Here is a 57,671-nt window from a genome sequence, read left to right as displayed (position 1 = left end):
ATGGCGTTGTCGTAGCGGGCCAGTTCTTTGTCACTTTCCACGCAGCTGTGTTCGAACATGCGTATTACCTGTTGGCTTACCCAGTCGCTTAGTTTGTGATCTGGGTGGAAGTCCAGTTTATGCCAAACGGTATCATCTTCTGCATACTGGTGCATGCCTAGTTCGCCGACGTTGTAGTATACTAGTCTGGCTTGCAGGTTGGTGGTATTTACGTATCGGGTTACTTTTTTATAATGTTTATCTGGAACGAGCAGGCGGAGAGCGAAGCCATGGAGTAGTTTTTCCAGTACGGGTTGCCATTCCAGGTCTTCGGGTCTTACCTGCATGAGTTCTCCTGCAAACGGGAGTTCGGAGGTTTCCAGTTTGAGGGCCTGGCAGATATCTTTACGGAGGTGGATCAGGTGGCCAGGTATATTATTACGGCTTTGGAGGAGCATGTTGAGGTCGTTTTCCACGGTGACGATGCCATCTTGTGCTTTTTTGAGCTGTTGGCGGGCGTCGTACCAGTCTTCCTCGTTATTGCGGGTTTCCAAGGCGAGTCTTTTATTGGCTTTGTCTGCTTCTTTTTTGATGCGGCTGTAGGCAGCATCATCGGAGGCGTTGGTTTCTTCGAGGTGGATGTTGGTGCACCATTCGGTGAACTGGTCGAGGGCGATTTGTGTATCGGACAGTTTCTGGCGGGCATCTTCCAGGTCTTTGGTAAGGGCCTGGAGGCGTTGTCCTGCTTTATTTTGATCTATTTGGTTTTTGATCTGGCGTTCTTCGTCCTGGAGTCGCGCTACTTGTTCGCGGGCTTGTTGGAGGCGTAGTTTGAGTTCTTCGAGGGCTTTCTGGCCATTGGTGAGGGCTTCTCCGAGTAGTTGGTATTTGGTGTAGCTGTTCCAGATGGTGCCTATTTCTACTTCCTGTTTGGCCAGTGCGAGTTGTGCTGCTTGTTGCTGATAGGAGGCGTAGTGATCCTGGAGGGGTAGCAGCAGGGCGATCTGGGCTTCTGCTTTTTCGATATTGCGTTGGGCATCGAGGAGGGTAGCGAGGTGTTTTTTGAGGTCCTGGAACTGTTCTTCCATGTTACGCGGTTCGAGCATATGCATGCGGATGAACTCGTCGAGGTTGCCGAGGACTTTGATACCTACGGTCTGGTTGAAGAGGCTGAGTGCTTGCAGGCTTTGCATGCCCAGCACTTCTACCATGCGTTGTGCATATCGGCCGGCGGAGTCGAACCATTCTACCTGGCGGCGGCTGCTTTTGTTGTATAGCTGGTCTATACGGCGGCGCCAGGCGCCATTGAGGTCGAAGGGGGTGAAGTCGGCTTCGATGTGCAGGGCTTTGTGTGCGATGGCGTATATGCGGCGCATATCGCTGCCACCGAAGTAGCGTACCTGGAACAAGGTGACTTCTTGGCCGACTTCGTTGGCGAAACAGGCGAGGAGGATGCTATATGCTTCTTCGCGGTTTTCGCGGAGGTAGAGTGTTTTGCCGGAGGTACTGTTTTCGGTATGTAAGCTACCAAAACCACCCAGTACATAACTTTCTTCTGTACGGTCTCCTTTTTTCTCGCTACCGGAGGACTGGTTATAAAATCTGTGTTTTCTTTCCGGCACCATCAGGGTGAGGAGTGCATCGACGTAGGTGGTTTTGCCACTACCGTTGGCTCCTGTGAGCAGGGATGTTTCCCCTTCTGGTTTTATCTGCCATACATGTCCATCAAAGGTGCCCCAATTGTATATTTCCATGTATTGCAGGCGGAAACCGGATTTATCGCTATCCGTGCTGAATACGTTGAGCTGCATGTGCTGTAAGTTGTTGTTTAAAGTCTTCCAGAATTTCGTTGTCTACTTTGGCTTTGAGTATCTTTTTGATACGGAATTTCTGTTCGTCGGGCACTTCGTGGTGCTCGATCTTATCGATGAAACCAAGTTCTTCTACTTTATCGATGAGGCGGTCGAGTTCTTTGATGAATTTGACGCGGCTGGCATCTTCGCGGAAGAAGAGTTCTGCAAATTCTTTGATTTCGCGGCGTTTTTTGACCAGTTCGCGGCTGGTGACTTCGCCTACTTCGAATTCGGCCATCATATCGCGGAGGAGAACGAGCAATACGCTTTCGTCGTATCCGAGGGAGGTACGGCGGGTCCAACCGGCGACGCTTTCTTCTTCTTCTGTTTTAGCCGTTTCGAGATAGGCGTATCCATCTTCCTTATCGAGGATGAGGGTCAATCCCAGTTGTTGTAAGAATCGGGTCAGTTCGCCCTGGTATTGCAGCAGTTGCTCCCAGGAGGTCTTTTCAAGATATTCGACAGGCCCTTTCAGCAGTTTGATGAATACAGATGTGTAAGGTAATATCTCCACTATTAGAACGAAAATTTTAAAACGAGTGATTAGCGATAATTATGCCTGTTTGCTGAACAGGAGGTATGGCACTTCTGCGAAGGTGGTTTGTTCTTCGTTGAGAGGTATCAGTTCGGTAATTTTTTCGACGGACTGTACGCGGCCATTTTTCTCTTTCAGGAAGCTGAAGTAGGCGACTATTTCAGCCAGGCCATGTGTAAGTCCTACGGTTTCTATTACTTCTCTTAAGGTGGCGGTTTGTTTTTCCTGTAAGATATTTTCTACCTGTTGCCAGAGGTGTTTTTTGTCGATATGAGAGATGTTCATCATTCTACCGAAACGTTCTGCGTCGGCGATGTGTTCTTCCGCGTTGGTGGGTTGTTTTAAGGAGGTCACTACTCTTTTGGGAGTGAGGTTAAGCCGGCGTTCCATGTTCAGGCGTATGGAGGCGGGTTCTGTGACGCTGATACCACAAGTCGGTTCTTCATCATCGATCATTTGGAGAACGAGTTCTTTGATATTGCCGATCTGTTTGCGCAGGCGGCGGTGGCGGGCGATTTCTTTTTCGGTGATGATGCGGCTGAGTTTTTCCGCCATTTTATCGTTGGCATCGTAAACGTTGCGGCCGTATTGTAGCAGGAGTGATTTTGTGTTCTGGAGGAAGCTGCGATCCATTTCGATACCACGGTCTTCGAGCAGTTGCACGAGATTTTCTGTCAGGGAGCGCCAGTCTTCCTGGCCGGCCCTGGATACGAGGAAGTCCCAGAAGGCGTAGAAACTTTTTCCCTGGTCGCTGTTGCGGAGGGCGTTGTATGCTTCGAAGGCGTAGCCGACGATAGCGCCTTTATTGACTTCTGCTTTGGTATGTTGCTCTACGATGTTGCGATGGATCTGTTTGAAGTTGTCTTCTACTTCGCGGAAGTCGCTTAGTAGTTCATAACAGAGGCGGGTGAACCATTCCAGCCGTTCCTGTACTTGCGCATTGGTGTATACGGTGACGGCGCCGCCGAGTTCAAGTTTTTTGATCTCTTTGTCTATTTCGGCGCGTTTGTTCTTGAGTTCTGTGAGGCGGGTACTGCGGTCGTCCTGGGCGTATTCGCTCATTTCGCGGAGGGTTTGGAAGAGGAAGCGGAAACGGCTTTCAGTGCCGACGAATTGTCGTTTTTCCAGGGTTTGTAGCCATTGGAATGACTTCTCCGCATGTGCGCTCAGCTGATATTGGGTTTCGGCATTGGCATCGGGAAAGTCCTGCAGCAAGCGGCGTTGTACCCAGTTCTGCAGATATTTACGGGCCCTGGACTCTTCATCTTCTCCATATTCTATGCGGGCTTCTTCGAGGTCTTCCATACCATCGACGTGCATACGCAGCTCTTCTGCCAGCAGGGAGATGAGTGCGGGTTCCGGGATAGAAAATACATTTTCTGTCTTGAACACTCTATGCAGGAATGGCAGTACCCAATGCGCATTACGCATACGGATGATCTGCACGGACGGGGAATTCTCGAATAAGCCAGAAAGCGTAGATACCGACATTTTTCACAATTGCTAAGGGATAAAAGTAGAATTTATTATCGACCCTGGGCACGCTGTGGAAAAGATTTGAGTAATAAGACCGGTGGTTTCGGCGCTTGAAATGGCGATGGTTATACGAATGCTATACGAAAGCTATACAAATGATACAGGAGAGGTGGACGTGAGCATAACCTGTTAGCAATCAATTTGTTGGAGGCGGATAAAAAAGGGCGCCGTTATAATTGTCTGATATACAGTCCATTACAAACTATTTCAAAAAAGGCAATATGGGGGTGAGGCCTTCAAATTGTCCATAACGCCGGGCGGCGGTGGTGATGCTTTTAAGCTGTGCGGGGCTGAAGGCGGTGAAGGGGTTGATCTCGATGGTGACGGTGTCTTTTTTGTAGGTTCGTTTCCAGGTGCCTGCTACTTTTCCGTTGAGGACGATGGTGGGTTGGAAGATACCGTTGCGGCCGGGTACGATCCTTTTAAACTGTTCCGGTGTAACGAAGTGGCTGCGGTCTTTATAGCCGAGTACATATTCGTCGAAACCGGGCAGGAGGTATACGTTGTTGCCGGCGGTTTTCAGTTCGGGAGTAGGGGGTGCCATCCAGTAGGTTTGTCCATGGATCACTTCCCGGTGGAGTTTCGCCTGTACGATTTGCAGGCCTGTTTTGGACTCGGTGATGGTGAGCCCTGACCATCCTGCGAAATCCTGTATGGTGGCTGGGCCGCGGCTGATGAAGTAGCGGAGCGCCAGGCGGCTTAGTGCTTCTTCGCGGGGGATGGGGGAGGCAGCAGGTATCCACTTATCCAGGAGTGTATAGGTATATTCTTTTCCACGGCGGCAACCGAGGCATATTACTTTATCGGTAGCAGCGCGGACCAATAGTAATCCCAGGCGTTGTTCATCTGTGCGGATCTTATTCTTTTCGAGCAATGTTTTGATCTCTTCGCGGGAGAGTTCCTGTGTGTCTTGCAGGGCACGGATAATGAGCTGCTGGCTTTTGCTGACGATCTTCTCCGTGAGCTCCCTGCCATTGAGGAGGGGCGCCTGTTGTTGTGTGAGTCTGGGTTGGAGTAGCTGTAGCAGCCAGTGTACATCTTCTGTGGCGACGAGGTGTAAGGTCCCTCTCATGGCCCAGGTGCGTACGATCTGCCGGTCGGCGACCGCGGTTTCTACCTGTTCCTGGGTGCTATGGCGGGTGCGGAGGCCCAGCGACCATTTACCGCTCCAATAGTCCTGAGCCTGGGTGGCGCCCAGCCAGGCGGCTGCCTGTGCCGGGGTATCGAAGTCAGGAAGGGAGATATGCTGTTGTAAAAGCCGGTATTTCAGGAAGCTGGAATTGTTCATCATTGGTTGATATTAAACGCGGTCGCTGGTACAAATTAGCCGATTATGTGCAAAGTCTTATGCCATCAGCAAGAAGAAATTATAATCTGTCATGGGGGCATCGGTGAGACCGATATGGCGGCCCATGGTCACGATCTGTCCGCGGTGATAGGTGCTGTGGTTCATTACGTGCTGGATATATTCGAATTTATCGCGGTTGGACTGGAAGTATTCGGTGACGATCAGCACGGATTCCTGGAGGTCTTCGTCGTTGAGGGTGGCAACGAAATCGGAGAAGGCGGCGGATTGTTCTACAACGAGGTCAAACAGTGCGGCGGTGGGGATGGGAGCGGTACGCTGATAGGTGCTGAGTTCGGGCGCTTCATCTTTGATGATAGCCAGCCAGTATTGTTGTGCTTCCAGGTAGTGTTGGAGTGTTTTGTTGATGGAGTGGAAGCTGGAGGCGACGGAGGCATCCATCAGTTCTTCGGGTTTAGTGCGCAGCCAGTTGATCAGGGTTTTGTTTGCCCAAGCGTTGTAGGCAGCATAATCTTTTACCAGGGTAGCGAGTGTTCTTGTTTGTTTGGATGTCTGTATCATAGTAGGTTGTGTTTTGTAATACAAAGAAACTACGGGGTTGTGACAGTGGTATGTCAGCAGCGTTTTAGAAAAAATAAAAAAAATGCCGGGGAGGTAGAGCCCCCGGCGAGAATATAGGTAAACGGTTGGTTATCAGCGTATACGTTTTAGGTATTGATGGATATTCCCCAGGGGCGGGGATTTTTAGCTATAAAGCAGGTTGGTACGGAAGTGAGGTAGATGATGGCGGTCAGTCCGTTACCTATATCGATGAAGGCATCCGAGGAGCATCGGGGGATTAAAAAAAGCAGCAAAGGTCATTGGAGGCCATGTACTTAATAGAGACGGAATACAGTAACAAAAGGGGGGAAATGCGAAAAGGTGCTAAATCCTGCCAGTTACACAAGAAATCCTGCCGCCTATGCGGTGGTGTTACATGACAATTGGATTAATATTTACTTTAGGTCCGAATTCCAACGGAGCGGGTTGTATGCAGCCTATATAGTTACCAACTGATTCATCCCTATTTAAATGATTGTGAATGTTTTGGCCCCTGTATCTTCTTTGCACCGTCAACCAGAAATTTAGTCACATAACTCTCACCCTAACCTAAACACTTGAAGGAATGGAACCTTTTATTGCGCTAATTTGTATGTTCGGCGGCAACTTTGCGCCGAGAGGCTGGGCAACCTGCTGGGGCCAGATTATATCAATTGCACAGAACACTGCTTTGTTTTCCTTATTGGGGACGACTTATGGCGGTAACGGTCAAACGACATTTGCTTTACCTGATTTTCGGGGCCGTGCGCCTATTGGTTATGGTCAGGGACCAGGCCTGCCAGGTTATGAACTAGGTCAGATCGGCGGTACTCCCAACATTACGCTGACCATTGCTCAGATGCCGATGCACACACACGTTGGTGTGGTAACTATTTCTGTTTCCAATGAATCGGGTACTACAGGTACTGCGGCTGCGGGTACTAACACCCTGGCTACGTTCCTGGATTCAGTAGGAGGTAACGAGGTATATGGTTATAATAACAAGACGCCTAATACCGCGTTGGTACCCACTACTGCCGGTACTGTTATTCAGCCTGCTGGTGGCAGTCAGCCGTTTTCCATTATGCAGCCTTATATTGCTATGAACTATATTATAGCACTGGAGGGGATCTATCCATCCAGGAACTAATATTACGAGGGAGGTAGTGGAGACGCTACTTCCCTTTTTTATTGTTATGAAAAAGACAAAGATCGGTTGCCTGATACCCTATTCAGGTATATTTCCCACCCTCAGGGAAGATTTTCTTCAGGGAATTACCCTGGCACTTGATGAAGCGCAGGTGTCGGGAGATGTTGTTTTGGTGCCAGCGTTCATTAATATGGGGGATCTGGTGAAGGTGCGGGAGGTGCTTCAGAAGTTGATCATGTTTGAGCGGGTGGATATTGTGACTGGTGTTGTTAATTTATCGGTGATCAGTCGATGTGCGGAGGAGTTGAGTCAGTACCAGGTTCCTATTATTGTGAACAATCTGGGTGAGCGTATTCCGGCGGAGCATATGAGTCATCCGTGGCTTTTTTGCAACAGTCTGCACCTCTGGAAGAGCCAGTGGAGCATGGGCCGTTGGGCGCAGCAGCAATTTGGCGGGCTGCCATCCATCAGTATGGCCTTTTATGAAGGCGGCTATAGCCTGCATGAGAGTTTTCGCCTCGGTGCTACTGAGGGGGGCGCTTCGCGGGTCCATATACATATGCTGCAGATGCAGCCTCCAGGAGTATACGATACTACGCCCCTGGTACGTATCCTGGAGGAAGAATTGCCCGGACATGCGCATGTGTTGTTATCCGGCAAGGAAGCCGGGATGTTTCTGGAACAGTTCCGGGCTTCGGGGCTAAGGGACCGTATACCGGTTTCTATTAGTCCGTTGATGACAGCAGGTATTTCATTGGAGGATCTGTCGCTGGTGGATCAGTTATATAGTGCTACCACCTGGAGTGCAGACATTCTTACAGCAGCGAATCAATTATTTGTACAACGATACGAAGATGCTTATCAGCAGCAACCCCCTGTATATGCCATGTTGGGTTATGAGACCGGCGTGGCGATAGCAGCAGCCTGGATGAAAGCGGATAGAATTAAATTAAAAACTTCTTTGCAAGCACTCCTGTCTAACCCTATTACGGGAGGCCCCAGAGGAATGATCAGTATTGCAGGAAGTGCGGCACAGCACCCCCAGCCGGTATATATCCGACAAGTGCGGATCGATAACGGAATCATTAAGCAGGCCATTGTAGCAGAGGACAGCGGGATCGAGTGGAACGATCCATCCGTTGCTGCCAGTGCGGCTCAGCATTTGAGCGGCTGGCAGAATCCCTATTTATGCGTATAAGCAACAGACTTAGGACAATCACATTTTAGCGATACACAATTCTCCTATATGGTGAAACTCTACATTGGAAAATGTTGCCGAGCGACTATGGTCCTGGCAACGCTCCTTATTACCCTTCCTGTCAGCCTGCGCGCCCAGACCTATACGGCTTTTTCGGCAGGCAATGGTCAAGCCAAGAACTTTCCGCAACCACAGTTTCCGGGGAGGGTCGTGGTAGCTGATTTTGACGGTGACGGTGATGCCGACATCCTATCACAGACCGGTGGAAACGGCTCTGCACTTACCTATTCCAGGTGTGATGCTAATGCCAATTTTACTACTGTGGCGATCGGTGATCCTATTTCGCCTTTCCGGAATGTTGCAGCTGGTTTTCCTAACCTGACTGCGTTTAACGACTATGTGGCGGACTTTGATCATGACGGCGATATCGATCTTTGGTTAACGACCAATCTGGGGACCGGTTCTTATTTCCGTAATGATGGTGGTGTGTTTACCGGTGTTGCTACGGCCGGCGTCTTTCCATCGATAGGATCGCAGCTGCGGGTGACCATTGCTGACTTTTCGGGAGACGGTTTCCCCGATATCCTGTTCCAGGACGGATTCCCTACCGTGGGAGCCTATCATTATCTTAAAAACAATGGGGTACAAGGTGCTCCGCTCGCGTTTACGGAGATACCGCTGGCTTCTTCACCATTTGCGGGACTTACTTTCCCTACGCACCAGGGGGGCAATGTTTTTGCTGCGGACTTTGATAAAGATGGTAATATCGATATCTGGTTTGGTGGCGATATAGACGATCCTACGGTAGCTAACAGGAAAGGATGGTTCTTTAAGAATAATGGAAGCAGCTTTGCTGCGGCATCCAATAGTGCGTTTCCGGAACTCAGCGATATAGGGGATGCTGTACTGGGAGATTTTGACAGCGACGGCGATGTTGACATCCTATATCAGACAGGTGCTCCAGGCACTCCCTATAATGTAGCTCTCAATACGAGTACCGGAGGTAACGTTAACTATAACATTGTTAATACGAGTGCCTCCATATTTGCAGGATTTACTTTTTATGATGATAATACTTTTGTCGTAGCTGATTTTGATGGGGACACAGATATGGACATCTGGCAACCCAGGAATAATATAGACGGGCGATTCTATCAGCAGATAGCGGAGCCTCCCTATATTACTTCCAGTACACCGGCGGATGATGCGGTGAACGTAGATCCTACCGGGAATATAACTATCACGTTCAATAAAGCGGTTAACAAGGGAGCGGGCAATATCCATATTATACGTACCTCCGATAACGCGACTATTCAGACTATCGATGTAAGCAGCGGCAGCGTAACGACAGCTGGCGCGGCACCAGCTACTACCTGGACGATTGATCCGCCAAGTAACCTGGCATATGGCGTTGGATATTCTATATTATTTGATCCGGCAACCTTCAGGTTGCCTGCGCCGTCAAATATTGCATTCCTAGGTATCGATGATATCGTAACATTTAACTTCACGACCAGAACTAATACTGCGCCTACTGTTGTTAATCTGAATGGCGATATGGTAAGTTACCAGGAAAACGCTACCGCCACGGTACTTGATGCTGCTAATAATGCGACGGTGACGGATGGTGACTCTCCTGATTTCATCGGAGGGAATGTAACGGTTACTATTACTACCAATAAAGAAACCGGTGATAAACTCGCAGTAGGTAATATAGGACTGATTACGATCAGTGGCAGCAACATCAATTATAATGGCAACCTGATCGGTACTTTCACGGGAGACGGTTCCGCTGCTCCACTGGTAGTTTCCTTTACCACTGTCAATGCTACTCCGGCTGCTGCCACGGCATTGCTTCGTGCGATCACGTTCGTACATACTACAGAAAATCCAACGGCAAATACACGCACTATTACTTTTACGGTGAATGACGGTGATGGAGGTACAAGCACTGTAGCGAGTGTTAGCTGTGCGGTGACGGCGGTAAATGATGCGCCAGTAAATACAGTGCCTACGGGATATATATTTAATGAAGATACTCAGCTGACACTGACAGGCATACAGTTCACCGATGTGGACCAGGATGGCGCTGTCGTTTCTTCTGATTTCTTTGTACCTAATGGTAGCGGTACATTCCAAACGACCGGAGCGGGTGTAACCGTCGCTCCGTATACGGATGGTACCAATACCGGCATCACTATCGCAGGTACTTATGCTGCGCTGAATGCCTTTATGCTGGCAGGGAATGTGAAATTTACTCCAGCGGTTAACTTTAACGGTAATACGTTATCGATCAGTGTAAGGAATCAGGACGGTGGGCATACAGGTACCGGGGGCGTGCAGACAGATCTGGATCTGATACCATTGACGATCAATGCGATAAATGATGCGCCGGTAAATAACGTGCCTATCAGTATCCCGGTAACGGAAGATGCAGCGACGGCGTTGGCAGGGATCAGTTTTTCAGATATAGATGCTGGTAATGCGCCGGTGAAGGTGACGTTGAGTGTACCTTCCGGTACGCTGGCGGCGACCACCGGTAGTGGTGTGACCGTAGGCGGTACTGCAACAGCGCTGACACTGACTGGTAGCATTACAGATATCAATGCTTTTATAGCAGCCTCCAATGTAACCTTCCTTACTACGGTTGGCAGCGACGTTATCCTGACTGTGCTGATCAGTGATGAAGGTAATACTGGTACGGGAGGTGCATTAACCGACTCTGATCCCGTGACGCTGAGTGTTACTGCAGTAAATGATGCGCCTGCGTTGGCTATTGTTACCACTGCCAGAGCCGCACAGGAAGACGTAGCGACAGCCGTGAGTGATATTGTGATCTCTGATGAAGATGCGGGCAGCGGAAATGTAAAACTGACGTTGGCTGCATCCAGCGGTACCCTGTCTGCCACTGTCATCGCCGGTGTAGCAGTAACAGGTAATAATACCGGAACTTTAGTACTGACAGGAACGTTAACCGCTATCAATGCTGGTATCACCGGGGGTAATATTTCTTATAAAACAGCTCAGGATGATATACTGCCGGTTGCGATCACCGTAACGATAGATGACCAGGGTAATACAGGTACCGGCGGGGCGAAGACAGCAACGGCTACGCTCAACTATACCATTACTGCGGTGAACGATGCGCCGGTAAATCATCTGCCGGTTAATATATCCGTGACGGAAGACCAGGTGTCTGCGTTGACGGGCATTAGCTTCTCCGATGTAGATGCAGGTAGTGCGGCGGTAAAAGTGACGCTAAGCGTACCATCAGGTGCGTTGGCAGCCACCGCCGGTGCAGGTGTGACTGTTGGAGGTACAGCGACCGCGCTGACACTGACAGGATCGATCGCAGCTATCAATGCGTTTATAGCAGCTTCTAATGTAACCTTCCTTACTACTGTTGGCAGTGATGTTGTCCTGACGGTGCTGATCAGTGATGAAGGTAATACCGGTACGGGAGGTGCATTAACCGACTCTGACCCTGTGACGCTGCGTGTTGCGGCTGTAAACGATGCGCCTTCGCTGGCTATTGTTACCACTGCGAGGACCGCCCAGGAAGATATTGCCAAGGTAGTAAATGATATTGTTATCTCTGATGAAGATGCGGGAGCCGGCGCTGTGAAACTGACCTTGTCTGCATCCAGCGGTACACTGTCAGCATCTGCTATCGCCGGTGTGACAGCAACCGGTAATGGTAGTGGTACGCTGGTACTGACCGGTACGCTGACGGCCATTAACGCAGGCATTAGCGGAGGTATTGTATCTTATACAACAGCACAAGATGATGTACAGGCCGTTACTGTTACCGTGACAGTAGATGACCAGGGTAATACTGGTACGGGCGGTTCGAAGACAGCTACGGCTACCCTCAACTATACTATTGCGGCGGTGAATGATGCACCTGTAAATAATGTTCCTGCTACTATTAATGTAGCGGAAGATGCGGTCACTGCATTGACAGGTATCGGCTTCTCCGATGTAGATGCTGGCACAGCCGCTGTTACAGTAACACTGCGTGTACCAACGGGTACGCTGGCCGCGACTAGCAGTGGCGGTGTGACTGTAGGCGGTACCAGCACTGCGCTGATACTGACTGGTTCTATTGCGAATATCAACACGTTTATCGGTGGCGGTAACGTGACCTTTACCACTGCAGATCCAGGTAACGTAACCCTGACGGTGTCCATCAATGATAATGGTAATACGGGTACGGGAGGTAGCTTGACAGATACCGACCTAGTGACCCTGGTTGTAGCAGCAGCGAACGATGCGCCTACGCTGGCTATTGTCACTACTGCGAGGACCGCCCAGGAAGATATTGCGAAGGTGGTAGATGATATCGTGATCTCTGATGAAGATGCGGGCACCGGCGCTGTGAAACTGACCTTGTCTGCATCCAGCGGCAGGCTGTCAGCATCTGCTATTGCCGGTGTGACAGTAACCGGTAACGGTAGTGGTACACTGGTACTGACCGGTACGCTAACGGCCATTAATGCAGGCATTAGCGGAGGTATTGTATCTTATACAACAGCACAAGATGATGTGCAGGCCGTTACTGTTACCGTGACAGTAGATGACCAGGGTAATACTGGTACGGGCGGTTCGAAGACAGCTACGGCTACCCTCAACTATACTATTGCGGCGGTGAATGATGCACCTGTAAATAATGTTCCTGCTACGATTCAAGTGACGGAAGAGCAGGCGTCCGTATTAACAGGTATCAGCTTCTCTGATGTAGACGCCGGCACAGGAGTGGTTACGGTAACGCTGCGTGTACCAACGGGTACGCTGGCCGCGACCAGTGGTAGTGGTGTGACGGTAGGCGGTACCAGCACTGCGCTGACGCTGAGCGGTACTATTGGTACTATCAACACCTTTATCTCCGGCGGTAAAGTGACCTTTACCACAGCGAATGCAGGTAATGTGGTGTTGACGGTGTCTATCAATGACAATGGTAATACAGGTACAGGTGGTAGTCTGACAGATACTGACCCTGTGACACTAGTGGTAGACGAGGTGAATGATGCACCTGTATTAACGATCGCACCAGCGAGCTTGTCCGGTAATGAAGATAATGCCGTACAGATCAACAATATTTCTATCGCAGATGAGGATATCAATGCGGGTACTGGCCTATTGCATCTGCAGTCTTCCGGCGGAGCGTTCTTCGCAACGCCCCAGGCAGGTATTACTATTGTATCCGGCAACAATACCAATGACATACAGATCAGCGGAACACTGGCCGGTCTGAATAGTTATCTGCTTGCCGGTAAAGTGGCCTTTACACCTGCTGCCAACTTTAACGGGACGATCACAATTACGGTTACGTTTGATGACCAGGGTAATACTGGTACGGGAGGTGCTAAACAAGACCAGAAAACATTTACCATTAATATAAATGCGATAAATGATACACCCTCTATTACGGCGGGAGCCACGATTAATGTGGATGAAGATACTGAGACAGCGATCAGCGGAATCAGCTTTGCAGATGTTGATGCCGGAACAGGTGTTGTTAAGGCGACTTTTGCAGCAGCAGGTACGCTGACGGCCGCAGATGGTGGCGGAGTAACTGTGAACGGTAGCGGCACCAATACGGTGGTACTGAATGGTACTATTACGGCTATCAATAGCTTTATCTCAGCAGGATCTCTGAAATATACGCCAGTAGTTAATGCGACAGGTAATGTAAACTTGTCTGTCAATATTAACGATAACGGGTATACCGGTGCCGATCCGGGCGGGCCGTCCCCCACCAGCGAGGAGGCAACTACTACGGTTGTATTGACATTGGTAGCAATGAATGATGCACCGGTGATCGCCGGTACAGGACCGATCGCTGTAACGGAAGATGTTAGCAAAGCGATCAGCGGCATGACCTTATCTGATGAGGATGCCGGAAGTGGCAGCGTTACTATGACATTTACACTGCCTGCTGCCAGCGGTAATCTGACTGCCACCAGTGGTGGTGGAGTAACTGTGACCGGTAACGGTACCGCGACAATCTCCCTGCTGGGAACCGTTGCCAATATCAATACGTTTATTGCCGGTAATAATATCACCTATATGCCGGCCAACCACTTGAACGGCGATGTTATATTAACCCTGACCGCGACGGATAATGGTCATACCGGAGCGGGAGGAGCGCTGCAGGCGGTGCCTGTGCCGGTAACGTTGCAGATAGCAGCGGTAAATGATGTACCAAGCATTTCCAGCAATCCGATACCATTTAATGTACAGGAAGATGTGCCGACCGCAATAAGACCGTTGGCATTCAGTGATGTAGATGCGGGTACCGGTATTGTGAAGGTTAGCTTTATTGTTGCTGCCGGTGGAGGAACATTCGCTGCCAACAGTGGTAGTGGTGTCACCGTCAATAATTCAGGCAGCGCTACCCTGACGCTGGAAGGGACATTGACCGACATCAATACGTTCATTGCTGCTGGAGGGGTAACGTACACCACTCCGTTGAATAGTACTGTTACTCCGAGATCATTGACCGTAAGGATTGATGACAATGGTAATACCGGCAGCGGCGGCAACCTGTTTGCTCAGCTGGTCTTCAACGCCAACATCACCGCGGTGAATGATGCGCCGGTAATAACCATACCTGCTGCGCAGACAGTCGATATGAATAATGCCCTGGTATTGAATGGTGCTGACAAGATCAGCATCAGCGATGTTGATCTGAATGGAGGCGTTCTGAAGATAACATTGACAGCGACCAACGGTTCACTGACATTAGGTAATACTTCGGGATTGAGCTTCAGTACGGGGGATGGACTTGGTGATGTGACCATGACGTTTACCGGTAGCTTATCAAGTGTGAACACCGCGCTAAATGGACTCACCTTTATACCTCCGGCAAACTATTACGGTGCGGCTACTATTAAAGTGACTGCTGATGATCAGGGTAACACTGGTGCAGGAGGAGCACAAACAGATGAAAAGATACTCAGCATCAATGTACAACCGACGTTCCCGATCATTACAGCGGTATCTTCTACAGCAGGTAACGGTACTTATAAACTCGGAGATGTAATACCCGTCACTGTAACATTTAATATGCCAGTGCTGGTAACAGGTACACCACAGGTACAACTGGAAACGGGCGCAACAGATCGTAACGCCGATTATGTGAGTGGTGCTGGTAGTAGTACGCTTACATTTAGTTATACCGTACAAAGCGGAGATCAGTCTACAGATCTCGATTACACTGCTACTACGGCCCTTCAACTCAATGGTGGTAGCATCAAGAGTGCGGCAGGACTAAATGCGGCGCTGACGCTGGCAGCTCCAGGAGCCGCCGGATCACTCGGTGCGAACAAGGCACTGGTGATCGACGGTATTGTTCCGACCATCGCCTCGGTGGCAGTGCCGGCGAACGGTACTTATATTACCGGACAAGTATTGCAATTCACGGTAAATACTTCCGAAGTGGTTACCGTAAATACTGCCGGCGGTTCACCCACGCTGACATTACAGATCGGCAGCAGTAACGTACAGGCAGTTTATGTACCCGGAGCTCCGGCAACGGCGATGCAGTTCCGCTATACTGTTGTTAGTGGTGACCTGGATACAGACGGCATTAATGTAAGCGGATTGCAATTGAATGGCGCCACTATACAAGATGCGGCAGGAAATAACCTTCACCTCGCCTTACAAAACGTGGCACCAACGACCGCAGTTCTCGTAGATGCAGTAGCACCAGCAGTGACCAGTGTTGATATTCCTGCTAATAAACTTTGGAAAGCTGGTGAAGTACTCAACTTTGTAGTACATTATTCTGAGGCCGTAACGATCGCGGGAGGTACACCATTCATTTCGGTAACGATGGGCAGCAGTATCAAAAACTTTGCACTCTCTGCCGGTGCGGGCACTAACACACTTACATTCAGTTATACAATAGCCGCCGGTGATCTGGACAGAGATGGTATCGCTGCGGCCACTAATATTTCTCTTAACACTGCTACCATTAAAGATGCAGCCGGTAATAATGCCACGCTTGTATTAACAGGAATGGGAGCCACTACCGGTGTACTGGTAGATGCAGTACCGCCAGTGATCACCACCAACCAAGTATTTAGTGTCAATGAGAACAGTGCTGCAGGAACGACTGTAGGAGCTGTTGATGCTAATGATCCAGGTTCTTCCGGTACACTGCAACAATGGACTATTACAACTAACGTTGATGCGGATGGAGATGGAGTACCTGCGTTCATCATGGATCCGGCGAGCAATGTGATCAAGGTAAATGATGCGGGCGACCTGAATTATGAAGTGAATAGCAGTCTGACAATTTCAGTGAGGGTAAGCGATGGGGTGAATCAAAGTGCTGTACAGACAGTGAAGATCAACCTCAACGACATGCCGGAACCTCCGTTGGATATCCAGCTCAGCAACCTGCTCGTGGCAGAGAATAACCTGCTCAATATCACAGTAGGTACATTGACTGCTACGGCTGACGAACCAGGAACAACATTCACTTACACCCTGGTAGCTGGTACCGGTAGTAATGATAACAGCAGCTTCAGCATTGCAGGAGATAAGCTGACAGGTCTGAAGGTCTTCAACTTTGAAGAACAATCCAGCTACCGTATCCGGGTAAGAGCCACTACGCAGCATGGAGAGTACCTGGAGAAAACGTTCGTGATCAGCATCAGAGATGTAAATGAAGCGCCGACCATTGACGTCGTGACAGACAAGAGCTATTGTGCTTCCGGCAACGATGAGCGGATCGCATTCACAACTGTAACAGCAGGACCTGAAGCAGGACAGACGGTGACCCTCACTGCCAGCAATGACAACAACGGCCTCTTCTCCTCTTTCACGATCGCAGGTAATGAACTCCGGTTCAGATTTGTGGCCGGTGCATCAGGTGTTGCCAACGTTACTGTGACAGCTAAGGACAATGGTGGCACGGCTAATGGCGGTGTGGACCAGATACAGCGGACTTTCCGTATTGCAGTGAGCAGCATAAATACGCCTGTGATCACCAGCGATAAGGGATTGAAAGTATCCAAAGGCGATGTGGTACGGCTGACAGCAACAGGTGGTGTAAGTTATGTATGGGATCCCAATGAAGACATACAGCATAATCCTAACCAGGCTGTGTTGGTAGTCCGTCCGAAAGCGAATGCGACCTATCGCGTTACGGCAACCAACAATGCTGGCTGTACGGCATCTCAGACGATCTCAATAGAAGTAATAGATGATTATAAGGTAGACGCCACGAATATACTGACGCCTAATGGAGACGGTATCAATGATCGCTTTGTGATAAAGAACATTGACAGCTATCCGAATAATGAGCTGAAGATATTTGATCGCGTCGGAAGATTGATCTATAACAAACGGAGTTATCTGAATGAATGGGATGGAACATTAAGCGGCAGACCCCTGCAGGAAGGCACTTATTATTATATCCTCGACTTCGGTCCCGGATTACCAAAAGTAAAAGGTTTCATTACCATCATCAGAGATAAATACTAATCACGATGAAGAAGGTATTATATATAGCGCTGCTGATTGCTGGCGCACAAAGTCTGAAAGCCCAGGAAGTAGGGAATACCAATACATTAGTGGATCCCTTGCCTACGCAGTATTTCCAGAACCAGTATCTGGCCAACCCCGCGATGGCAGGTATTGATACGGGATTACATCTGAATGCAGCCTACAGACGGCAATGGAAAAATCAACCCGGGGTGCCGGAGACCATCAGTTTTACGGCAGACTATGCGGCGGGGAAAAGGGTAGGAGCTGGTTTGATGGTTTTCAATGACAAGGCTGGTCTGATGACAAGCACGCGTGTGGCATTGACTTATGCTTATCATCTTCCCTTATCATTGGAACGGAATCAATTCCTGCATTTTGGTCTGTCGTTGGGTATCCGTACAGAACGTATCAATCTGAAAGGGATTAACGGAGAGGTGATGGACCCATCTATCGGCCGTTTTAATCGCCGGGATAATTACTTTGATGGAGATTTCGGTGTTGCCTATACCAGCAATGGATTAAGCCTGCAGGCGGCATTACCGAATGTAGTGGGATACTTTAAGTCAGACAAGAACCTGGTTAACGGCTCTACTTTTTTCACTGCGGCGAGTTACCGGATTGCATTAGGCGGACAGTTTACATCGCTGGAGCCTAAGGTTTGTTTCCGTGGCGTGCGTGGATTTGATAACATTGTAGATGTGGGTGCTAACTTGGTCCTGTTGAATGATGTAGCCAATGTATATGGCTTGTATCACAGCTCGAAAACCTTTACGGTAGGGGCTGGATTTAATATACACCACACCGTTGGTTTGCAGCTTAGCTACTCTTCGCAGACAGCTGGGTTGAGTAATTACTTGTCCGGCAATTTTACAGTCGGACTAACGGTGAACCTGTTTAATAAGCGATAGACTTAGCAGCCATACTATTTTTACTGCCCGTTGGTATTTACCAGCGGGCAGTTTTTTTATCCCCAGGTCAGCGGATCCAGCTGGAGGTAAAAATCCAACCTGGAAGTATCGGGATGATCGATCTGTAATAGCTGGAACAGCCGGATATAGGCCGCCTGCTGTTGATCGGCCTGTGGCCAGGTCTCTTCACTGTTCGCCAGCAACAAGGTATAATCTACATACGGATCTGCTTTGCCCAGTCGCCCCAGGTCTATCATACCGGTACATTGTAACGTAACCGGGTCGACCATGAAGTTAGGCAGGCAGGCATCGCCATGGCAAACGACCTGTTCTGCGGACTCCTGTGCCAGCCTTTCCTGCAATGACATTTCGAGGTTGGCCAGCAATGTAGCGGCTGGTATATGGTGTTGTTCGGGGCGAAGAAAATCAGGATTGACGGCTCCTCTTGCTACTACATCACGGGCTTGCGCAAACATCAGCGAGAGGCGGCGATCGAATGGGCAGTTATTTACCGGCAACTGGTGTAATGCCTGCAGTTGCCGGGTTATAGAAGTCCAGGCAATGGACAATTGTTCGGCTGTCAATTTGCTCGCCGGAATGCCCGGTATCGGGCTTATGAGCAAGCAGCTGCCGGTTGCGGTCTCGATCCAGTCGAGCACTTTTGGGGTAGGTAAGTCTTTGTCTGCCAGCCATAGCAACCGGTCTTTTTCTGCTGCCAGCGATAGTGCGCGAGGGCCTGTGGAGATCTTTGCATAAGCCTCTTCATCGCTGCGTTGATATACGAGATCGCCGGATTCTCCATGCTGCACCGGCACCCAATGAATGCCCGCAGGTAAGAGAGGAAGTAAGTGATTGTTCATAATGGCGGTGGCTTAATCATTTGATAATGGAGAACTGCCTGTCTAAATTATTATATTGAATAGATATCAGCCAATATCATTTTATAGTTTGCCAGTAGTCCCCTACCTAGTTGATGTGCGGCCTGTACGGTGTCGTATACTCACTGTAAACAGGAAGGTTAGGAAGCACACCTACGGCGGCGGGCAGCATCATTTTGATAATATGAATACAACGAAGAACATTCCTGCAGGGGGGACGAATTTTTATATTGGGAGCTATCACCAGGAGCGTCTGACAGCGTTTGACAATATTCAGTATATCAATGATTGTGCATCTATCCTGCCCGGTGGCAGCGGGTATGTGGTAAAATAAAAAAATGGGCAGGTTAGCTGCCGGCCCATATATCCATTATGGTAGGTTATTTATTTTTCTTTACCCAGAGGAATTCGGCGAATCCCAGGGCGTCCCAGAAGATATTGCCTTCTACATGTCCCTTTTTGAGCAGCGAATACATGATACGGAAGGGCATGCCCAGAATATAATACCAATTGCGACGTGTTCCGCTACGCAGGACCGTACAACCGTTGGCGGTAAAGATCTGCGTTAATTCGGGTACTGAGTATACGCGTACGTGGGTAGGGTCATCTTTAAAGTTAAGACTTCCTTTCATGGAGGGCAAGGTGGTACTTTTCTGACCTGGATATTCTATATAGAAGTAGCCTCCCGGTGCAAGTTTCTGGAGGAGATGAGGGACTACCTGGTCACCATTATACAGGTGTTCTATAACATGAGCCATCCATATGCCATCGAACTTCGCGTCGGGGATAACACCGTAGTCCAGTTTGGTGAGGTCCAGTTCATAAAAGCCTTTCATTACTGCGAAATCTTCAGGAGCATTATTGTATTCCTTATCAAGGTCCAGCCCGTAATAATTACAGTTCGGGAACAAGGAGGTGATGCGGGAGGCGGAGTGATTGCCTGCGCCAACATCCAGTAGAGAAAAGGGTTTGTTCCTAAAAGACTTACTAAGAAATCGGAACTTAAAATTAATATTGATCTTAAGGCGTTTCATATGGAGCAAAGAAAGTAATATTTTATAAGAAAAAAGAAGCGGGTAAAAAGGGGTATTGTGATATGGGTATGGTGGGAATATATGGTAAAAAAAAAGCGACTACGTGTATCGTAATCGCTTTTATGTGGTGTGAGCCGGGATCGAACCGGCGACACAAGGATTTTCAGTCCTTTGCTCTACCAACTGAGCTACCGCACCGCCTAACTCCTTTGTGAGGAGGGATTGCAAAGGTAAGACAAAGTTTGAAATTTCAAAATTTATTGGGCAATAATTTCAATTTTTTCTTTTGCAGTGATTATTCCATTCCACAGCGTATTTCTCCATTCCAGTGCCTGTAGTGCGAAAGCGGCGGCTTCTTCCCATTTGGCAGGGTCTGCTCCGCAAAGTTGTTGTACCATTTCCATGGCCAGGTGGCTGTGGTGATCGCCATCGACTTCGATGTGGCGTTCGAGGTAATAGGTGAAGATATCCAGTTGCCCCTGGAATTGTTGGTTCAGGTCTTTTACTACTGAATAGAACATATCTGGGATCAGGTCTTCCCGGCCGAAGGTGAATACGGCTGCCATTACGTGAGGTTTGCCGGTGGCGATCACATCAAATGTAAAGCCCAGGAATCCTTTAACCGCGGGAGGTAAGGAGGTATTATCCAGTATGGTATTGATGTCCTGACCGGCATGTGCGGCTGCGACCATCGCGGTGATGAATTGTGTGTCTGCACCCGCCTGTTGCATCGCTTCCAGGTAGAGTTCAAAATGACTGCAGCGGTTACCGGCGGCATCTATATCGCTTTCTTCGCCGGTTACTATTTCGTTGATCAGGAAGCGGGTATTGGCGTTACCTACGGGGACCCAGGGCAGTGTTACGCACGTAAGTTGTTGTTGCAGCGCTTTGAGTAAGGACATAAAATCCCATACAGCAAAGACATGGTATTGCATGAAAAGCTGTACATCTTTCATAGACTGCAGGTGACTATATAAGGGGTGTGCCACGATTTGCTGACGCAAAGGGGCGATAGTGGCTTGTATCTGTGCAATACTCATGATGCTATTATTATGATGCTGAATGAGAAAAGAAAAAGGTTCCCTTAAATAAATAGGGGAACCTTTATGTTAAAAAAATCTGTTAGTTGCCGTATTCTACCAGGAACTTGATACGCATTAATTTCAGCTGTTCGATGGTATAGTCGCTGTCGATGAGCTCTTCGCGGGCAAGAGCCAGGCTGGAGGTTTCGCAGCCTTTGAAATACTCCAGGATCTCGTCCTGTGCATAATCATCCAGCTCTTCATCGATGCAATAATCGAGATTTAATTTAGTACCGCTGGCTACGATGGTTTCCATTTCATCCAGCAGTTGAGGGAGTGTCAGTTCTTTATTTTTTGCGATGGTCTCTAGGGACATCTTTTTATCGATGTTTTGGATGATGAACACCTTCAGGCCGCTTTTATTGACGACGCTCTTCATTACGAAGTCGTCTGGCTTAACGATATTGTTCTCCTCTACGTATTTGGAGATGACATCTATGAATTGTTTGCCATAGCGGATGGCTTTCCCTTTGCTGACTCCCTGTATTTTTTCCAGTTCCTGAGTGGTAGTAGGATATTGGGTAGCCATATCTTCCAGGGAGGTTTCCAGGAAGATAACGAAGGGAGGGAGGTTCTTTTCTTTAGATACCTTTTTGCGCAGGTCTTTGAGCATTTCTACCAGTACGGGATCTGCGGAGGCATGTGCTTCTGCTGCTACTTCTTCTTCATCGTCGCCTCCATCTTCTTCAAACTGGTGGTTCAGGGAGACCATGATGGAATAGGGTTTCTTCAGGAATTTATGTCCTTTATCCATGATCTTGAGCAGGCCATATTCTTCTATGTCCTTTTCGATCAGGCCTTCCAGCATCATCTGGCGGATGAGAGAGTTCCAGAAGTGGGCATCAAATTCTTTGCCTTCGCCGAATACTTCCAGCTGATTGTGTCGGTAGGTGGTGATCTGCGGGTTGATTTTGCCGGTGATGATATTTACGACATAATCGGCTCCGAATCTTTCTTCCAGCGATTTGATCGCTTTGAGAACGATTACCACGCGGTTCTTCACCTCTATTTTTTCTTTAGGATTGCGGCAGTTATCACAATTGCCGCAATTATCTGTTTCAAATTGTTCTCCGAAGTAATGCAGGATGACTTTACGGCGGCATACTGCGCTTTCGGCATAGGCTACTGTTTCGTTGATCAGTTGTGCGCCCATTTCCCGTTCGCTGAGTGGTTTGTCGCGCATGAGGTGTTCGAGCTTCTGCACATCTTTATGGGAGTAATAGCAGACGCAGATACCTTCGAGGCCATCCCTGCCGGCGCGGCCGGTCTCCTGGTAGTAGTTTTCCAGGCTTTTGGGGATGTTGTAATGTATGACAAAGCGCACATCGGGTTTATCGATCCCCATACCAAATGCGATGGTGGCCACGATCACTTCCACGTCTTCGAGCAGGAACATGTCCTGGCGTTGGGCGCGGGTGTTGGGGTCCAGGCCGGCATGGTAGGCTACGGCTTTGATATTATTGGCCATCAGCATATCGGCCAGTTCTTCGGTTGTCTTGCGGTTAAGGGTATAGATGATACCACTTTTGCCTTTATGCTGGTGGATAAACTTTACTATGTCTTTGATAACCAGCTCCTTTTTCCTTTTAGGACGGATCTCATAGTAGAGATTGGGTCGGTTAAAGGAGGAGATGAACACCTGCGGTGTGCGTAGGGTCAGGTTCTTTACGATATCGCTTTGAACTTTAGGAGTAGCTGTTGCGGTGAGGGCAATGATGGGTAGTTTATCATTGATCTGTTCGATCATTTCTTTGAGCCGGCGGTATTCCGGACGGAAATCGTGTCCCCATTCGGAGATACAGTGTGCTTCATCGACGGCGATGAAAGAGATCTGCAGGTCGCGGAAGAACTCAAGGTTTTCCGTTTTTGTCAGTGTCTCCGGAGCCACATATAGCATCTTTGTCTTACCCGCGAGGAGGTCTGTCCTGACTTTTTTTATCTGTGCTTTGGAAAGCGTTGAATTGAGAAAGTGTGCGACATTGTCTTTGCTACTATAAGAGCGGACCAGGTCTACCTGGTTTTTCATCAAAGCGATCAGGGGGGAGACGATCAGTGCACAGCCTGGGCTCATGAGCGCAGGTAACTGATAACAAAGTGATTTCCCTCCACCGGTTGGCATTATTACGAAAGTATCTTTCCCCGAAAGGATACTTTTTATGATTACTTCCTGGTTCCCTTTAAAGGAATCGAACCCAAAATGTTCGTGTAATGCATCTAACAAACTTACCTTTACAACAGCCATTGCATTCAATTTTTAACAATAAACTCTAAAGAACTAACAAATTACGGATAAAGGTTATGTGTTTTTTAGGGGACACGAAGTTACTTAAAAATGTACTGATACCCAATTAAATTACATAAGCTTAATGCAGTGGGAAGCCTTGTCAGATCAATATCCGATAGGATTCATTTTGAATATGATCGGGAATCATTATTTAAAATCACTGAGCGAGCGTCTGCAGGGACAGTGCTTGCCGGCGGCAGGTAAATTAACAGTAAAAGTTAATAGTGAGTGTTATGAATAATCTGCTGAATGCTATACAAAAATGATAAATTTGTAGGATTGAAATGAAAAAGCAAACAACGATCAGTATCGGAGAAGCAGGACGGAGGACTTTACAGCTGGAAGCAGCTGCGATAGCGGGCTTGCAACAATTCATCGATCAGGATTTTGAAGATACGGTAAAACTCATTGCTCATTGTGAAGGCCGTGTGGTAGTAACCGGCATTGGGAAAAGTGCGATTATCGGTCAAAAGCTGGTCGCTACTCTTAACTCTACCGGTACTCCGGCATTGTTTATGCATGCTGCGGATGCTATTCACGGGGATCTGGGTATGATACGGGAGCAGGATGTGGTGCTTTGTATCTCCAAGAGTGGGGATTCTCCCGAGATAAAGGTATTGGTACCGTTGGTCAAGAACTTTGGTAACAAGCTGGTAGGGATGGTGGGTAACATGGCCTCGTTCCTGGCGAGGGAGGCTGATTATGTGTTGAATACTTCTGTTGACCAGGAGGCATGTCCAAATAACCTGGCACCGACTACGAGTACCACTGCTCAGCTGGCTATGGGAGATGCGCTGGCGGTATGCCTAATAGAATGGCACGGATTTACGGCTGCTGATTTTGCCAAGTTCCACCCTGGTGGCACATTGGGCAAAAAATTATATTTGAAAGTGGCTGACCTTAGCAAGTTGCATCAGGCGCCTAAAGTACAGGAACACAGCTCTTTACAGGAAGTGATCGTAGAGATATCTTCCAAAATGCTGGGGGTAACTGCGGTATTGGATGACAAAGCGGAGTTGATGGGTATTATCACAGATGGGGATTTACGTCGCATGTTGGAGAATAATCTTCCTACTGCCACGGTATCTGCCCGGGATATTATGTCTAGACATCCAAAGACCATTCAGAAAGACGAGCTTGCCATCAACGCATTGGATAAGATGCGGGAGCATGATATAACGCAATTATTGGTTATGGATGATAAACGCTATATTGGCATCATTCATCTTCACGATTTAATCAGGGAAGGAATTATTTGATAGTATGACAAATGTGAACAGGCATTTCTACGTGGCCATTATGGCCGGCGGTATTGGTAGCCGATTCTGGCCGTATAGCCGCACAGATTATCCCAAGCAGTTCCTGGATATTCTTAATACAGGGAAGACGTTACTGCAGTGGACCTATGAACGGTTTTCTCAGTTCATACCCAAGGAGAATATCTATGTGGTGACCCACCAGCAGTACACCAGCAAGGTGGCGGAGCAGCTGGAGGAGCTACCTATAGGGAATATTGTAAGCGAGCCATCCCGTAAGAATACGGCGCCTTGTATCGCCTACATCTCACACAAGATCAGTAAGCAGGACCCTAAGGCGTGTGTGATATGTGCACCGGCAGATCATCTTATCATGGATGGTCCGGCTTTCATCAGTGCCTGTCTTAATGCATTGCTGTTCGTGCAGAAAGATAACGCACTCGTAACATTGGGTATTAAGCCTACGCGTCCGGATACTGGATACGGATATATTCAGTTTGAAACGCAGCAGGCAGCCGACAATGTATATAAGGTGAAGACCTTTACAGAAAAACCGGATGTGGAGCTAGCGCGTACTTTCCTCCAGAGCGGCGACTTTCTCTGGAATGCAGGCATATTCGTGTGGAATGTGAAGACTATCCTGGCCGCATTCAAGAAATACCTGCCGGAAATAGATGAGCTATTCGAACAGAGCCGTCCGGCATTAAATACACCTGCGGAAAAGGAAGAGATAGACCGCATTTACTCACAGTGTACCAATATTTCCATTGACTATGGTATCATGGAGAAAGCGGACAATGTATACGTTATCCCTTCTAATTTTGGCTGGAGTGATCTGGGTACCTGGGCATCTGCCTATGAGAACCTGGAAAAAGACTACCTCGGCAATGCTGTACAGGGCAAAAATGTAATGGTGGTAGATGCTACCAAGTGTATGATCAAAGCTCCGCAGGATAAACTTGTACTGGTACAGGGGCTGGATGATTTCATTATCATCGACACGAATGATGTGTTGCTGATCTGCAAAAAAGAAAATGAGCAGCAGATCAAAGAATACGTGGCAGAAGTAAAACGGAACAAGGGAGAGAAATTTCTCTGAACATCCCCCGGGAAAAATAATTGATTACTGGCCATTTACGTTACGGCAGACAACAGCAACGCTGGTGTACCGTATTGTAAGTGGCCTTTTCATAACAACTATATTATACTATGCTGTTTAACTCTAAACTTCCTGCGATTGGTACTAATATTTTCAGTGTAATGTCTGCGTTGGCAGCGGAGCATAACGCCATCAATCTTTCCCAGGGGTTTCCTGATTTTGACTGCAGCGATGAGCTGAAGGCCCTTGTTAGTGAAGCGATGCAACAAGGATATAATCAATATGCTCCCATGCCGGGGATATTGCCTTTGCGGCAGGTGATTGCGGAAAAAATAGCACGGTTATATGATCAGAAGGTACATCCGGATACAGAGATCACGGTTACGCCCGGGGGTACTTATGCTATCTTCACTGCTATTGCTACCTGTATTTCTCCTGGTGATGAGGTAATTATTTTCGAGCCGGCTTACGATAGTTATATTCCTAACGTACTGGTTAACGGAGGGGTGCCGGTATTGATACCCCTTTCATTTCCTACATACAAAATTGACTGGGAGCAGGTAAGGCAGCGAATTACGCCACGGACAAAAATGATCATGATCAATACGCCTCACAATCCTACTGGCAGTATCCTTGGGGAATCAGATCTGCAAGCGCTGGAGGATATTGTGCATCAACATCAGTTGCTGGTACTTTCTGATGAGGTGTATGAGCATCTGGTATATGATGGGCAGCAGCATTTGAGTGTGTTGCGTTACCCGAACCTGTTCCGTAATAGTTTTGTGGTATTTTCTTTCGGTAAGGTGTTTCACAACACGGGGTGGAAGATGGGGTATTGTGTGGCGCCTTCTCATCTGATGCAGGAGTACCGCAAGGTGCATCAGTTCCTGTGTTTTTCGGTAAATACGCCTATGCAGTATGGATTAGCGAAGTTCCTGGAAACGCCTTCGCATTATTTGTCATTGAGTGCTTTTTACCAGGAGAAGCGGGATTACTTTTTACAGCTGATGCGTGGCAGCCGGTTTACGCCGTTGGCGGGATCGGGTAGTTATTTCCAGTTGATGAAATATGACCGGATATCGGAGGAGGGGGATAAGGCATTTGCTACCCGTATTACGAAGGAGCATGGTGTGGCCAGTATTCCTATTTCTGCTTTTTATCGGGATGGGCATGACGATCATGTGATCAGGTTCTGTTTTGCGAAGCGAAAGGAAACGCTGGAGCGGGCTGCGGAGCGGTTGGTGCAGATATAAGCCGGTCTTAAAAAAGAGGGCCACCCCGAGAAATCGGGACGGCCAGTCTTTGTATCTATGAGCGAGGTGTATGCTTGTCGCATGGACCTCAACGGGAACTGATTAAGCAGTTGCCAGTTGAGATACTGCTTCCTGGTGTACCAGGGTGTGCTCCAGGAAGTTGACATTACCTGTTTCCACATCATACATAGCACCGATAATACCAATAGCGCCGTTGCGGATCAGGTCGCGTAATATTTCACTTTGTTCCATGATAGCCTGAACGGATCTTTCTATCTGGAGGTAGGTAACTGCTTCTACGAAGGCCGGGTTTTTAGCGGTCCGGTTGTCGGTTATGGATTTCTCTGCTTCTACAGCGGGGGCTATCCTGTCGAGGAGGCCGGTGAGTTTACCCATTTTCACTGCGTCGCAAGCACCGGCGATAGCGCCACATTTGGTGTGGCCCAGCACTACGATGAATTTTGACCCCGCTGCATTACAAGCATATTCGAGGCTACCTAGTACATCATCTGTAATAACGGCGCCAGCGAGGCGGATGCTGAAGATATCGCCCAGTCCCTGGTCGAAGATCAATTCGGCGGAGGTACGGGAGTCCATGCAGCTTACGATGGCGGCCATCGGATATTGGCCGGCGGAGGTTTCGTTTACCTGCTGGAGCAGGTTACGATTAACTCTCAGATTGTCTACAAAACGGGCGTTACCATTCTTCAATACTGTCAATACCTGTACGGGAGTAAGATTTGCCTGTGCGTCTTTATTCAATGTTTTCATCTTTTCTCTTTGTTTTTAGCAGCGATCAATAGTCTGCCTTGTGATCAATAATTCAATTCTCTTTTTTCTGTTCGCATTAGTTCGGCTGCAATTCTTTCAGCAGCTGTTTGTGGTTACCGGTTGAGATAGTATGGACATGCCCGCTGGTTTGTGCGGTCTGCTGTTCTACTGAGATATCACTGGAATTCATGACATTATAGACATCTTTAAAGCCAGTGAGCATTACTGTAATGTCTTTCTGAGGCGCTTTTACGTCTTTGAATTCACGGATGGTTTCGAGTACATCGAAATCGATGTAGGAGGTTTTGCTGGCGTCGATCACCACGGTACTGTTTTCCGGGAGGTGGTCGAGGGTAAGCATGATGCTGGCTTTGTTGAGGAAGGATACTTCCTGGGCCAGTTCGAGGCGGATGCTATCGCCGGTGTTATATTTTTCCTTACGGAAGAAGTAGGAGCTCTTGATATTACCCCGGAGGATGGCGATGATGCTGACAGCCATACCCAGTGCGATACCCATGAGCAAGTCGGTGAATACGATGGCGACTACTGTTACGACGAACGGTATCCATTGGTATTTACCATTTTTGAACATCTCCTTGAAGATGGAGATTTTACAAAGTTTATAACCGGTGACCAGCAGTACGGCGGCGAGTGTGGCCAGCGGTATCATATTGAGTATTCCAGGAATGAGGGCGGCACAAACCAGCAGCAAGGCTCCGTGTACCATGGTTGCCAGTTTGGTTCTGCCGCCCGCATTGATGTTGGCCGAAGACCGTACGATCACGGAAGTGATGGGTAGGCCTCCGATCAGGCCGCTGATCATATTACCGATACCTTGGGCGCGGAGTTCGCGGTTGGGGTTGGTATATCTTTTCAACGGGTCCAATTTATCTGTGGCCTCGACATTGAGGAGTGTTTCCACGGAGGCTACTATGGCGATGGTAGCGGCGGTGATCCACACTTCCTTGTTGGTGAGCGCGCTGAATTTAGGGAGGGAAAATTGCCCGATGAAATCGTTAACACTGGCGGCTACGGGCAGGCTTACCAGGTGGTTCTGATCGAGAGAAAGGATCCCTGTACTGAACAGTTTGTTGAGGGCGATACCTGCGAGTACGGCGACCAGTGGTGCTGGTACGACATTCAGTTTGGGTATTTTATTCCAATACAGGATAATAAGAATCGATATCGCGGTGATGAGTGTTGCGCCCAGGTGGATATGATTTAAGGTAGAAAGTAGGGCGGTAAAGCTGTTATCTCCATCTACCTGTATGAAAGCAAAGTCTCCTTCAGAGTCTTTATCGTAGCCGAAGGCATGGGGCAGCTGTTTCAGTATAATGATAATACCGATAGCGGTGAGCATACCTTTGATCACGTTGGACGGGAAGTAGTTGGCTACGGAGCCGGCTTTGGCGATACCCAGTAATAACTGCATTGCGCCGCCCAGTACAACAGCCAGGAGGAATACGTCGAATGCGCCTAATTTGGTGATGGCGGTCAATACGATGGCGGTAAGGCCGGCAGCAGGGCCGCTCACGCTCAGTTGGGCGCCGCTGAGGGCGCCAATAACGAGACCTCCGATGATACCAGCGATCAGGCCTGAAAACAGGGGAGCGCCGGATGCTAATGCGATACCCAGGCACAAGGGTACGGCTATGAGGAAGACTACCAACCCAGAGGAGGCGTCGGCCTTTATATTGGCAAATAATGATGTCTGCTTGCTCATAAATCAAAGAAATTAAGTGGTTAGATCAGGAAGTAACTTGATGATTAGAGTAGAATGACGAGGTACATATTTTTGTACACACGTATCCTGTGTTGTGAAAACGGTAGCAAAATCCCTATAAAATCAAGATGTGAATGTGTGATGGTATTGCCAGCCATGTGTTTGCGCGGGAGCAATTCACATAGTCTATGAAATTTGTGAACGAAATCCGAGTAGCAGGTGCAGTTATACCAAAGGTGTGCAGCATTATTGCAGTCGACACTTCATGGTAGTGTGCAAAGCAGTTGTTTGACAATCTAGCTCATTGAAAAACAGTTACATCGGAGGTGTAAGATGGGCTGGCTGCCGGTATTAGCAGTAATTGGGAGGGGGTGTTTTTACTTCCTGAGCCGGACCATTAGGAATATCTTCCAGGAGATGGTATTGGATAATGTTCAGGAATAATTCGGGCGCGAATTTGAGGGCGCCATCATATTGTTTGCAATATTTAAGCTCTTTGGCCAGCTTAATAATATCGTTGCCGCAACCTCCATCGGAGGGGTGCTCTTCTACGATCTGATTGTTAAACAACAGTTTCCCCATCTCCTTTATTGGAAGGAGTTGTGTGCACATAAGTGCCAAGAGAAATATGCTTACAATCTTTTTGATCATCCGGAGATAATGTGACAATTGTGTCCGGTACAAAAATACTACCTGAAAGCTACTTTTTATCAGAAAACCATTAAAAAAATGTTAAAAGGGACCAATTGCTGGTACTTGTGCATTCATCCCTTGTTAATGACCGCTCATCACAATGTTCTTTTGGCGAAGGTGCCAGTCTCTTCTATACAAGACGCTTTACTGCAGGCCATTTAAGCGAGCAATGCCGGTAATATCCAAAGCAAGTTATTTTGCTTTGTCTGGTATTCGGTATTGCATAGTAGTATAATTTCTCTACTTTTGTATTGTGGAAGTAAGGAAAGGGTCGGCGTAAAAGCAATGATATGATCTGGCCCGAATAGTTAAAACAAGTTTAAAGCTCGCTTGCCATGAATATTGATAACACACAATCACAGATGCGAAAGGGGGTGCTTGAATTCTGCATTCTCTCCATCATCAAGCAAGGAGAAGCTTATCCTTCAGACATTATTGAAAAGATGAAAGAAGCGAAGCTGGACATCCTGGAGGGTACCTTATACCCTTTACTAACGAGATTAAAGAATGCGGAACTGCTCACATACCGTTGGGTAGAAAGTAGCTCCGGGCCGCCGCGCAAATATTTTTCCATGACCGATAAGGGGGAAGGCTTTTACCGGGAACTGGAAAATACCTGGAACGAGCTGGCCAACGCAGTCAACCAATTAACAAGAATACCTACCATCCCTGATTCGAACTACCAAAACCTAAAAACTGAAAACGACGATGAAAAAGATTATTAACATAAACCTGGCTAGCCGCCTTATTCCTATAGAGGACAGTGCTTACGAGATACTGCGGCAGTACCTGGAAAGCCTGAAGCGGTACTTTGCCAGGGAAGAGGGCGGCGATGAGATCATCAGTGATATTGAGGGTCGTATTGCCGAGCTGTTCCAGGACAAGCTCAAGAAAGGAGCACACTGTATTACCGATGAGGATGTGGTGGCTGTAAAAGCTTCCATGGGTACACCGGAGCAGTTTGGAGATATGTCGGAGTCGGAAGGTACCCAGTCGAATACAGAGAATGCAGCGTTTCAGGCTCGTCCGCGCAAGCGTCTGTATCGTGATCCGGACAACAAGGTGCTGGGTGGGGTGTGTAGTGGTATGGGTGCTTACTTTAATGTAGACCCGGTTGTGTTCCGGATCATTTTCGCCCTTTTTGCCATTGCCGGATTTGGTTCTGGTATACTGGTATATTTCATTCTGTGGATCGCCACGCCGGAAGCCAACACGGCTACAGAAAAGCTGGAAATGAGAGGAGAGCGGGTGGACCTTAATAATATTAAGGCGACCGTACAGGATGAGATCAACTCATTGAAAGATCAGTTCAGCCGCATGGGAAGTGATGTCAAAAATTTTTCGCAGGGCCGCGGCAAGCAAGTCGGTAATGGTATAGAACGCTTTTTCCGTGGCCTCTTTGCCGGTTTGGGGCAGGCGTTACTGTTTCTGACTAAAGGATTTATATATTTCCTGGCTGTTGTAATACTGATTGCCCTGGTTGTTTCAGGCATCGCTATCGCAGCTTCTTCCGCGGCCCTTTTCCCGATCAAAAGTCTGTTGCTGACTGCCGGGCAGAGTACTTTGTTCTGGCCTGCTATCGTACTGGTGATAGGTGTGCCGGTGGTGGCTATTATCATCTTCCTGGTGAGAAAGATCACCGGTGTGAGGGAAACCAGCCGCTATGTGGGGTATACATTAAGTTTTCTTTGGGTGGGAGGGGTGATATGTGCCCTGTTCCTGACGGTGTCACTAATGAAAGATTTCAGGACCAGCTATCGTGCGAAGGAAGCCTTTACGATCACGCAGCCCAGTGGGGGTAAACTGATCATCAAATGTGCGGATGACCTGGTGGATATGGATGTGATCGGATTTATGGACGGGCGCCTGCGGGTAACAGAAGATACGGCGATCATAGATAATGTGCGGCTAAAGCTGGAAAAAAGTAACTCGGGTAAGTTTGAGGTAGAGATCTACCGCTTGTCCAGAGGGCGTACGATTCGTCAAGCCAGGCAACTAGCAGAACAGATACTTTTCCAACTGCAGCAACAGGACTCTGTATTATACTTGCCTTCCGGTATGTCTATCCCCCGGGATTCCAAATTCCGTGGGCAACGGATCACGGTAGCCATCCGGATACCGGTAGATAAGCAGATAGAAGTGGACAGGAGTGTACGTCATCACTATGATATTGTACAAGGTGGGGATGAACATTGGTGGGATAACTGGAATGAGTGGGATGAGGATGGCCCGGCAGAATTGAAAATGACCATCGACGGATTGGATAATATCAATACGGATCGCAGGCATGACAAGAATGAAGATGAAGACCAGGATCGGGATAATGAGGACCGGGATAATGACCGTACCCGCGAAAACCGGGATGAAGATTCTCTCCGGAACAACTATCGTTACCAGGGAGCTCCGTTACCGGCTGCACCCTCCGCACCTGCGGCGCCAGCTGCACCCAAAAGTGGCAGCAGTACAGCTCCAGCTTCAGCGAAGCCAACGGTAGATGCTACAATCGGAGGTGCTGCACTGTTGATCCTGAGCCTTTGCAGCATGTTAAAATAAGCTATCAACGATACATCACAATAAGTTCAATAGTTCAACGCGATAAGCCACGGTGTCCACCGTGGTTTTTTTATTTTCAGCTGTTAGGACCGGATGGAATAGCCGGGATAGGCATTACTTATACAAATGATATAGGTTAATTAAACGAATGATACAGGATAGGTGGACTTGAGCTGGAAATCCTTTACTGTATTGTGTTTGGGTTCATTTTCGTTACATGTGTGAACAGGGGCATTTGTGCCATTTCAAGGGGTAGGTAGTTTTTCCCGATTTGATCATTCCCCTGGCTTATTAATTCATAGCTTTGTGTATTTAGCTGTTGGGCCGTGGGGATGCCGGCTTGGACGATGCTCAGCTTTACGGTAATTGATTCATTCAGAGGAAAAAAGATCAACGATAAGGAATGCAGGCAACATTGAACGCGACGATAAACATTGCGCTGGTAGGGAATCCGAATAGTGGGAAAAGTTCTCTTTTTAATGCGCTGACGGGGTTAAATCAGAAAGTAAGCAACTTTCCGGGTGTGACGGTGGACAAAAAGACGGGCGCTAGTACTATTAGTCCGCAGTTGCAAGCCAATATTATCGATCTTCCCGGTACTTATAGTCTTTATCCCAAGAGTGCGGATGAGATGGTCACGTATGATGTATTGCTCAATGCTGACGGCGGGCTTAGTCCCGATATGGTATTAATCATTGCTGATGCCTCCAATTTAAAACGTAACCTGCTTTTTTGTTCCCAGATAATAGATTTGAAGATACCTGTCATCATCGGGTTGACTATGATGGACATTGCCCGTAAGAAGGGGGTGGAGATAGACCTGACTGGTCTGGAGCGGGAGCTGGGAGTGCCAGTGGTGGCGATCAACCCTCGTAAAAATAAGGGGATCAGTGAGTTAAAAAAGATCGTTGAACTGGTTGCCCAGGAAAAGTTCCGTGCTCCTTCCCGGGATTTTATTGAGAATGAGGCGCTGGCGCCGGAGGTGATCTCGGTGGTGAAGCAGGTAACACCGTCCCGGAGCGACTATGGTGCGCTGCATGTGGCGGTAAATTTTGAAGAGCTTAATTTCCTGGATAACGGGCAGAAGGCGCAGATCAGAACGGCGCTGGAATTGCACCGGTTTAACAAGACCAAGGTGCAGGCGGATGAGATCATGCAGCGTTATGCCCGAATCAAACATATTATGAAGTCTTCGGTGGTGGAGACGGACCCCTTGCAGCAGCAGTTGCAGACGGAAAAGCTGGATGACTTGCTGCTACACCGGTTCTGGGGGTATGTGATCTTGCTGGCGGTTATGTTTGTTTTGTTTCAGAGCATATTCTGGCTGGCCTCTTACCCGATGGACTGGATTGAGGCAGGGTTTGGTGCTTTAGGCGGATGGTTGTCGGAATCGTTACCGGCGAGCAAGCTGAGTGATATACTGGTTAACGGTATTATAGCTGGTTTGGGTGGTATTGCTGTGTTCGTGCCACAGATCATGATCCTGTTCGGATTGATCACTCTGCTGGAAGATACCGGGTATATGGCGCGTATCAGTTTCCTGACGGACCGGCTGATGCGGCAGGTGGGTTTGAACGGTAAGTCTGTGATGCCGCTGATCAGTGGTGTCGCGTGTGCGGTTCCTGCGATCATGGCTACCCGGAGTATTGAAAACCGTAAAGAGCGGCTGATCACGATACTGGTTACCCCTTTAATGAGCTGTTCTGCGCGATTGCCTATCTATACGGTGATGATCGCCCTGGTGATACCCGATTATAATGTGTTGGGCTTTTTGAGCCTGAAAGGATTGGTAATGATGGGGTTGTATTTACTCGGCTTTTTTATGGCGCTTATTATCGCGGCGATCATGAAGTTGTTCATCGCTGTAAAGGAGAAGAGCTATTTCATCATGGAGTTGCCGGTATATCGTGCACCCCGTTGGAAGAACATTGGCACTACCATGGTGGAGAAGGCCAAGATATTTGTGACGGATGCTGGTAAGGTGATCATGGTCATCTCGGTAATATTATGGTTCCTGGCATCTTATGGTCCTGGTAACAGGATGGAGGAGGTGACGGCCAAATATGAGCCGATGATCGAAGCGCAAAAAAATAACCCGGAGCAGCAGCAGGAGCTGGAGCGGGCCTTTCAGTCCGAGAAGCTGGCCAACTCTTATGCCGGGTTACTCGGGCATGCGATAGAGCCGGCGATCCGACCACTGGGGTTCGACTGGAAGATCGGTATTGCGCTGATCACTTCTTTTGCCGCGAGAGAAGTATTTGTAGGTACGATGGCGACCCTTTACAGTGTAGGGGAAACGCCTGAAGATAATGATGCGACCTTGAGAGAAAAAATGCATGCTGCGGTATGGCCGGATGGGCGGCCGGTGTATACGCTGGCCAGCGGGTTGTCGTTGATGTTATTTTATGCTTTTGCGATGCAATGTATGAGTACCCTGGCTATTGTACGGCGGGAAACCAAATCCTGGAAGTATCCGGCGATACAATTGGTCTATATGACGGTACTGGCTTATGTGAGCAGCTTCATTGCTTTTCAGCTATTCAGCTGATTTTCATATACTGATGTGTGATACCGTACTCCACTGCTATTCGTTGGCAGTCAATACTTTATTGTATTCCCTGCGAAAATGTGTATATTCAGTATATGAATAAATTTTACCCATCCATTTATGAAACATTTACTATTCCTGCTTTTAATAAGCCCTATTGCCACGCTCTATGCGCAGCAGCCCATAGACTCTGTTAACCTCATGAAAGACATCAAAACCTTATCGTCCGACGCTTATGAGGGGCGTGCGACTGGGACGAAGGGAAACCGCCAGGCGCAGCTTTATATTATAGACCGGTTCCGGCAAGTGGGTATTCAGCCTTACAATGGTACTTATGAGTACTCCTTCTTTTTCCAGCAAGGCACCAAACGCATTATGGGGACTAACTTGTATGGCTATATACAAGGGAAGTCGGACAGTGTGTACGTGATCTCTGCGCACTTTGACCATCTCGGGAATATCGGGTGGGCGAATGGCGCTGATAGCATTTATAACGGCGCTGATGACAATGCCTCTGGCATAGGCGGGTTGCTGGCCATAGCGGATTACTACCGGAGGAATAAGCCCACGCATACGCTGGTATTTGCCGCATTTGATGCGGAAGAGGTAGGTCTTCGGGGAGCAGCCGCTTTTGTGAATGCGTTTCCGGTACCGGCCGCCAAGGTAAGGTTGAACCTGAATATGGATATGGTCAGCCACAACAACAAAAATGAGTTGTATGTATGCGGCACTTACCTGTATGCTAACCTGAAACCATTTGTAACCCAGGCCGCTGCCGCAAGCCAGGTGAAGTTACTGATGGGGCATGACCGGCCTACGGACGGTAGCCAGAACTGGACATCCCAGAGCGACCATTATGAGTTTCACAAGAAGAGCATCCCTTTTCTCTATTTTGGAGTAGAAGATCATGCTGATTATCACCGTTTGACGGATGAGTTCAGCCGTATTAATCCCAGTTTTTATTACCGTGCAGTGCAAGGGGTATTGAATACTCTGCAGCTATTAGACGCGCAGCGTTTATAATAACCACCGCGTTTACTCATCCGGGAGCTTGCGTTGTTGTATGCTCTGTTCCCAGCGTTTTTGCGCGGAGGGGTCGAGACCATGTCTGGTATCGCGATCGAAACGTTCCTGTTGCTGATTCATTTCCCGGAAGGATTCCAGATATTCATACTGGATGTAGCTATCATAGTCATCGAGGCTAAGGGCTGCATCCAGTATTTTTTGGCGGAACCGCATGGCGACCAGCCAGGTGATATCGAAATGCAGTTGTTCGTGTGTAAGCGTGTAATTACTGCGTGCATCGGGTCGCATCCAGGAGCCGCTTTTCACAAAAAAGACCTGCAGGGAGAGTTGTACCTGTAAGGTGTCTTTGCGGCGCATACTACTGCCTGTATAGGAAAAGCTGGTAAAAGATACGGCGGCGCTGGTGCCGCTGGCCGAAGTCCTTACGGGAAAATCATGGTATTGCAATGGCCGGGATGGATACATAATGGTATCGCCATCTGCGGATAGGGTGATACTATCTATTGAGAATGAGAGTTTTAATATACTCTTTTGCTGCGCACTGGTAATATGGCCGCAAGGTAACAGGAGGATGGCCAGAAGTAGTATATGGTGAGCGGAGATCACGTAATAAAGAACGGATATTTTAACGGGATGTTGTCAAAGCTTTTGCCCTTCAAGCACGCAAAATTTCGTAATTTACAATTCTACCAAAACAATCGCACTATGTACGGTGGCGGATATATTTTTGACGAGCCCAACAGGAAACAGCAGCGAGAGGAACAGCTGCACGACGATCCTGAGAAGCTGGCGGCATTTGAGGACCGCATCACCCGGGGAGAGAAGATAGAGCCCGGGGACTGGATGCCTGCTGAATATCGCCGGCAGTTAATACGATTGATAGAACAACATGCGCATTCCGAGATCATTGGTGCGTTGCCGGAAGGTACCTGGATCACCCGGGCACCTGGTTTTAAGCGTAAATTGGCGTTGATTGCCAAAGTACAGGATGAGATTGGGCATGGTCAGTTATTATATAATGCGGCGGAGACCCTGGGAAAATCCCGGGAAGCGATGATCAACGACTTGCTCAGTGGTAAATCCAAATATTCCAATGTATTTAATTATCCGGCGGAGACCTGGGCGGATGTGACGGTGATAGGATTCCTGATAGATGCGGCAGCTATTGTAAACCAGATTGCCAATTCTAAGGGGTCTTATGGCCCTTATTGCCGTGCGTTGGAAAGGATCTGTTATGAGGAGAGTTTTCATCTGAAGCAAGGGCATGATGCTTTCATCGAGCTGGCTACCGGTACGCCGGAGCAAAAGGCGATGCTTCAGGATGCGCTGAACAGGTGGTGGCAACCTATCATGCATTTTTTCGGCCCTCCGGACAAAAACTCTACTCACAGTGAAAAGCTGATGCAGTGGAAGGTGAAGATGGCGAGCAATGATGATATGCGTAATCAGTTCCTGGATACTTACGTCCCCAAGATATGGGAGCTGGGGCTTACTTTACCGGATCCGCTGTTGAAGAAAAATGACAGCACGGGCAAGTGGGAATATTCTGATCCGGACTGGGATCTCTTCTTCAAAGTGATCAATGGAGATGGCCCTTGCAACCAGGAGCGGTTGAGTGTGCGCAAATGGGCGGAAGAGCATGGCCGGTGGGTGAGGAAAGCTTTGATGAATCCTACGCAACAGAAGACGGTGCCTGCTGCCTGATGCAGGCAGGCAGCAAATGAATGACATTCAATAAACTGAATCAACGAACATGAGCGAATCATTAGATCCACGTATAAACCGGTTAAAATTAGGGAATGCCGGAGAGGTGATCAAGGTGGAAGAAGGGGAGAACTGGCAGGTATATGAAGTATTTCACCAGGAAAAGAGGGGAGCGCACCATGAACATGTGGGTTGTGTACATGCTCCGGATGCGCAACTGGCATTGGTATTTGCCAAGGAACAGTTTGGCCGCCGTAAGAAGTGTGTAAATCTTTGGGTGGTGCGCAGTGCGGATATCCTTGCTTTTGATGCAGAAGACGAAGATATGTTTGCCAACAATATAGAGAAAACCTACCGGGATGCCAGCGGCTTTAAGGTGATGGATAAGATCAACAAATTTAAGCAGGCAGGTAAGGCTGCGCCGCAGCAATAGCGGCACTATTCCCCCCAACCACTTCTACCACGTATTTCCATTAACGTTATGACTACATCACTTAATACAGATATTGCCGTTACCGATCTTATTACCAAGATGGCAGATGATGAGCTGATCATCGGGCATCGTAATTCCGAATGGACGGGGTTAGGGCCGGTGATGGAAGAGGACATTGCTTTTTCTTCGATGGCCCAGGATAAAATCGGCCATGCCCTAGCTTTATACACCATATTACATGAGCAGTTACAGGGTGCTGACCCTGATCAGTTTGCCTTTATGAGGGAGGCGTCGGCTTTTAAATGTTGTCATCTGGTGGAGTTACCGATTGGCGACTATGATTTCAGCTTGATGCGTCACTTTTTATTTGATCATGCGGAGGCGGTACGATACCGGCATTTGCTGCAAAGCAGTTATACCCCGTTGAAACAGTTGTCGCAAAAGGTGAAGGGAGAGTTGAAGTATCACACGTTACACGCGAATGCCTGGTTATTGCAATTGTGCAGGGCTGGTGCTGACAGTCATGCGCGGATGCAGGCGGCATTAGATACTTGTTTTCCGCTGGCTTGCGGCATATTTGAGCCCGCTGCTGACGAGGTGGAGGCTTTGCTGATAGCAGAGGCGATATATCCCGGAGAGGAAGTATTATATAATGAATGGTTAGATCAGATCTATCCGATACTGGCACAGGCAGGGTTGAACCTGCCGGATGTGGCACAGGTGCGGCCTGCTTACGGCGGGCGTGGCGGTCAGCATACGAAATGGCTGGTGCCTATGCTGAATGAGATGGGAGCTGTATTTAGGCTGGATCCACAGGCCAGCTGGTAGAACTTCAAAAATGCAAGTCATGTCAGAAGATGCGATCATATCAGCTGTATATGCTTCCTTGGAGCAGGTGATGGATCCTGAGATACCAGTGCTGACGGTACTGGACCTGGGGATGATTACGCAAGTCAGTGTAACTGAAGCGGGTATATTGATCAAGATGATCCCTACGTTTGCTGCCTGCCCGGCGGTGACCTATATAAAAGATAATATCCGGAGTACTGTGGCGCATGATCTGGGGATGCCGGTACAGGTGGAAGTAGATAAGGAGACGCACTGGCATAGTAACCGGTTGAGTGTGGAAGCCAAGGAAAAACTGCGCAATTTTGGCATTGCGGCGCCCCAGGTACATAATGGAGAGGTGCATGCGGAGATAATGCTACATACTGCATGTCCTCATTGTGGTAGTGAGCAGACGTATCTGCGGTCGCCTTTCGGCTCGACGTTATGTCGTGCGATCCACTTCTGCAAGGCCTGCGGGATGGCCTTTGAGCAATTTAAGCCAGTGGAGTAAAACGCCTTATTTTCCTGTAAGACAATACGATTGCGGGCTTTAATGGCTGCCGGCGCGGGGACTTTTATTTTGCATTTTACTATTTACATTTTACATTCACTCCCGAAACAGATAATGTATCATGAAGATAGGCTTGTATTTCGGTTCCTTTAACCCAATACATACCGGGCATCTGATCATTGCCAATTATGTGGCATATAATACGGACCTGGACAAAGTATGGCTGGTGGTATCTCCACAAAATCCGCTGAAGGCCTCTTCTTCACTGCTGAATGAGCATCACCGTTTTCACTTGGTAGAACTGGCAGTAAAGGATGAGCCCCGGTTGAGGGCCAGCAATATTGAATTTTCCTTACCCCGTCCTTCTTATACCATAGATACCTTAACTTATCTGGAAGAAAAGTTCCCTACACAGGAGTTCTCCATTATTATGGGAAGTGACAGTTTCCAGAACATTACTCGTTGGAAGAACTATCAGCAGCTGGTGCAGCGTTATCCTATATATGTATACCGTCGTCCCGGACATGAAGTGGGGGAACTGCCTGGTGCACGGGTGCTGGTATTGGATGCTCCTATGCTGGATATCAGTGCCACCAGTATCCGGGAGTGGATCAAGGAAGGGCGTTCTGTACGCTATATGGTGCCGGATAATGTATTAGCCTATATTAACGAGAACAACTATTATAAATAGTTTAATTCTTCCCTATAATCTTCACCTCTCTCTTTTTTACCAGGTATTCGTTGGAATAGATCTTCAGCAGCATGATGAACATGGAGATCAGTACCGGACCAAAAATAAGTCCGATAAAGCCGAAGAGGCTGATACCGATGATCACTCCAAATACGGTGATCAGTGGATGTACGTCGCCTATCTTTCTGTTAAGCATCATCCTAAACAGGTTATCAGAGGTACCGATTACAAGGAAGCCATACGCCAGTACGCCTATACCCTGCCAGGTATTGCCGGCAGCGATGAGGTATACCCCCATAGGGACGTAGACAGCTGCGGCTCCAATAATAGGCAGCATGGCGGTAAAACAAGTCACTACAAACCAGAAGATGGGTTGGGGTACCTGGAATATAAAATATCCTATCAATGCCACGATGCTTTGCAACAACGCGATGAGGGGGATACCTACGGCATTGGAGTAAATGGTTGTTTTAAACTCCAGTCCCAGGCGGATCACGTTTTCATCTTTGAGGGGGATATATTCATATAATGTCTCTTCCATTTTGCGGGCGTTGACCAGCATAAAATAAAGCAGGAAGTACATGATGGCGATAGCGGTGAGGGTATTAAACGTGGCGCCTACAAAGGTGGGCAGGATAGCGGTGATGTTTTCCGTGAATTTTTCCAGGCGTGCGGTAGACAGGAGATTAACGCCGGCCAGTTCCTGGATACGATTGTTAATCGTCTGCATGCCTTTGAGCAGTTCGGAGGAGTGAGTAACGGCATAACTTACTTTGGAAGTAAGCAGGTTAACGAGCATACCGAAAGGCAGCAGGATGATGATGAACGAGAGGAACATCAGCAAGGCGGCGGCCAGGCTCGGTCTCCATTTGCGTCGTTCTACAAGGTGGAACATCCATCTGCGGGACAGGATGTAGAGGGTCAATGCTCCCAGGAGGCCTGGGAAAAGTCCATACAGTTCGCAGAACAATAATATTCCCCAGAGGATAAGGATGAGGAGGAAGGCGATCTGTTTGAGGCGTTCGTTATCAAGTGTACTCATAGTCTGATGAGGATGGGAGGTATTAAATGAAACCTACAAAGAAAATTGTTTATAATGGTCAACCTGTCAGGGATGTACGTTGTTCCTGCCAGTCTGATAGACCAGGTGGTCAGGTATGCCGTTTATAGGAGATCCGATCGGGAAAACGTTCTTTTTAATCATATACGGTCCATATAGCACAAATTACAGGCCGGAAGAGGGGCTTATTAACGGTAATTTAAACCTACAAGGAAATTATGGAACAAAGTTTGTACCCATACTAATCCATTTAGTAAACCTTATTTATTCATCATTAAAAAGATTACTATGAACAACAGTTCCAAAGCCGTGGTTTCTTTTATTGTTGGGGCAGCAGTAGGAGTAGCGGTTGGTTATTTCCTGAACTCTGATAAAAAAGATGAACTGGTAGACAAGCTGAAATACCAGGCAGACAAATTGAAGGATAAGTTCAAACAGAAACGTTCTGAATTTGAAGATGCACTGGAAAACGAGCTTTCTTAAAACCCTATGATGTTTTAAATTTATTTGCATGGAAGATAATTTCGGCAATTACTTTAATAAGACCGGCCAGGTCGCCAGGGAATATCTGGAAACCCGGCTGGATCTTATAAAGCTCCAGGCAGCGGGAAAGTTATCGAAGGCGATGGGATTGTTCTTTTCGCTTATCATGGCTTTTCTGCTGTTTTTCTTCGTGGTAGTGTTCCTGGGTATGGTAGTAGGTTTCTGGATTGGGGAGATGACGCATAGTTTTACGATCGGCTTCAGCTGTGCTGCGGGCTTGTTTGTATTGTTGCTGGTGGTATTATTGTTATTCAGAAAGACGTTGATACAACGTCCGCTAGCCAATATGCTGATCGCAGAGCTGGTAGAGGAGTTGGAAGAGCGGGAAGAGGAGAGAGAAGAAGAGCAGCCAAAGCCACCTGAGAGTTCTGGCGTAGAGCATGAAGATGAACCGTATCAATATGGTAACCATTAATGAATGATTAATATTTACGCAGATGCAAAAGGTGAAGGTCACCAATTTCGACACACTGGAACAGGAGATCAACCGGCTGAACAGGCGTAAGCGTCAGCTGGAGCATGAGCTGGCCGGCCGGGTCGATTATTTCAAAGACAACTATAAGAAGATGGCCCTAAATGCGGTCATTCCCGGTGCGGGCAAACATAGCAGTGTACTGGGTGTTGCCGGTAAGGTTGCCCAGTTTGCCTGGGAGAGTGGCAAGTTCAAATCTTTTGCTACTGGGGCGCTGATGACAGCACTTGAATTTGTCGGTGTGCGGCTGGGCATTAATCTCTTTGACCAGTTCAGCAAACGCAGAAAGAAGAAAAAGGCGGAAAAGGAAGCAAAACTGAACGATGAGGATTAGGCGCTGCGGGTTTTATAACCGGTAATCGAATAGTAATAAGGTTTAGATAGACGGACCGGTTCGTGGCGACGCGGAGTAGATTGTCGTAATCGACGGTCACCTGGCTGGCGTTAGTGACATTAAACAGCAGGTATATTTTAATTATCCTAGGCTCATCCCCACACCCTTGTCCCCTCACTACAATTTGCACAGATATCAATATTTTTACGGCCTGACATCAGTTGGGTACGGAAACGAATATACTGTTCGTCATGCCATAGGGCTTTGAAAGAGGATTTTTTCAGGTCGCCAAGGCGATGTTGAGCATCCTTATCAAAACAGCAAGGCACCACCAGTCCATCCCAGGTAACTACAGGTGAGTGCCAGAGCCTCCAACATTGATTGCCTAATTTGTTCTTGATGGAATAAGTGCCGTCTTCATTTTTGTGATATCGGCTGTATTTATCGATAGTAGGAATAAGGCGGTTTCCTTCTTCATAATCATATACCTGTGCTGTTTTAAAGCGTACTTCATCGACACCAATTTCTTTTGCCAGGCGTTTAATGTCCTCTATCTGGTGTTCGTTTGGTTTTACCACCAGGAATTGAAAGAAAACGAAGGGTGTTTTGGATTTCAGTTCCTTTTTCCATTTCACAATATTTTTGGCTCCTTCTATTACTTTGTGAAGTTGTCCGCCTACCCGGTATTGTGTATACACGTCCTGTGTAGTACCATCTATGGAGATGATGAGTCTATCCAGGCCGCTTTCTACGGTTTTGCGGGCGTTGGCATCTGTCAGGTAATGGGCATTGGTGGAGGTAGCTGTGTACAGTCCTTTCTCCGAAGCATATTTAACCATCTCAAGAAAGCCGGTATTGAGATAGGGCTCTCCCTGGAAGTAAAAGATCAGGTATAACAGCTCTTTCGAAATCTCATCGATCGTTTTGCGGAAGAAATCCACCTGTAACATACCTGTAGGGCGGGTAAATGCTCTCAAGCCACTGGGGCATTCCGGGCAGCGAAGATTGCAGGAGGTGGTAGGCTCGAAAGACATGGAAACGGGGTACCCCCATTGTATAGGTTTTCCGGTCCACTTGCTCATGAAGAAGCTACTCAGTACTTTTCCCGCGTTCCAGGCTCTACGGAATGTAAATTTAGAAGCCAGGTTCAGCGTATCATTCAGGTTAAAATCCGGCATATGATCAAACAACTTTTACGCGTGTAAATGTAGACAATAATGAGCATAAATCAGGCCGGATCGGGGAAGTGGAAGTCATGGAGATGTGTCTTTCCACATTTTTGCCCTATACTTGCCAAATAATTGCCGCTCAAGGATAGCAGCAAGTCATGTAACGGGATGTTGCAGTACCCAAGCCTGCCAACTGCGGAAAAATAAACGATGACAGCAAGATTACGTATTAAAAAATCGTGGCGCCTGCCTTTACTATTAGTGGTGGTAATGGGCATTGCGTTCGGAGCCTACCTTTGGTGGCGAGGGGAGGAGGAAATCAATTTTGTCCGGTATGAGGAATTCGGCATTGCCATGCCAGTCACTTATTCCGTGCATGGAATAGACGTCTCCAAGTTCCAAAAGGACATTAACTGGCAGGCCGTACGACAGATGAATGTTGATAACATTCGCTTATCCTTTGTATTTGTGAAAGCGACGGAGGGTATTACCCGGCAGGATGCATCGTTTCAACGTAACTGGCATAAAGCGGGGCAGGCAGGATTGATACGGGGGGCCTATCATTTCTTTTATGCTACCCGCGACCCTTTGAAGCAAGCAATTAATTTTCAGAATGTAGTGCAGCTGCAATCCGGCGATCTGCCACCCGTGCTGGATATAGAAGTGCATAATAATCAGCCTGCCGCGGTGATCCGGAGCACGGCCCGTATCTGGTTGGAGGAAATGGAAAAGGTCTATGGGGTAAAGCCCATTATTTATACGAACCTCAAATTCTATGAGACCTACCTTGGTAGTGAGTTTGATGATTATCCTTTATGGATAGCCCATTACTATCAGCAGCAGCGCCCCAGGATAGAACGTCCCTGGGTGTTTTGGCAACATAGTGACATTGGCAGGGTAAATGGTATCAGTACTACGGTGGACTTTAATGTATTCAAGGGCGATAGTGCGGCACTTGTTAAAATGTGCCTGCCATAATACCTACCTTTACCAAACGATCAAAACTATGGTTATGGACCAGGAACAGGAGCCTATACACCAGGAGCCTCCTCCGCCAAGGGACCTAAAAGAACCCTTCGACATGGGCATTGTATACTATTTTGTAAAGATCATGCGGACGATCTTTCTAGGTTTCTTTTTGCTGATGGTGGATGTGTTTATCGGGTTGTACCTTGGCTTTGCCATAGCGGAGACATCTACTCCGGGTCGGATGATCTTTTTTTACAGTTGGTTCACTATCACCCTGATGGGTTACATTTACCTGGTATGGCGGATGTGGCGAAAAAAACAGCCGGAGCCATGAGGCGCCCGGCCGTTATGATATTCCCCCCTTGATAAATAGTTGACGCTTATTGTTTATTTACGATTGGCCAGTACCATGGTCCAATTATTATCATATTTACCTACGGCAAACTCCCGATATTGAGCAGCCATCATATTCTGACAATGTTTGGGGCTAGTTAGCCATCCCAGTATTACTCCCTGCTCGTCCATATCTCCCCGGGCGATGTTCTCTCCTACAGCTGTCCAGTTATAACCAACTGCGTCTACGCGGTTGCCTGGTGTAGTGCCAGCAGGAGAAATATGGTCGAAATATTTCTTTTCAAACATGTCCTTACTATGCAGCCAGCCAGCTTTTTCGAGGGTGCCGTTCCAAGTGAGGGCAGGTACCGGGGGCATTTTCACATCTCCGCAATTGCAGCCTCTGGAGCGCAGGCCATTTACCAGCGTTAGCAGGGCGGTACGGTCCACTTTGTTTTCTGGAAATGAATCGACGGCAGGAGGATGCAGCGGTCCTGGTGTGTCTGGTGCGATCAGTGTTTTGTCTTTGGTACAACTACACAGGTAGATGCATAGCAAGAGTAAGCAAAAAGGGGTATGACGAATAAATTTCCCGGTCATTTTGACTAAATGAAAATGAATAATTAGTTACCGGGTTTTTGACAGGATGGTAAAACTATTGGAGGTTTGAGATAGGCTAGGGTTAAAAAAATCAGGGTACGAAGATAAGCAGGCTGAAGGATATTCGGGGCGGAATTTTGTGAATCGGATGTTAATGATCCCTGTTTTATAGCAAAGCCGTATAGTCGGGCGCGACCATACGGCTTTGTTTTTTGCTTAACAACAGGCTATTAAAGCAACCTGTTGTGCAGGTAAGCGACCTGTAAGCTGTTGATTATGCGCTGCATATCATCTGTAGATTTTCCTGTTTTGGTGTGCAGGCGCAACAGCAACTCCTGTTCTTTTCCTCTTTCATACATCAGATCATCATCTGACAGTTGAGAAAATCGTTGCTTCAACATGGGTTTCAGCTCCCACCATCTTTCTAACCGGGCGTTCATAAAAACAGCAGATTTATTGTTGTAATTGAGAAAAGTTATTAAAACACGGATATACAAAAGGTTATTCAACATCTATGCCATGCAATAACAATGCATTGTGACGTGTATTTGTAGAGGGGAAGGAACAACCTTACCGCATTATGTGTGGTGCATTCTGTGGAATTGCCGCCACGAGAGTGATACAGAAAGTGGTGATTATAACGGTTTTGCGTGTTGGAATAAATATTGTGTCATTAATTGTAACAACACTAACGCGAACTATCATGAGTGACCAGGAAAAAAAGCCTACGCGGGGAGATGCTAAAGAGATCGATCCAAACTCTACGGCTTACAAGCAAACAGAGAAAAAGCCGGCTGAAATTCTGACAACGGATAAGGCAGATACAAACAGCACTCCTTTGCATGAAGATCTGTCTGAACGGCCGGAGCGGGAGAATAAAGTGGTGAGAGATCATGATAAAGACGCTGATTAGCGCCTGAATAGACACAGCTTACAGCTGGTCCACATATTTTGTTCCATATCTGATAATTATTGAAAGCACCTCCCACAAGAAAGTGGAGTGATGAAAACAAAGCATTCTAAGTTCTTCTTTAATGTTGTGGTGTATAGTAGGCCGTCCCAATCCTGGGATGGTATTTTAAAACCACCGGTAAAACCCGGATTGTCAACATCCCATTGAAGAACTTTAATCATATAGTATGAATACCTGCGTTCCGGCCATATTGCCGGTTCGCTTGCCGCGACAGACATTAGCTGCTGTGGTCTACGATAATTTTCCACTCACCCTCTATCCGACGGAACAGTACTGAAAAGTGACCGGTAAGGTCAGCTTGCCCATGCCGGCATTGCCCGGATATTCCACCTTATAATAGTCCATCATAGCCTTCCAGCCATAGGTTACTCCTTCCTTGCTGACGAACATTAGTGAGTCAGATTTCCAATAGGAATGCATAAAGGTCTCGAGATCGCCTTTATTCCAGGACGCGGATTGGGAGGCCAATACTTTTTTGATTTGATCAACCGGGGATTGCTGGGCACGAATACTGGTTAAAGGGTTAACCAACAGGATAAAATACAATAAAAAACGCATGTGAAATTTTTAGCAAAAGATAAACATTTTTTGAGATGTAATGCACGATTCATTGTACTACCTTTGCAGTCGTAAAAAAAGCCTTTTAATTTATACACTTAAATGAACCGCTTATGCCTGGATATGAATTCTTTGGTGCAGAAGAAAGAAAGGAAGTCAACGACGTATTAGAAACGGGTATTCTGATGCGTTATGGTTTTGACGGTCCTCGTAAAGGGATTTGGAAGGCAAAGGAACTGGAGCAGGCGATTTGCGACAAGTTGCAGGTAACCTATGCACAGCTAACTTCCAGTGGTACCACTGCGTTAACTACCGCTATGGCTGCATTGGGTATTGGTGCCGGTGATGAGGTGATTATGCCGACCTTTACTTTCGTAGCTAGTTTTGAGTCTGTATTCTCCGTGGGAGCTACTCCCGTTCTAGTTGATATTGATGATACGCTTACTCTGGACCCCAAGGCCGTTGAAGCAGCGATCACGCCGCGGACTAAAGCCATTATGCCTGTTCACATGTGCGGAGCTATGGCAGATCTCGATGCCTTGAAGAGCCTCTGTGAAAAGCATAACCTGTTATTGCTAGAAGATGCCTGCCAGTCATTTGGTGCTACTTATAAAGGTAAGGCAGTAGGTAGTATCGGTCATGCCGGTACTTTCTCCTTTGACTTTGTGAAGACGATCACTTGTGCAGAAGGTGGTGGTATCATCACCAATGATAAAGAGGTGTATACCAAATGTGATGCTTATTCCGACCATGGCCATGATCATCTTGGTGTGGACCGCGGTGCTGATCTGCATCCGTATATGGGATATAACTATCGTATATCTGAACTGCATGCAGCTGTGGGACTGGCCCAGATCAGAAAGCTGGATATATTCCTGGAGATACAACGGAATACTAAGAAGATATTTAAGGATGCGTTGTCAACGATTCCGGAAGTGACTTTCCGCCGTCTGCCAGATGAAGCTGGTGACAGTGCTACTTTCTTAGGATTTTTCCTGCCTACGGCAGATCAGGCTCGTAATGCCGCTGCTGCCATGAAAGCAGCGGGTCTGCCTACTTTTTACTATTTCGATAACAACTGGCACTATATACGCAACTGGCATCATTTCAAACAGATAGCAACACTAAACCGTTTTGCACCTGGTCTGGAACAGGCGATAGAGATCTATAAAACGAAAGAATTTCCTGCCTCCGATGCTATTATCAGCCGTTGTATCTTTACGCCTATTAACCTGGGCTGGAGTGAGACGGAGATAAAAGAGCGTACCGATAAGCTGGTGAACGCTGTAAAAAGCGCTTTATAGATTGACCTGTAAATCAGCTGATGATGAAAAAAGTAGCATTGATCCCGGCACGTTACGGCGCTACCCGTTTTCCGGGTAAACTGATGGCCAAGTTAGGCGGTAAATCAGTGATTGTTCGCACTTATGAATCTGCCGTGGACACCGGTGTATTCGATGATGTGATCGTCGTTTGTGACAGTGACGTGATCTATAATGAGGTCGTGTCCAACGGTGGTAAGGCGATCAGGAGCCAAAAGGAGCATGAATGTGGCACTGACCGTATTGCAGAGGCAGTGGTAGATATGGATGTTGATATTGTAGTGAACGTACAGGGAGATGAGCCTTTTACCAAAAGGGAACCCCTGGAAAAATTGCTGCAGGTATTTGAAGGAGAGGAGGGAAAAAAAGTACAGGTAGCATCTTTGATGCAGGTACTGACGGATCCAGTTTCCATAGAAGATCCGAACTTTGTAAAAGTGGCGGTAGATAAACAATTCAATGCCCTGTTCTTTTCCCGTTCAGTGATACCATATCCGCGGAATAAGGAAGTAGTCAGTATCTATTACGAGCATATAGGCGTATACGCTTTCCGTAAACAAACGCTGCTGGAATTCACGCAGTTGCCTATGAGTCCGTTGGAGGCTGCAGAGAAGATTGAATGCCTTCGCTATCTGGAAAACGGGATCCCGATGAAGATGGTGGTAACCGATTATATGGGGGTGGAAATAGATACACCGGAAGATCTGGTGAAAGCGGAGCGTTTGTTGTAATAAGACGACTATTACCAGCTCGTCAACATCATTCACGATAAAATTCTTATTGAACATATGAAATTCAGGAACTTCAAACTGGTTGGATATGTGATATTCGGAAGAGGATCATTTAACCAGCTGGACGAAATACTTGCGCCACAGCGGAAGGGAGATGCACCGATGATCTTTTTTGTGGACCATTTTTTCCAGGACCAGCCGGCATTTGTTTCGCGAATACCTTTACAAGGGAAAGACAAGGTAGTATTCATCGATGTGACTCATGAGCCCAAAACTACTTATGTGGATCAGGTACGTGATGAGTTGGTCGCTGAGTTTGGCGAAGTATCCGGTATCATCGGTATTGGCGGTGGTTCTGTAATGGACATGGCCAAAGCCGTTGCCCTGATGATGAAGAATCCGGGGTCTTCTGCCGATTATCAAGGTTGGGACCTGGTGAAAGTACCCGGGGTATACAAAGTAGGTATCCCTACGATCTCCGGAACGGGGGCAGAAGTAAGTCGTACCTGCGTGCTTACCGGACCTACCCGCAAACTGGGTATGAACTCTGACTTTACACCTTTTGATCAGATCGTATTGGATCCTGAATTAATAAAAGGAGTACCGGTGAACCAGCAGTTTTACACTGCAATGGACTGTTACATACATTGCATTGAGTCCCTGGAAGGAACCTATCTTAATGCCTTTAGCCGGTCTTATGGAGAAAAGGCGCTCGAGTTATGCCAGGAGATATTCTTGCAAAAAGACCGTTGGGATGACGATGCAGACGAGAAACTGATGATGGCTTCTTATGCTGGTGGTATGAGTATAGCGTACTCTCAGGTGGGGGTAGCACATGCGGTAAGTTATGGCCTCGCTTATCTGTTGGGTACCAAACATGGTATCGGTAACTGTATCGTATTCGATAAGCTGGAAGAGTTCTATCCGCAGGGAGTGAAAGAGTTTAAGCAGATGGTGGCTAAACATAACATTGAAATCCCCCAAGGAATTACCAAGGGACTTACTGATGAGCAGTTTGACACTATGATCAATGTATCACTCGGTATGGCCCCGTTGTGGGAGAATGCACTCGGTAAAGACTGGCAGCAGCAGATGACCCGTGAGCGTCTCCGGGCGTTGTACGAGCGGTTGTAATTTATACTTCAGAAGAGCTTACAAGACCTGTAAAGGGCCTGTTCAAACACCGTTTGTATAGGCCCTTTTGTTTGCACTGCGTTATATGCGCGTTGAAATGATTAAATTGTTGGATATCATTTATCCTGTCCCTGTTGGGAGGCTATTGCAGAAGGAACTCATCAATAAAAGCAAGTATCATGAATCAGCACATTAATAAAAATGTAGAAAAGCTGACAGAAGAACTGGCGGCATCTTTTATAAAAACAGATGCCCGCAGACAACAGTGGCATTCGCATACGAAGGGATTCATTGCAGAACAACTGGGCCATTATGCTAACAAATATCCCATGCTGGATTGGAAAGTGGCGATTAATGAGGCATGGGAAAACTTGGAGTCGGTTTACCTGACCTTTAACAATACTCCCAGCGGCATTGTAGAGAAAAACGAGGTGCAGGTGATCCAGAAGATAAAGAAAGGCGGACTCGTATCCTTCTCGCAATCGCGTAACGGGCAAATCGTAATATGGGTGGCTTATCCTGTAATAGAGGGCCTCACGGAAGATGGGCCTAAAAGCTCCACATTAGAGACCTTGGAACCGGAAGAAATAGATGATGACTGTATACTACGTAACGTGGAGAAATTCCTAACGGAAATGTTGGAATGGGAGAACAATGATCGGGAAGAGATCGGGTTTGTACGCAGACACCGGTAGCAGGTTACTAAAACATTACTGATGAACTTATTATGGCTATTAATAGTATTGTTTGGCAGCATAGCCGTACTTGTGACAATACTATATCTGGCTGCCAGAAAACAACTGGAGACATCCCGTCAGCAGCAGGCACAGGCGGGTATGCAACAGGCCCAGCTGGAATCCAGACAGCAATACTATCAGCAATTGCTGGAAGAAAAGAAAGAGGAAGTGCAGGAAAAGCAGCAGCGACTGGATCATGTGTATACGCAGTTCCAGGATATGAATGCTGATCTGCACCGTGTTCAGGAACAAAACCGGCACCTGCAGCAGTTGCTGGCCACAGAAAAGCATCAGTTGCAGGAGGTCCAACAGCAAATGCAACTACAGTTCGAACATACGGCGCAGCAGCTGTTACAACGTATATCCGGTTCTTTTATGGAGCAGAACCAGTTGAAGATGCAGGACGTATTACAACCATTGTCGGAGAAGATAGAAAGTTTCCGTAGCAGTGTACAGCAATCGTTGGTATCTGAGACCGCTCAGCGGGCCGCTTTGCACAATGAATTGCAACGGCTGCTGCAACTAAATCAAACGCTTACCCAAGAAGCCAATAACCTGACTAATGCGCTCAAGGCGGATACCAAAAAACAAGGTAACTGGGGAGAAATGGTGTTGGAAAGAGTATTACAAGCTTCGGGGTTGGAGAAAGGGATTCACTATTCCACCCAGGAAAGTGGCCGGGATGAAGCGGGTAACCTGAAACGTCCTGACTTGTTATTGCAATTGCCGGATAACCGACAGCTGATCATTGACTCCAAAGTGTCCTTAAAGGCCTATGAGCAGTATTGTCATGCCTCTACAGATGTAGAGCGGCAGCAGGCATTAAAAGCACACCTGCAATCTGTAAAAAATCATGTGGACGAACTGAGCCGGAAGCAATATCCGCTACTTTATAATAATACTACTGATTTTGTATTGCTGTTTATCCCGATAGAGCCGGCATATGGGTTAGCGGTACTACACCAGGACGACTTGTATGACTATGCTTTCCGGCGTCGGGTGATCATGGTCAGCGTACCTGCATTGCTGGCGACCTTACGTATTATAGATTCTATGTGGCGACTGGAGCATCAGAATAAAAATGCTGAAGAGATCGTAAGACAGGGCACGGCTTTATATGACAAGTTTGTCGGTTTTGTGGATGATATGCGAGCAATTGGGATTCAATTGGGACGCAGCCAGGAAGCCTATGATAGTGCTATGAATAAGCTCAGTAGCGGTAAGGGCAATCTGATCAGCAGGACGGAGAATATGCGCCGTTTGGGATTGGATAATAAGAAGGAAATACCACGGGAAATGACGGACAGGATGAAGGGGGATCAGGTAAGCGGGCCTGATGATACTGAGGATGTTAGTGCCGCCCTCTCCTGATATGTGCGGCTTTCATGTGTATGAACCGCCATCTTACTTTCAGGCGCTGGTTGTTATAGATCAGTAGCAGATATACAGTAGCCATGATCGTGATAGTGCCCAGGATACCAAAAGTGAGGGGGAAGAATGCTGCATTGTTATTATAAATGTAGGCAGACATATAAGCCCCTAAACCGATTCCTGCTTCCAGGGCAATATACATAGAAGCCAATGCCCGTCCGCGGTGGGTGGGCAAGCCCAGGTCGATAGTCCAGGCGGTGACTGCCGGAGAGTTGATCCCTAGAGATATCCCATATACGACGGCCGATGCCATTAACATGGCAGGAGAGGTCGTTACGGCCATCATGAACATGGATACTGCCATCAACGTGGCTGATATTTTCAACATCGGCACCCGGCCATAGCGGTCGGACATTTTCCCTGCCACCAGTCGGACACCAATGGAACTGATGGTAAAGAAGGTAAAGAAAAGTCCTTTGTTCTTTACGCCCAAGTGATTACTGAAGTCCGGAATGATAGTCAATAAGGCGCCGTAGCTCACATAGGTGAGGAACGTGATAATGACCGGCGCCAGCACCAAAGGTTCAAATATTTCATTCCTGTTGATTTTTAACAGGGAGGGGTTAAAGCGTTGGCGATCGTGCAGGGTTTCTTTCATCCCTATCAGGATCACGACAGATAACAAGGCGAAGACGCCAGAGACCTGGAACATTATATTAATACCCCAGTGTGCCGCAATAAAGCCGCCGATTGCCGGGCCCATAGCCAGACCAATGGTACTGAAGAGCCCTACCATACCCATCGCTTCAGCCCGGCGATTATGTGGAACGAGGTCAGATACATAGGCAGAAGTGCCGGTAGGTTTGAAGCCCGTAGAGAAACCATGGAAAAAGCGGAGCAATAAAAACGCGCCTACAGAACTGATCAGCGGATAGAGGAGGCTACAGATCACACATACTACTGAGCCAAATATCATCACGGGTATGCGCCCGATTGAGTCTGTAAGTTTGCCGCTGAATGGGCGGGAGAGACCTGCCATCAACGTAAATAGTCCAATTATGTATCCTTTATAATCTTCACCACCCATGCTGCTCAGATAGGCGGGCAGTTCAGGTATCAGCATGTTGAAACTGGCTGAGAATAGCGCATTGCTGAGGCAGAGTAAAACAAACTGTAAGGTATATATTTTCCCCGACGGCGACGACTGGTCCATAATGATGCAAAGGTATTAACAATGGTAGAATCGACGGGGAGATTTTTTATAATTATTTATCTGTAAACTGTTCTTGCAGCAGCTGTAACTACTTAAACAAATGCAGAGAGCGGCTGTTATTATTTAACAGTTATTTTTCACATAACCTGATATATGTCAGGCGTTATCGTGGTTAAATTACTTACATTTAATACTGTAACCATTGAAAAATCAATACATATGAAAGCAAATATCGGAATCTCAGAAGAGCATTTAAAACAGGTAGCATTAGCATTAAATAAAGTATTGGCTGATCTGACCATATTGTATACCAAAACCCGAAATTATCACTGGAATGTGGAAGGTGATAATTTTATGGAGATGCATAAGTTTTATGAGGAACAATACAATGAGCTGGCAGAGACGATCGATGAGGTAGCGGAGCGTATCCGTATGCTGGGTCATTTTGCGGAGGGACGACTGGCAGATTATCTGAAGTTAACCTCTTTACTGGAGCAGGAGTATACGAACGATCAACAACAGCAGCTGAATAACCTGTTAGTTGATCATGAGACGGTGATCAGGTCATTACGTGGTCTGATCGATGAGCTGGAGGAAAAATACAAGGATAAGGGAACAGCGGATTTCATCACTGGGTTGTTGCGTCAGCATGAGAAGATGGCCTGGATGATCCGTGCTTATTTGAAATAACTGTTTATAATGGGCGAAGTACAAAGCTGGGCCCTGGTACTGTGCAGTCATGCTGCACGGCGCCAGGGCCGGTTTGTTTCATTGAAGAATGCGTCCTACTTTTGTCCGAGTTGTTAACTAATCCGACTTACTTCTGCGAAATGAACACGGTAACATGGAAAATACAAAAGAACTAAGGCTGGCGGTACTCATAGATGCTGATAACATTCCTTACGCCAACATCAAGGCGATGTTGGAGGAGGTTGCCAAATATGGGATACCGACCTTTAAGCGTATATATGGAGACTGGACCAAACCTACACTGACGGGTTGGAAGACGGTGTTGCTCGACAACGCTATTACACCTGTACAACAGTATAGTTATACTTCCGGTAAAAATGCTACGGACTCTGCTATGATCATTGACGCTATGGACATATTATATACCGGAAGGGTAGATGGGTTCTGTCTTGTATCCAGTGACAGTGATTTCACGAGGCTGGCTACCCGGTTAAGGGAGGCTGGTATGCGGGTATTCGGATTGGGGGAACGGAAGACGCCCAGCGCGTTCCGTGCGGCCTGTGATAAATTTATTTACCTGGAGATCCTGGAAGTCAGTGAAGATAAGGCGACACAAGGACCTAAGCAGAAATCCGCCAAAGAAAAGGCAAAAGGTATCAGTAAAGCGGACCGCGAAGTTATTAATTTGCTTTCTACCAGTATCAACGATATCGCCGATGAGGATGGATGGGCTTATCTGGGTGAATTGGGGAATCTGCTGTTGAAGAAACAACCGGATTTTGATGCCCGTAACTACGGGTATAGTAAGCTGCTACAGCTGATCAAGAGCTTCGATGTATTTGAGATAGATATCCGGGAGAGCGGGCGAAAGACTGGGAAGTTGGTATATGTAAAGGAAAAATAACAAACGGCTACCATTGGTAGCCGTTTCGTTTATAAAAAGGTATAAAAATCAATTAATTAGCGCTTTACATACCGGTAGGTAGCGTAAAGGAACATGGCAGCGAACAAGAACAGGAAAACATATGCTAACACGTGTCCGATTGCAGTGCCTGTCTCATAAAATCCTGACGTCGTTACTTGTAAAAGTGTCATAGTACTGATGTGTTTAAGATTTCCGGCTGCAAATTAGGTCATTCGGATGAAAAATCCCAATGATGATTTTTCAATATTCCATCAACTGATTAATGGTACTGTCCAGCCTGGACTTGGCCAGGAAGTTTTTCTCCAGGGCTGCGGCGAATGGTACGGGTGTGTCGAGACTGGCGCAACGTAAAATAGGCGCATCCAGTAGCTGGAAACAATGTTCTGCGATCCAAGCACTGATCTCCCCGCCTAATCCGCCAGTGAGCGTATCCTCATGGAGGATCAGCACTTTCCCTGAAGCAGCTACTGCAGTTTGTATTGCCTCATAATCCAGTGGTTGCAAGGTACGGAGATCGAGTATATAAATAGACAGATCGAGGTGTTGGGCAGCGTACTCTGTAGCCCAGTGTACTCCGCTACCGTAGGTAATGATGCTGATGTCAGTACCTTCCTGTACGATGCGGGCCTTTCCGATGGGCGTAAGGTAGTATTCGTCGGGGACCGGGCCGGCGATGCTGCGGTACAATGCTTTATGTTCAAAATACAATACCGGGTTAGGGTCTTCGAAGGCTGCCAGCAGGAGTCCTTTGGCATCTTCTGGTGTTGAGGGATATACCACCTTTAATCCTGGTGTATGTGTAAACCAAGCCTCGTTAGTCTGGGAGTGGAAGGGCCCGGCACCTACACCTGCGCCGGCGGGCATTCGGATCACTACATCTGCCGCTTGCCCCCAGCGATAATGGATTTTAGCCAGGTTGTTGACAATCTGGTTGAATGCGCAGGTGACGAAGTCTCCAAACTGCATTTCCACCATGCTTTTATATCCCATGAGGGAAAGTCCCAGGGCAGAGCCGACGATAGCACTTTCACAGATGGGGGTATTACGTACCCGTTGGCGGCCGAACTGCGCTACAAACCCCTCTGTTATTTTAAAGGCACCACCATATTCGGCAATATCCTGTCCCATAAGTACCAGTTCCGGATGCCGTTCCATCGCCTGCCGGAGTGCTTCGGCAATGGCATTGATAAAGCGCTTCTCCGGACTGGCGCCGGTGGGGGTGACCGTACCGGAAGGGGCCGGCGCGTAGATGTCAGCCAGTTCTGTCGTCGTATCTGCCGTTAATGGCGTATCATGGGCTGCCTTCGCTAATTCCTGTTCTATTTGCTGGCGAAGTTCATGGCGGATGTCTGTCATGGCTTTGCCGGAGAGTATACCTATATGTTGGAGGAAGGCTTCATAATGCAGTATGGGATCTTTCTGGGCCCATTCTTCCAGCAGGGCAGGGGGCACATACTTAGTACCGCTGGCTTCTTCATGTCCGCGCATGCGGAAAGTCATGGCTTCTATTAACACCGGTCTGCGATGAAGCAAGGCATGTTCTTTAGCATGGCGGATCGTGTGATATACTTCCAGGATATTGTTTCCATCTATGCGAATGCCTTCTATTCCGTATCCTGCAGCGCGAC

Annotated in this window: 50 protein-coding genes and 1 tRNA gene (2 of these 51 running past the window's edge); 30 read left to right on the top strand and 21 right to left on the bottom strand. The window is 47.6% G+C overall.

What is annotated here, in order from left to right:
- From KTO58_RS23870 to KTO58_RS23850, 5 genes are all read right to left on the bottom strand, one after another.
- On the bottom strand, positions 1 to 1,790 hold the 5' portion of the coding sequence (locus KTO58_RS23870) for an ATP-binding protein (RefSeq protein ID WP_095836993.1). 1,612 nt of this gene lie to the left of the window's left edge; 1,790 of the gene's 3,402 nt are visible here — the first part of the coding sequence; the start codon lies at positions 1,788 to 1,790; the stop codon falls past the left edge of the window.
- Positions 1,762 to 2,346: a DUF4194 domain-containing protein gene (locus KTO58_RS23865; RefSeq protein WP_225859894.1), complete on the bottom strand. Its 585-nt coding sequence runs from the start codon at positions 2,344 to 2,346 to the stop codon at positions 1,762 to 1,764. Before KTO58_RS23865 ends, KTO58_RS23870 begins: the two co-directional genes overlap by 29 nt.
- A 39-nt stretch (positions 2,347 to 2,385) precedes the next feature.
- A complete protein-coding gene (locus KTO58_RS23860; RefSeq protein ID WP_095836995.1) occupies positions 2,386 to 3,858 on the bottom strand; it encodes a DUF3375 domain-containing protein in 1,473 nt (490 codons plus the stop codon).
- 247 nt (positions 3,859 to 4,105) lie between these two features.
- Positions 4,106 to 5,194, bottom strand: a complete 1,089-nt coding sequence (locus KTO58_RS23855; RefSeq protein ID WP_095836996.1) for a winged helix DNA-binding domain-containing protein — start codon at positions 5,192 to 5,194, stop codon at positions 4,106 to 4,108.
- Positions 5,195 to 5,248: 54 nt separating this feature from the next.
- Positions 5,249 to 5,770, bottom strand: a complete 522-nt coding sequence (locus tag KTO58_RS23850; RefSeq protein WP_095836997.1) for a DinB family protein — start codon at positions 5,768 to 5,770, stop codon at positions 5,249 to 5,251.
- A 604-nt stretch (positions 5,771 to 6,374) separates the two neighbouring features.
- Here KTO58_RS23850 and KTO58_RS23845 point away from each other — a divergent pair.
- The 4 genes from KTO58_RS23845 (at position 6,375) to KTO58_RS23830 (ending at position 18,542) form a co-directional block, all read left to right on the top strand.
- Complete coding sequence (locus KTO58_RS23845) at positions 6,375 to 6,938, top strand: phage tail protein (protein WP_095836998.1); 564 nt, start codon at positions 6,375 to 6,377, stop codon at positions 6,936 to 6,938.
- Between the two features lie 46 nt (positions 6,939 to 6,984).
- Positions 6,985 to 8,136 (top strand): ABC transporter substrate-binding protein, encoded by a 1,152-nt coding sequence (locus KTO58_RS23840; RefSeq protein ID WP_095836999.1) that lies wholly within the window; start codon positions 6,985 to 6,987, stop codon positions 8,134 to 8,136.
- An 87-nt stretch (positions 8,137 to 8,223) separates the two neighbouring features.
- Entirely contained in the window at positions 8,224 to 17,631 is a 9,408-nt protein-coding gene (locus KTO58_RS23835) for a T9SS type B sorting domain-containing protein (RefSeq protein WP_198315132.1), read from the top strand.
- Between the two features lie 5 nt (positions 17,632 to 17,636).
- A complete protein-coding gene (locus tag KTO58_RS23830; RefSeq protein ID WP_095837001.1) occupies positions 17,637 to 18,542 on the top strand; it encodes a PorP/SprF family type IX secretion system membrane protein in 906 nt (301 codons plus the stop codon).
- Between the two features lie 56 nt (positions 18,543 to 18,598).
- On the opposite strand, the gene KTO58_RS23825 is transcribed toward KTO58_RS23830, so the two are convergent.
- A complete protein-coding gene (locus tag KTO58_RS23825) occupies positions 18,599 to 19,402 on the bottom strand; it encodes an APH(3'') family aminoglycoside O-phosphotransferase (protein ID WP_225859893.1) in 804 nt (267 codons plus the stop codon).
- Positions 19,403 to 19,604: 202 nt separating this feature from the next.
- On the opposite strand from KTO58_RS23825, the gene KTO58_RS23820 reads away from it, so the two are divergent.
- Positions 19,605 to 19,754 (top strand): hypothetical protein, encoded by a 150-nt coding sequence (locus KTO58_RS23820; protein ID WP_157752767.1) that lies wholly within the window; start codon positions 19,605 to 19,607, stop codon positions 19,752 to 19,754.
- Between the two features lie 46 nt (positions 19,755 to 19,800).
- Here the strand turns inward: KTO58_RS23820 and KTO58_RS23815 are convergent, their stop codons facing one another.
- From KTO58_RS23815 to recQ, 4 genes are all read right to left on the bottom strand, one after another.
- Positions 19,801 to 20,454, bottom strand: a complete 654-nt coding sequence (locus KTO58_RS23815) for a class I SAM-dependent methyltransferase (protein ID WP_095837003.1) — start codon at positions 20,452 to 20,454, stop codon at positions 19,801 to 19,803.
- A 125-nt stretch (positions 20,455 to 20,579) separates the two neighbouring features.
- Positions 20,580 to 20,652: transfer RNA gene (locus KTO58_RS23810), tRNA-Phe, on the bottom strand.
- A 59-nt stretch (positions 20,653 to 20,711) separates the two neighbouring features.
- Positions 20,712 to 21,494, bottom strand: coding sequence for a DUF3050 domain-containing protein (locus KTO58_RS23805; RefSeq protein ID WP_095837004.1), 783 nt, complete (start codon positions 21,492 to 21,494; stop codon positions 20,712 to 20,714).
- Between the two features lie 82 nt (positions 21,495 to 21,576).
- On the bottom strand, positions 21,577 to 23,778 hold the full coding sequence (recQ, locus tag KTO58_RS23800) for a DNA helicase RecQ (RefSeq protein ID WP_225859892.1): 2,202 nt from the start codon (positions 23,776 to 23,778) through the stop codon (positions 21,577 to 21,579).
- A 326-nt stretch (positions 23,779 to 24,104) separates the two neighbouring features.
- Between recQ and KTO58_RS23795 the strand changes: the two genes are divergently transcribed.
- From KTO58_RS23795 to KTO58_RS23785, 3 genes are all read left to right on the top strand, one after another.
- Positions 24,105 to 25,079 carry a KpsF/GutQ family sugar-phosphate isomerase gene (locus tag KTO58_RS23795; RefSeq protein WP_095837006.1) on the top strand — a complete coding sequence of 325 codons (975 nt, stop codon included), beginning with the start codon at positions 24,105 to 24,107 and terminating at the stop codon, positions 25,077 to 25,079.
- Positions 25,080 to 25,083: 4 nt separating this feature from the next.
- Positions 25,084 to 26,175, top strand: coding sequence for a mannose-1-phosphate guanylyltransferase (locus KTO58_RS23790; RefSeq protein WP_095837007.1), 1,092 nt, complete (start codon positions 25,084 to 25,086; stop codon positions 26,173 to 26,175).
- 110 nt (positions 26,176 to 26,285) lie between these two features.
- Positions 26,286 to 27,428: a methionine aminotransferase gene (locus KTO58_RS23785; protein WP_095837008.1), complete on the top strand. Its 1,143-nt coding sequence runs from the start codon at positions 26,286 to 26,288 to the stop codon at positions 27,426 to 27,428.
- Positions 27,429 to 27,530: 102 nt separating this feature from the next.
- On the opposite strand, the gene KTO58_RS23780 is transcribed toward KTO58_RS23785, so the two are convergent.
- The 3 genes from KTO58_RS23780 to KTO58_RS23770 form a co-directional block, all read right to left on the bottom strand.
- Positions 27,531 to 28,199: a carbonic anhydrase family protein gene (locus KTO58_RS23780; RefSeq protein ID WP_095837009.1), complete on the bottom strand. Its 669-nt coding sequence runs from the start codon at positions 28,197 to 28,199 to the stop codon at positions 27,531 to 27,533.
- A 76-nt stretch (positions 28,200 to 28,275) separates the two neighbouring features.
- On the bottom strand, positions 28,276 to 29,922 hold the full coding sequence (locus KTO58_RS23775; protein WP_095837010.1) for a SulP family inorganic anion transporter: 1,647 nt from the start codon (positions 29,920 to 29,922) through the stop codon (positions 28,276 to 28,278).
- Between the two features lie 351 nt (positions 29,923 to 30,273).
- A complete protein-coding gene (locus KTO58_RS23770; RefSeq protein WP_157752768.1) occupies positions 30,274 to 30,534 on the bottom strand; it encodes a hypothetical protein in 261 nt (86 codons plus the stop codon).
- Between the two features lie 416 nt (positions 30,535 to 30,950).
- Between KTO58_RS23770 and KTO58_RS23765 the strand changes: the two genes are divergently transcribed.
- The 4 genes from KTO58_RS23765 to KTO58_RS23750 all read left to right on the top strand — a co-directional run bounded on the left by KTO58_RS23765 (position 30,951) and on the right by KTO58_RS23750 (position 36,739).
- Complete coding sequence (locus KTO58_RS23765; protein ID WP_095837012.1) at positions 30,951 to 31,340, top strand: PadR family transcriptional regulator; 390 nt, start codon at positions 30,951 to 30,953, stop codon at positions 31,338 to 31,340.
- Positions 31,324 to 33,168: a PspC domain-containing protein gene (locus tag KTO58_RS23760; protein ID WP_095837013.1), complete on the top strand. Its 1,845-nt coding sequence runs from the start codon at positions 31,324 to 31,326 to the stop codon at positions 33,166 to 33,168. The genes KTO58_RS23765 and KTO58_RS23760 overlap by 17 nt, the downstream gene beginning before the upstream one ends.
- Positions 33,169 to 33,571: 403 nt before the next feature.
- Positions 33,572 to 35,716: a ferrous iron transport protein B gene (gene feoB, locus KTO58_RS23755; RefSeq protein WP_095837015.1), complete on the top strand. Its 2,145-nt coding sequence runs from the start codon at positions 33,572 to 33,574 to the stop codon at positions 35,714 to 35,716.
- A 120-nt stretch (positions 35,717 to 35,836) separates the two neighbouring features.
- The gene (locus KTO58_RS23750; protein ID WP_095837016.1) at positions 35,837 to 36,739 is read left to right on the top strand and encodes a M28 family peptidase; all 903 of its coding nucleotides are present in this window, start codon (positions 35,837 to 35,839) and stop codon (positions 36,737 to 36,739) included.
- A gap of 12 nt (positions 36,740 to 36,751) precedes the next feature.
- On the opposite strand, the gene KTO58_RS23745 is transcribed toward KTO58_RS23750, so the two are convergent.
- On the bottom strand, positions 36,752 to 37,348 hold the full coding sequence (locus KTO58_RS23745) for a DUF922 domain-containing protein (RefSeq protein ID WP_095837017.1): 597 nt from the start codon (positions 37,346 to 37,348) through the stop codon (positions 36,752 to 36,754).
- Positions 37,349 to 37,447: 99 nt separating this feature from the next.
- Between KTO58_RS23745 and paaA the strand changes: the two genes are divergently transcribed.
- The 5 genes from paaA (at position 37,448) to nadD (ending at position 40,909) form a co-directional block, all read left to right on the top strand.
- A complete protein-coding gene (gene paaA / locus KTO58_RS23740; protein ID WP_095837018.1) occupies positions 37,448 to 38,446 on the top strand; it encodes a 1,2-phenylacetyl-CoA epoxidase subunit PaaA in 999 nt (332 codons plus the stop codon).
- A gap of 49 nt (positions 38,447 to 38,495) precedes the next feature.
- On the top strand, positions 38,496 to 38,879 hold the full coding sequence (gene paaB, locus KTO58_RS23735) for a 1,2-phenylacetyl-CoA epoxidase subunit PaaB (RefSeq protein ID WP_095837019.1): 384 nt from the start codon (positions 38,496 to 38,498) through the stop codon (positions 38,877 to 38,879).
- A gap of 48 nt (positions 38,880 to 38,927) precedes the next feature.
- Complete coding sequence (paaC, locus tag KTO58_RS23730; protein WP_095837020.1) at positions 38,928 to 39,707, top strand: 1,2-phenylacetyl-CoA epoxidase subunit PaaC; 780 nt, start codon at positions 38,928 to 38,930, stop codon at positions 39,705 to 39,707.
- A gap of 19 nt (positions 39,708 to 39,726) precedes the next feature.
- Positions 39,727 to 40,218: a 1,2-phenylacetyl-CoA epoxidase subunit PaaD gene (gene paaD / locus KTO58_RS23725; protein ID WP_157752769.1), complete on the top strand. Its 492-nt coding sequence runs from the start codon at positions 39,727 to 39,729 to the stop codon at positions 40,216 to 40,218.
- Positions 40,219 to 40,339: 121 nt separating this feature from the next.
- On the top strand, positions 40,340 to 40,909 hold the full coding sequence (nadD, locus tag KTO58_RS23720) for a nicotinate (nicotinamide) nucleotide adenylyltransferase (protein WP_095837022.1): 570 nt from the start codon (positions 40,340 to 40,342) through the stop codon (positions 40,907 to 40,909).
- A 1-nt stretch (position 40,910) separates the two neighbouring features.
- Here nadD and KTO58_RS23715 read toward each other — a convergent pair whose 3' ends face one another.
- Complete coding sequence (locus KTO58_RS23715; RefSeq protein ID WP_095837023.1) at positions 40,911 to 41,951, bottom strand: AI-2E family transporter; 1,041 nt, start codon at positions 41,949 to 41,951, stop codon at positions 40,911 to 40,913.
- A gap of 306 nt (positions 41,952 to 42,257) precedes the next feature.
- On the opposite strand from KTO58_RS23715, the gene KTO58_RS23710 reads away from it, so the two are divergent.
- The 3 genes from KTO58_RS23710 to KTO58_RS23700 are packed head-to-tail and all read left to right on the top strand — an operon-like array spanning position 42,258 to position 43,318.
- Positions 42,258 to 42,452, top strand: a complete 195-nt coding sequence (locus KTO58_RS23710; RefSeq protein ID WP_095837024.1) for a YtxH domain-containing protein — start codon at positions 42,258 to 42,260, stop codon at positions 42,450 to 42,452.
- 28 nt (positions 42,453 to 42,480) lie between these two features.
- On the top strand, positions 42,481 to 42,927 hold the full coding sequence (locus KTO58_RS23705; RefSeq protein ID WP_095837025.1) for a hypothetical protein: 447 nt from the start codon (positions 42,481 to 42,483) through the stop codon (positions 42,925 to 42,927).
- A 22-nt stretch (positions 42,928 to 42,949) separates the two neighbouring features.
- Positions 42,950 to 43,318: a hypothetical protein gene (locus KTO58_RS23700; RefSeq protein WP_095837026.1), complete on the top strand. Its 369-nt coding sequence runs from the start codon at positions 42,950 to 42,952 to the stop codon at positions 43,316 to 43,318.
- A gap of 152 nt (positions 43,319 to 43,470) precedes the next feature.
- On the opposite strand, the gene KTO58_RS23695 is transcribed toward KTO58_RS23700, so the two are convergent.
- Positions 43,471 to 44,496 carry an SPASM domain-containing protein gene (locus KTO58_RS23695; RefSeq protein ID WP_095837027.1) on the bottom strand — a complete coding sequence of 342 codons (1,026 nt, stop codon included), beginning with the start codon at positions 44,494 to 44,496 and terminating at the stop codon, positions 43,471 to 43,473.
- 201 nt (positions 44,497 to 44,697) lie between these two features.
- Here KTO58_RS23695 and KTO58_RS23690 point away from each other — a divergent pair, with 201 nt between their 5' ends.
- Both KTO58_RS23690 and KTO58_RS23685 read left to right on the top strand, forming a co-directional pair.
- A complete protein-coding gene (locus KTO58_RS23690) occupies positions 44,698 to 45,465 on the top strand; it encodes a glycoside hydrolase family 25 protein (RefSeq protein ID WP_095837028.1) in 768 nt (255 codons plus the stop codon).
- Positions 45,466 to 45,499: 34 nt separating this feature from the next.
- Positions 45,500 to 45,790: a hypothetical protein gene (locus tag KTO58_RS23685; RefSeq protein ID WP_095837029.1), complete on the top strand. Its 291-nt coding sequence runs from the start codon at positions 45,500 to 45,502 to the stop codon at positions 45,788 to 45,790.
- A 53-nt stretch (positions 45,791 to 45,843) separates the two neighbouring features.
- Here KTO58_RS23685 and KTO58_RS23680 read toward each other — a convergent pair whose 3' ends face one another.
- Positions 45,844 to 46,347 carry a CAP domain-containing protein gene (locus KTO58_RS23680; protein WP_225859891.1) on the bottom strand — a complete coding sequence of 168 codons (504 nt, stop codon included), beginning with the start codon at positions 46,345 to 46,347 and terminating at the stop codon, positions 45,844 to 45,846.
- A 272-nt stretch (positions 46,348 to 46,619) separates the two neighbouring features.
- A complete protein-coding gene (locus tag KTO58_RS23675) occupies positions 46,620 to 46,829 on the bottom strand; it encodes a hypothetical protein (RefSeq protein WP_095841419.1) in 210 nt (69 codons plus the stop codon).
- Between the two features lie 263 nt (positions 46,830 to 47,092).
- Here KTO58_RS23675 and KTO58_RS23670 point away from each other — a divergent pair, with 263 nt between their 5' ends.
- Positions 47,093 to 47,302: a hypothetical protein gene (locus KTO58_RS23670; protein ID WP_095837031.1), complete on the top strand. Its 210-nt coding sequence runs from the start codon at positions 47,093 to 47,095 to the stop codon at positions 47,300 to 47,302.
- A 315-nt stretch (positions 47,303 to 47,617) separates the two neighbouring features.
- Here the strand turns inward: KTO58_RS23670 and KTO58_RS23665 are convergent, their stop codons facing one another.
- Positions 47,618 to 47,920, bottom strand: coding sequence for a Cif family virulence factor (locus KTO58_RS23665; protein WP_198315133.1), 303 nt, complete (start codon positions 47,918 to 47,920; stop codon positions 47,618 to 47,620).
- A 113-nt stretch (positions 47,921 to 48,033) separates the two neighbouring features.
- Between KTO58_RS23665 and KTO58_RS23660 the strand changes: the two genes are divergently transcribed.
- From KTO58_RS23660 to KTO58_RS23640, 5 genes are all read left to right on the top strand, one after another.
- On the top strand, positions 48,034 to 49,224 hold the full coding sequence (locus tag KTO58_RS23660) for a DegT/DnrJ/EryC1/StrS family aminotransferase (protein WP_095837033.1): 1,191 nt from the start codon (positions 48,034 to 48,036) through the stop codon (positions 49,222 to 49,224).
- Positions 49,225 to 49,247: 23 nt separating this feature from the next.
- Positions 49,248 to 49,973, top strand: coding sequence for a 3-deoxy-manno-octulosonate cytidylyltransferase (gene kdsB / locus KTO58_RS23655; RefSeq protein ID WP_095841420.1), 726 nt, complete (start codon positions 49,248 to 49,250; stop codon positions 49,971 to 49,973).
- Positions 49,974 to 50,030: 57 nt separating this feature from the next.
- The gene (locus KTO58_RS23650) at positions 50,031 to 51,107 is read left to right on the top strand and encodes an iron-containing alcohol dehydrogenase family protein (RefSeq protein WP_095837034.1); all 1,077 of its coding nucleotides are present in this window, start codon (positions 50,031 to 50,033) and stop codon (positions 51,105 to 51,107) included.
- Between the two features lie 179 nt (positions 51,108 to 51,286).
- Positions 51,287 to 51,802, top strand: a complete 516-nt coding sequence (locus KTO58_RS23645; protein ID WP_095837035.1) for a hypothetical protein — start codon at positions 51,287 to 51,289, stop codon at positions 51,800 to 51,802.
- A 21-nt stretch (positions 51,803 to 51,823) separates the two neighbouring features.
- Positions 51,824 to 53,215, top strand: coding sequence for a DNA recombination protein RmuC (locus KTO58_RS23640; protein ID WP_095837036.1), 1,392 nt, complete (start codon positions 51,824 to 51,826; stop codon positions 53,213 to 53,215).
- Here the strand turns inward: KTO58_RS23640 and KTO58_RS23635 are convergent.
- A complete protein-coding gene (locus tag KTO58_RS23635) occupies positions 53,196 to 54,428 on the bottom strand; it encodes an MFS transporter (RefSeq protein ID WP_095837037.1) in 1,233 nt (410 codons plus the stop codon). The two genes, KTO58_RS23640 and KTO58_RS23635, sit on opposite strands and share 20 nt — an antisense overlap.
- Positions 54,429 to 54,647: 219 nt before the next feature.
- On the opposite strand from KTO58_RS23635, the gene KTO58_RS23630 reads away from it, so the two are divergent.
- Together KTO58_RS23630 and KTO58_RS23625 are read left to right on the top strand one after the other, a co-directional pair.
- The gene (locus KTO58_RS23630) at positions 54,648 to 55,118 is read left to right on the top strand and encodes a Dps family protein (RefSeq protein ID WP_095841421.1); all 471 of its coding nucleotides are present in this window, start codon (positions 54,648 to 54,650) and stop codon (positions 55,116 to 55,118) included.
- 154 nt (positions 55,119 to 55,272) lie between these two features.
- Positions 55,273 to 56,022, top strand: coding sequence for an NYN domain-containing protein (locus KTO58_RS23625; protein ID WP_095837038.1), 750 nt, complete (start codon positions 55,273 to 55,275; stop codon positions 56,020 to 56,022).
- A gap of 261 nt (positions 56,023 to 56,283) precedes the next feature.
- Here KTO58_RS23625 and KTO58_RS23620 read toward each other — a convergent pair whose 3' ends face one another.
- On the bottom strand, positions 56,284 to 57,671 hold the 3' portion of the coding sequence (locus tag KTO58_RS23620) for an alpha-ketoacid dehydrogenase subunit alpha/beta (protein WP_095837039.1). 589 nt of this gene lie beyond the right edge of the window; the window shows 1,388 of its 1,977 coding nt (coding positions 590–1,977); its start codon lies beyond the right edge, outside the window; it ends in the stop codon at positions 56,284 to 56,286.

The organism is Chitinophaga pendula, from assembly GCF_020386615.1.
Lineage (GTDB): Bacteria > Bacteroidota > Bacteroidia > Chitinophagales > Chitinophagaceae > Chitinophaga > Chitinophaga pendula.
The sequence above is the reverse complement of the archived record's forward strand: the minus strand, read 5'-3'. Positions and strand labels throughout refer to the sequence as shown.

Excerpts from the sequence above, each read along its gene's own strand:
- KTO58_RS23860 (WP_095836995.1), bottom strand. The coding sequence starts at position 3,858 with ATGTCGGTATCTACGCTTTCTGGCTTATTCGAGAATTCCCCGTCCGTG.
- KTO58_RS23855 (WP_095836996.1), bottom strand. The coding sequence starts at position 5,194 with ATGATGAACAATTCCAGCTTCCTGAAATACCGGCTTTTACAACAGCAT.
- KTO58_RS23850 (WP_095836997.1), bottom strand. The coding sequence starts at position 5,770 with ATGATACAGACATCCAAACAAACAAGAACACTCGCTACCCTGGTAAAA.
- KTO58_RS23845 (WP_095836998.1), top strand. The coding sequence starts at position 6,375 with ATGGAACCTTTTATTGCGCTAATTTGTATGTTCGGCGGCAACTTTGCG.
- KTO58_RS23840 (WP_095836999.1), top strand. The coding sequence starts at position 6,985 with ATGAAAAAGACAAAGATCGGTTGCCTGATACCCTATTCAGGTATATTT.
- KTO58_RS23835 (WP_198315132.1), top strand. The coding sequence starts at position 8,224 with ATGGTCCTGGCAACGCTCCTTATTACCCTTCCTGTCAGCCTGCGCGCC.
- KTO58_RS23830 (WP_095837001.1), top strand. The coding sequence starts at position 17,637 with ATGAAGAAGGTATTATATATAGCGCTGCTGATTGCTGGCGCACAAAGT.
- KTO58_RS23825 (WP_225859893.1), bottom strand. The coding sequence starts at position 19,402 with ATGAACAATCACTTACTTCCTCTCTTACCTGCGGGCATTCATTGGGTG.
- KTO58_RS23820 (WP_157752767.1), top strand. The coding sequence starts at position 19,605 with ATGAATACAACGAAGAACATTCCTGCAGGGGGGACGAATTTTTATATT.
- KTO58_RS23815 (WP_095837003.1), bottom strand. The coding sequence starts at position 20,454 with ATGAAACGCCTTAAGATCAATATTAATTTTAAGTTCCGATTTCTTAGT.
- KTO58_RS23805 (WP_095837004.1), bottom strand. The coding sequence starts at position 21,494 with ATGAGTATTGCACAGATACAAGCCACTATCGCCCCTTTGCGTCAGCAA.
- recQ (WP_225859892.1), bottom strand. The coding sequence starts at position 23,778 with ATGGCTGTTGTAAAGGTAAGTTTGTTAGATGCATTACACGAACATTTT.
- KTO58_RS23795 (WP_095837006.1), top strand. The coding sequence starts at position 24,105 with ATGAAAAAGCAAACAACGATCAGTATCGGAGAAGCAGGACGGAGGACT.
- KTO58_RS23790 (WP_095837007.1), top strand. The coding sequence starts at position 25,084 with ATGACAAATGTGAACAGGCATTTCTACGTGGCCATTATGGCCGGCGGT.
- KTO58_RS23785 (WP_095837008.1), top strand. The coding sequence starts at position 26,286 with ATGCTGTTTAACTCTAAACTTCCTGCGATTGGTACTAATATTTTCAGT.
- KTO58_RS23780 (WP_095837009.1), bottom strand. The coding sequence starts at position 28,199 with ATGAAAACATTGAATAAAGACGCACAGGCAAATCTTACTCCCGTACAG.
- KTO58_RS23775 (WP_095837010.1), bottom strand. The coding sequence starts at position 29,922 with ATGAGCAAGCAGACATCATTATTTGCCAATATAAAGGCCGACGCCTCC.
- KTO58_RS23770 (WP_157752768.1), bottom strand. The coding sequence starts at position 30,534 with ATGTGCACACAACTCCTTCCAATAAAGGAGATGGGGAAACTGTTGTTT.
- KTO58_RS23765 (WP_095837012.1), top strand. The coding sequence starts at position 30,951 with ATGAATATTGATAACACACAATCACAGATGCGAAAGGGGGTGCTTGAA.
- KTO58_RS23760 (WP_095837013.1), top strand. The coding sequence starts at position 31,324 with ATGAAAAAGATTATTAACATAAACCTGGCTAGCCGCCTTATTCCTATA.
- feoB (WP_095837015.1), top strand. The coding sequence starts at position 33,572 with ATGCAGGCAACATTGAACGCGACGATAAACATTGCGCTGGTAGGGAAT.
- KTO58_RS23750 (WP_095837016.1), top strand. The coding sequence starts at position 35,837 with ATGAAACATTTACTATTCCTGCTTTTAATAAGCCCTATTGCCACGCTC.
- paaA (WP_095837018.1), top strand. The coding sequence starts at position 37,448 with ATGTACGGTGGCGGATATATTTTTGACGAGCCCAACAGGAAACAGCAG.
- paaB (WP_095837019.1), top strand. The coding sequence starts at position 38,496 with ATGAGCGAATCATTAGATCCACGTATAAACCGGTTAAAATTAGGGAAT.
- paaC (WP_095837020.1), top strand. The coding sequence starts at position 38,928 with ATGACTACATCACTTAATACAGATATTGCCGTTACCGATCTTATTACC.
- paaD (WP_157752769.1), top strand. The coding sequence starts at position 39,727 with ATGTCAGAAGATGCGATCATATCAGCTGTATATGCTTCCTTGGAGCAG.
- nadD (WP_095837022.1), top strand. The coding sequence starts at position 40,340 with ATGAAGATAGGCTTGTATTTCGGTTCCTTTAACCCAATACATACCGGG.
- KTO58_RS23715 (WP_095837023.1), bottom strand. The coding sequence starts at position 41,951 with ATGAGTACACTTGATAACGAACGCCTCAAACAGATCGCCTTCCTCCTC.
- KTO58_RS23710 (WP_095837024.1), top strand. The coding sequence starts at position 42,258 with ATGAACAACAGTTCCAAAGCCGTGGTTTCTTTTATTGTTGGGGCAGCA.
- KTO58_RS23705 (WP_095837025.1), top strand. The coding sequence starts at position 42,481 with ATGGAAGATAATTTCGGCAATTACTTTAATAAGACCGGCCAGGTCGCC.
- KTO58_RS23700 (WP_095837026.1), top strand. The coding sequence starts at position 42,950 with ATGCAAAAGGTGAAGGTCACCAATTTCGACACACTGGAACAGGAGATC.
- KTO58_RS23695 (WP_095837027.1), bottom strand. The coding sequence starts at position 44,496 with ATGCCGGATTTTAACCTGAATGATACGCTGAACCTGGCTTCTAAATTT.
- KTO58_RS23690 (WP_095837028.1), top strand. The coding sequence starts at position 44,698 with ATGACAGCAAGATTACGTATTAAAAAATCGTGGCGCCTGCCTTTACTA.
- KTO58_RS23685 (WP_095837029.1), top strand. The coding sequence starts at position 45,500 with ATGGACCAGGAACAGGAGCCTATACACCAGGAGCCTCCTCCGCCAAGG.
- KTO58_RS23675 (WP_095841419.1), bottom strand. The coding sequence starts at position 46,829 with ATGAACGCCCGGTTAGAAAGATGGTGGGAGCTGAAACCCATGTTGAAG.
- KTO58_RS23670 (WP_095837031.1), top strand. The coding sequence starts at position 47,093 with ATGAGTGACCAGGAAAAAAAGCCTACGCGGGGAGATGCTAAAGAGATC.
- KTO58_RS23665 (WP_198315133.1), bottom strand. The coding sequence starts at position 47,920 with ATGCGTTTTTTATTGTATTTTATCCTGTTGGTTAACCCTTTAACCAGT.
- KTO58_RS23660 (WP_095837033.1), top strand. The coding sequence starts at position 48,034 with ATGCCTGGATATGAATTCTTTGGTGCAGAAGAAAGAAAGGAAGTCAAC.
- kdsB (WP_095841420.1), top strand. The coding sequence starts at position 49,248 with ATGAAAAAAGTAGCATTGATCCCGGCACGTTACGGCGCTACCCGTTTT.
- KTO58_RS23650 (WP_095837034.1), top strand. The coding sequence starts at position 50,031 with ATGAAATTCAGGAACTTCAAACTGGTTGGATATGTGATATTCGGAAGA.
- KTO58_RS23645 (WP_095837035.1), top strand. The coding sequence starts at position 51,287 with ATGAATCAGCACATTAATAAAAATGTAGAAAAGCTGACAGAAGAACTG.
- KTO58_RS23640 (WP_095837036.1), top strand. The coding sequence starts at position 51,824 with ATGAACTTATTATGGCTATTAATAGTATTGTTTGGCAGCATAGCCGTA.
- KTO58_RS23635 (WP_095837037.1), bottom strand. The coding sequence starts at position 54,428 with ATGGACCAGTCGTCGCCGTCGGGGAAAATATATACCTTACAGTTTGTT.
- KTO58_RS23630 (WP_095841421.1), top strand. The coding sequence starts at position 54,648 with ATGAAAGCAAATATCGGAATCTCAGAAGAGCATTTAAAACAGGTAGCA.
- KTO58_RS23625 (WP_095837038.1), top strand. The coding sequence starts at position 55,273 with ATGGAAAATACAAAAGAACTAAGGCTGGCGGTACTCATAGATGCTGAT.